The organism is Rickettsiales endosymbiont of Trichoplax sp. H2, from assembly GCF_009690945.1.
Classification (GTDB): Bacteria; Pseudomonadota; Alphaproteobacteria; order Rickettsiales; family Midichloriaceae; genus Aquirickettsia; species Aquirickettsia rohweri.
The window spans coordinates 244,669-302,339 of sequence record NZ_NPHZ01000002.1 but is presented as its reverse complement, the minus strand read 5'-3'; the positions used below and the strand labels follow the sequence as shown (position 1 = coordinate 302,339).

The window sequence follows — 57,671 nt, the reverse complement described above, 5'->3', positions numbered from 1 at the left end:
AGGTGAATAATGTGTATAAAAATGCAAGAACATTATGATAGCTCCTCCAATTATCCAATAAAAAATTAGCATTGAAATGAGTGGAAACACAGTTTTGCGCAAACCTCTTAATACAGACATAAACATTATTGCACATGAGTCTGTTAATAAAAAAACTAACATTGGATATATGTATAAAATGCTGATATTTATAAAACGTTGCTCTGTAAAGAAGAACTTCAGGTAATATTGTTTCAATATAAAAATTAGTACAATGCTTAAGGTAATTATAGAGATGCCGATAAGTAACATGTTTTTTATTATTTTAGATATATTGATTTTGATAGTCTTATTGGAATAATTTTGTCCAATAATAATGATAGCTCCTTGGCCTACAGCTAATGGCCATATAAGAAATAATAAGATTATTTGTATTACTATTTGATATGAAGTTATGTATTCAATAGCATATTTTTGAGTTACAAGGATTAATACTGTAAAAAATACCGATTCTACACTATAAACCAAACTCATAGGTACACCTTCTTTTAAGATTTCTATAATATAGTGAAATTTTAATCTCATATTTTTCAATGTTTTTGGAAGTAATTTATTTTTCCAAGTAAAATATAATAAGTGAAACAGTGTATACCAAAATGATAAGGCAGCAGCATAAGCGAATCCTGAAGCTCCCATATGAAATGGGTGCCATGAAAATATTATTGTAAATAAAGCACAGATTATAAAGCCATTTATATTAGTGATACTAATTATTTTAGTTTTTTTAAATGATAATAAGTGAAATCTTAATGTAGTAGAAAACACAAAAGCTGGGATACCAATTATATAAGCACACAAAAATAAATTAACATTATATTGTAGTTCAGGTGATATTTTGAAAAAATCTGAAAATTTAGGAAAGATAAAAAGAAGGAATGAAATAATACTTATTATAATAAAGCTAATTACAATATATGGGAGAAAGTAATTACTAAAAATAGTAGATATATTATTTTGATGAGTATTAATAATACTAATTGCTGAAAGAAGACCTATTATTACCATTGTAATGGTTTGGATAATGCCAATACCAACAGCAAAAGATGCTATGGCCTGCGCATTAACTTGATTCATTACATAAGTTGCTATAAATATTCTACCGAAAACTGCTAATTGTATAAATAAAACTGGAAAAGCAATGTGTAAAATATCTTTTCTGATAGAGAAATCAGTTGCTAAATTGTTCATTATTTTCTCTCATCAATAATATTGCGTATTTTTCCAGTTTTAGAATTCCTTGTAATTGAGCCATATGGTAAGATATTGATAAAAATGTCTCCAACAAGCTTTTTATTGATTAGATTTTTTATTATTGTGACAGAAGATATTTCATTATATAAAGCTTCTTTTAGTCCCTTAGAAACTTTTTCCTGATTTTTAATTTCTGAAATAATTGTTACATAATCAATGCCATTTGTATTATTAATTAGTACTTGGAAATGTGATGATAATTCTTCAAATTTAGCTATTGCATTTGCAAAAAATTCAATCGATATAGTATCGGTTCCTATATTTATATTATCATCACAACGTCCTAGTAGTTCGAATTTTGGATCAGTGGAATGACATTGGCAATTTTGATCTAACATTCTGCCTATATCTCCAATTTCATATCTAATTAATGGCATTAATGTTCTGTCTAGGTTAGTAACGACTATACGACCTTGTTCACCAAATGATACGGGATTATTATTATTAAAGTTTAAAATTTCAAGATATTGCATGTTAGAATGGAGATGATATTCATTATCACCACAAAAAATACATTGATAGCCTATTGCTCCTGTATCACTGCTAGTATAACCAGTTGATTGAAAATGTTTTACCTTAAGAATTTTTTTTATATATTTTTTAGCACCTTCATACAAATGTTCGCCACCAATAATAATTCTAGGTATACAAATATCTTTAATATTTTTTTCTTCTATATAATGTGCAAGAGAAGCTATTTGTGTAGGTATGCCAAGCAAAGCTGTGATTTTGAATCTGCGTATCATTTCGATTAAGAAATCTTGTTTATAACTTTCTCCAAGGCTTAATATACAGCATCCAACGTGTTTTAGCGCTATATTGAATATAGTCATCCCTGGCCATAAATCTTCACCTGTTAGTAAATTTGCTACCACATCATTCTTTTGTAAGCCACACACTTTCAAGCCTTTTGCTAGCATTTTTGCATTTGTGTTATTTTCTTCATATGAACGAAAAACAAATTTGGGGGCTCCTGTGGTGCCTCCGCTTGTAAAAATATAACAAAACTCTAATTTATCAGTAAGTAAGCTGCATTTTGCATTAGACGTATGTTGTTTTAGTGTACTTCCTTTTAATATTGGTAATTTATCAAGTTCGTCTAAAGTTTTTATTTTGTCTATGGGAAGTGTTTTAGAATAATATTTTGAGTATTTTTTTGCATATGAAATAACATAATTTAAATTACGTATTATATGATTTTTATGGCTGTAATTTTTTTTCACCACATTTATTATACAACCTCCTTGTTCAGATACATTTACTATATCACCTGAAGATACTCTAAGAAATCCGGCCCCAAGAAAGTTTTTATTATAATTAGCAAAAAATCCGACAATATGCATGTTTGCAAAATCTATATTATTGTTGTATTTTGTATATATGGGAACTTTTTTTTGAAATATATAAGGTTGTATTATATAATCTTGGCATTCATTTTTTAGGATATTTTTAATTAATTCAGCAGAGTGAGTTTTACCAACATACATTCCAACACCTTTACCCCCTCCATATTTTTTTAGCACCCAATTATTTTTATTAGATACTACTTCTTTGTTAATTTCATTATTAGGCAAATAAGTTTGTATAATATATTTATTGAGTATTTTAAATTCTTCCATTGAGATATATCGCAACATTATCTCTGGTTTTGAGAAAGCAGCTAAAAGACGTTTATCATGTCCAATTAATATTGTTCTTAAATCATTAATATAATTTGTTTTAACTAAAGCTTCTAAAAAATTATCACTCAAACTTAATAATTCATCTTGGTGTAGTTCAATAATAAATTGTTCACATATTTGTCCTTTAAATAATAATTTACCATCAAATACTGTTAACTCATTAGGAATTAGAGATATTTGTTTTTGTTTTATTTTTGAATTTTCTTTTAAAATATTTTCTAAAAAATTCATATCATAACCTTTTTCTCGATCACGCAGTATAATTATAGGTTTAGATAGATCAAAATTTTTTAATACCAAGTTTATAATGTTATGGTATTGGTTAATTGAGACTTAATCTGATATACCAGTTTTATTATAAATATCTCTTAAAAATTGAGCTACAAGTATACCATTAAATGGAAATCTTGCGTTAATTTCACATATTTTAATTCTATTGTCTGTTGTAATTAAAAAATCTGGACGTATGGAACCTAATTTATAAGTAATTTTTGAACATTTCTCTAATAATATCAATGCTTTGTTTGATAATTTTAAAATACTTTGCACATCTTTATCGTGAAAATAATTTTTAATTATAGCATCAAGTGCAATAATTATAATGTTATTAGCTTCTTCAATTTGTTCTATTACATCATAATCAAATATTATAGGGTAAGGGTTAAAATTTTTTCCATATCTGTCAAAAGACATTTTATAAGATAATGATTTTAATAATTTATCTTTGTCTTTAATTAAATTTTTTTTAAATGGAACTAAGTGTTGTAATTTTTCTTTTTGTTTCATGGCTTTTTTTGGTAAATTCTGTTTTTATAAATTTATCAAAATTTGTGAAAAATCTTGCGCGGATAAGATGTCTGTTTTTATCCTTTATTTCAGTTCTTGCATGTAAAAAACGCCTGTTATTTAGTAATATTAATTGCCCTGTTTTTAGTTCAAATCCTCTATTGATAATAGGGGAATGGCAAAGTTCATCAAATTCATCTAAAGCATTTTTTATCTCCTTTGATAAGCCTCTTTGATCTATGATAGATCTTCTATATCGTATATTAAAATTTTCATCTATTATCTTAGCGTGTATATATTTCACTCCTTTTTTAAATTCCTCTGGTATGATAAATTTTACAGATTCCTTTTGAAGAGTGGTTAATGATTTTTTAGATAAGTGTTGAATTAATGTTAGTCCGTCAATTAATAAATTTTTTCCACCACCAAATTTATCATGATTTACTACGTAAAGTGCTATAAAATCTGGTATTTTTTCTTCATAAGAACAATCTGTATGTAATACAAATTCATTTAACTGATGTGATCTTGCTAAATACTCTCCATTGTTATTTTGTACAGGTTTTACATCCCATAAAATAACACCTTCACCATTATGACTATGTAGTATTCCTCCTATAGAATTTACGACTTTTACTAAAGTATTGGCAGTTTTTTCCTCATAATTAAGATTAATAATCAATATGCCAGATCTATTAAGTATATATTGATATAGTGTTTTTGGTATTTTTTGGTTATTAGAGCTTAAATTTTGATAGCATATGGCAGGAATTTTTAATTGATAGCTATCTGCATAAATATTATTTACTGACATTTTTAACTCCTTATATCAGTTAGATATACATATTTTTTATTTTCTTTCCCATTATTTATTAATAAATTTTACTAATGTTTATAGCAATGCTTTTTTGTATGCTTTAAATGCTTTGAATTTTCTTTGCAATACTCAATAGCTTTTTCTAAGTCTTTTAATAACAAATCTGCCATTTCATAACTAAATCCTTCACGTATAACAATTCTCATAACAACTACATCTGTTAGATTATCTGGTAAAGTATATGCTGGTACTTGCCATCCAGTATAATTTAATCTTTCGGATAATAAGAATAAATTAAAATCAACTTTGTCTTTTACTTTCCAAGAAACAACAGCAATGTCATTTCCTTCGCTAATAATGTCAAATATCTCATATTTCTTTAGATTCTTTGCTATATTATTAGCTATTTCTCTAGATTCTTCATGAACCTTTTTATAACCTTCAAACCCTAGTCTAACAAAATTGTAATATTGGCCTATGACTTGGCTTGCAGATTTTGAAAAATTTAAAGTAAATGTTGGCATTTTGCCACCAAGATAATTTACATTAAATACTAAATCTTCTGGCAAATCTTTTTTATCTTTCCAAATTGCCCAACCTACTCCTGGGTATACTAGTCCAAATTTATGTCCTGAGACATTTATAGATTTTACCCATTTCAATCTAAAATCCCACTTTAATCTTTTTTGCAAAAATGGTGCAACAAAGCCACCACTTGCTGCATCAACATGAATTGGAATTTCAAGATTGTGTTTTTTATTAAATTTATCAATTTCTTTATTTAATTTTTCTATAGGTTCATATTCACCAGTAAATGTACTTCCTAGTATGCCTACTATACCAATAGTATTTTCATCACAAAGTTTTACAGCTTCTATGGGGTCAATAATATAACGTCCTTTTTCAAGTGGTACTTGCCTCATTTCAACATCCCAGTAATTACAGAATTTTTCCCAGCAAATCTGAGTATTAATTCCAGTGATTAGATTTGGTTTAAAATTTTTGTTTCCTTTCTTTAATTGCATTTTTCTTTTCATAGCAAGGCCTGCAAGCATACATGCTTCACTTGATCCAGTTGTAGAGCAACCAATCATATTATCAATATTAGGAACATTCCATAGTCTTGCAATAATCTCAACACAACGATTTTCAATTTCCGCAGTTTGAGGGTACTCATCTTTATCAATCATATTTTTATTTGCAACTTCACCCATTAATTTAGCAGCTTCAGGCTCCATATAGGTAGTTACAAAAGTTGCTAAATTTTGTTTAGCATTTCCATCTAATATTAGTTGATCTTTTATCATATTATAAGCTAATCTAGCATCTAAACCCTTATTCATAATTTTATGATTTTTTGCTATATCTCTATTTGTTTGATGATTTTCCATTTTAATTTATATTTAAGTATATATCCTTTAATCTAAACATAGATAATAATTGAATACAAAATATTTAGAGACTAAGTTTTAAAAACTTAGATATATTGAAATGTAAGATTCTTGTACCTATATTAATAGTAACAAAAATTTTTAATTTATAATTTTATGAATTTTGATAAATTTACTGATAATTCAAAATCTATAATTCAACAGGCGCAAGCTTTTGCTTTATCTAAAAATCATCAGCAATTTAAACCTGAACATATTGCGTATATTTTAATAGATAAAGAAGATGAAATTTGTAGAAGGTTAGTTAGTTTATGTGATGTTGATCCTAGTCAAATTGTAAAAAAGATTGTTGAATATTTAGATAAATTACCAACTATAACAGGTTCAAATCAGTTATATTTATCCAATGAAAATGCAAAAATATTAGTTTTAGCAGAGCAAATTGCAAAAAAGAGAGGAGATAGTTTTGTTAGCACGGAAAGTATATTGCAAGCTATGACTGAGATAAAGGATACTGAGATTTATAAAATTTTATCGAAAGAGGGAATAGATTCATTAAAAATTTCATCTGCAATTGACCAAATGAGGAAAGGTAGAGTAGCTGATACGGCAAATGCTGAAAATACCTTCGAATCTCTAAAAAAATATACAAAAGATATAACACAGTATGCTGCAGAAGGTAAGATAGATCCAGTAATAGGGAGAGATGAAGAAATTAGAAGAGCGATACAAGTATTATCAAGAAGAACCAAAAATAATCCTGTTTTAATAGGTGAGCCAGGAGTTGGTAAAACTGCTATAATAGAAGGATTAGCTCAAAGAATTTACACAAATGATATTCCAGAAAGTTTAAAAAATTTAAAATTATTATCGTTAGATTTGGGAGCGTTGATTGCTGGTGCTAAATATAGAGGTGAGTTTGAAGAAAGATTAAAGTCTGTATTAAATGAAATATCTAGGTCTTCTGGGCAAATAATATTATTTATTGATGAATTACATACTCTTGTTGGGGCAGGTGCTAGTGAAGGTGCCATGGATGCATCAAATTTATTAAAGCCAGCTCTTGCAAGAGGAGAGTTACATTGTATAGGAGCTACAACTCTTGCAGAATATAAAAAATATATTGAAAAAGATGCTGCCCTTGCTAGAAGGTTTCAACCAGTATTTATACCAGAGCCTACTATTGAAGACTGCATATCAATGTTAAGAGGTCTTAAAGAAAAATATGAGGTTCATCATGGAGTGAGGATAACTGATAATGCAATTATTGCTGCTGCTAATCTTTCTAGTAGATATATTACTGATAGATTTTTGCCTGATAAGGCTATAGATTTAATAGATGAAGCTGCAAGCAGGTTGAAGATGCAAGTTGATAGTAAGCCTGAAGAAATTGATGAACTTGACAGAAAAATAATGCAGTTAAAAATTGAAAAAGTTGCACTTGAAAAGGAAAATGACAAAGCGTCAAAAGAACAATTAAAAATTATACAAAATGAGTTAAAAAAATTAGAATCAACTCATATGGATTTAATGAGTAAATGGCAGTCAGAAAAATTAAAAATAAATGATATTCAGTCTCTTAAAGAAAAATTAGACACTGCAAAAATGGACTTAGATGTTGCTCAAAGACAAGGAGATTTTAATAAAGCAGGTGAACTAAGATATAGTGTTATACCAAAAATAGAAGAAGACTTGAAAAAATTTGAAAAAGAAAGGGAAAATACAATGTTAAAAGAATCTGTTTCAGAAAACGATATAGCTTCTATTGTATCTAAATGGACTGGTATTCCTGTTGATAACATGTTGACATCAGAAAAAGATAAATTACTTAAAATGGAAGATTATTTAAAAAAATTTGTCGTTGGTCAAGATCATGCGCTTGAAGTAGTATCTAAAGCTGTAAGAAGATCGAGAGCTGGAATTTCAGATAAAGAAAAGCCAATAGGATCTTTTTTATTTCTTGGACCTACAGGAGTTGGAAAAACAGAATTAACAAAAGCATTAGCAATTTTTTTGTTTAATGATAAAAAAGCAATACTTAGGATTGATATGTCTGAGTATATGGAGAAGCATTCAGTTGCAAGATTAATAGGCTCCCCTCCCGGTTATGTTGGCTATGAAGAAGGGGGTAAATTAACTGAAACTGTTAGAAGAAGGCCATATCAAGTGATATTATTTGATGAAATTGAAAAAGCTCATCCAGATGTATTTAATATACTTTTGCAAGTTCTTGATGAAGGTAGATTAACAGATGGTCAAGGAAGAACTGTCGATTTTAAAAATACTTTAATAATTTTGACATCAAATATAGGTTCAGATTTGATATCCTCGCTTCCAGGTGATAGGAACGTAAATGAAATTAGAGATGAAATAATGGTGAATGTCAGGAAATCTTTTAAACCTGAGTTTATTAATAGATTAGATGAAATATTGTTATTTAATAAGCTTAAAAAAGAGAATATGGTTGATATCATAGATATACAACTTAAGAAATTAAGTGAAATGCTTATTGATAAGAAAATTTCTATACAAATAACATCAAAGCTTAAGGAATGGTTAGTTAATCAAGGTTTTGATCCAATTTATGGAGCTAGGCCTTTAAAAAGAGTGATTCAAAATAATATTCAAAACCTAATTGCTGAAAAATTAATTTCAGGAGAAATTGTTCCTAAGGATAAATTGACGCTTGATTTACAAAGTAATAAAGTTGTTTATGTAAAAAATAGTAATTAACTTAATAACATTAATAAACTTTAAAAAATTAAATGCTTTGATATATATATATGATTGCTTATTTATAAATTAAACGATGAAAAAAATTAATAAAAATCTTTTTGGAGTTGTTAAAATTCTTTCTAATACAGAATTTATAACAGGTACAGAAATTGGGAAGAAGCTTAATATATCAAGAACTGCAGTTTGGAAAATTATTAAAATATTAAGTAATTATGGAGTAGATATAATAACTGACAATCAACTTGGGTATAAAATAAAGGATAAGATATCATTACTTGATCAAGATACAATTCTTAAAGGAATTAATTTTAACCCTATAATACTCAATATTTTTCAATCTGTAGTTTCAACAAATGAGTACTTGAAAAGTGTATATGATGGTGAATATCAAAATCATGTTTGTTTATCTGAATATCAATCAGGTGGGAATGCAAGGTTGGGTAGAAATTGGTATTCTCCTTTTGCTCAAAATATTTACTTATCTATTAGACATAAATTTAGAAAAGATATCTCAGCAATTTCTGGCTTAAGTTTAGTTTTAGGTATAAGTATTATAAAGTCTTTATTATCATTGAATTTACCAAATAAATTTTTAATTAAATGGCCTAATGACATATATTATGAAGATAAAAAGATTTTAGGAATTTTAACAGAAGTGATTGGAGAAAGTAATGGAGATTGTAATGTTATAATAGGAGTAGGGTTAAATGTTAATATGATGCATTTGCCAAATTCTAATAATATCAACTGGACATCATTAAAGAAAATAACTGGAGAAAATTTTGACAGGAATGAGATTTGTGTTTTATTAATCAATAATATAATTAGAGATTTAGAAAAATTTAATATACTGGGTTTTCAGTATTACTTAGATGAATGGAAAGATTATGATTACCTTGCTGGTAAACAAATAAGTGTAACAAATCACAATAATGTTATTGAAGGAGAATATATTGGGATAGATGAAGGTGGTAATTTGTTAATTAAAGACAATAATAATAAAGTTATAACACTGTATTCTGGTGATACATCAATAGTTGCTGCAAATTAATTATTTTTAATTTTTATTTGTTGACTATATGTTTTTTGCAGTATATAATTGCAACTCAATTTTATAATTTTAGTTAAAATGAAAAATAAATATACATCATTATATAGCTTGCAAAGCCATATGAGTATGTGGTTTATTTCTTGTTTTATTAGGCTAAGATTATTTTCTTATTTTAGGAATAATTTTAAACTTAGTTATTATATTATTTAACTAAGTTCTAAAGTTTTTTCCAAGACCCCCCTAAACAATTTTAACTTTAAAGGTAAATGAAATGATACCTATTATTATCCCCACTACTTCTACTATTTTATATGCTTGTGTAACTAGTATAGCTACCAGCACTGCAGTTAAATTATTAGGAACATATATTATATTTAGAGCTTTTAAAAGTAATACAACATTACAATATGCAGAAGAATGGGGAATATATGAGGCTAAAAAAATGCTTGCAAATAATACGTATGGTATAGTTGAAAGCAAATTTGGTAAAACTGCAGCTGATGTTAGTTCTAATTTAGTAAATAAATTTCCAGAAGCTTTAGAAGAAGCAATTGTGTTAGATGGTGTGGTATTTTATGCACTTGGAGCACCTGTAATATATCCAATTATAGGAGCAACTATAGCTTATGATATAAGAAAAGCTGCAAATGAATATCTTGAAAAAGATGCTGTGGTTAAAAATGTTGGTGTTGGAGCAGTTGCTGGTGCAATAAAATATGGAATCGCAGGCTTGACATTAGGTAAATCATTATTAATAGGAGCAGTAAATAATGGGTTATATGAATATTTTAAGCCTGAAGTTGGCGATACTGTAGGCAATTTAGATGTAATAGGGCTACAAGCTTCTCTTCTTCAAATAGAAGTAACGGATGTTATACTTAAAAAAGTGTTGACAGAAAGTGTAAATTTAAAAAGTGAGTTATTAACTACATTAAAAGTCACTGCTCTTTTAAGTGCATCATTATGGCTGTTTTTACAAGATAAAAAATTAAATGAGCTTCATTTTTTATTTTTTGAACGAGTGCCCAATCATTATAATAAAGTTTGTAATGATGTAATAGGGCAGAAATGCCATGACTATGTTTATGATTGTGCATCAAAAATGCTTTCTAAAGAAGCGACACAAAATGAATTGATAACATCTAGGGAGAATAACACTGATGTTGAGCAGATGTGTTATAGAAATCAAACAAATCTTAAAGATTTAGATGTTTGTTATATAAATGAACTGGTAATACCTAGCAATAAAAACTCAGAAATTGAGCACGATGAACTTTAATTCACTCTTTACTGCTCTAAGAAGGATAGGAGTTTAATCTTTTCATTCTTAATTGGATAATCTAGTGCTGATACCTTATTAAAGGGCAATATTAAATTCTACTGCCCCGTTTTTAATAGGTAATTTTTTGCCTATAGATTTTATTTTTTTGACTGAATTCCAAGAAAGATTTTTATAAGCTTTTTCCTTATTATCCCAGACTAAATAAGTAATTAATTTTTCGCCTGGGTAATATGCAATTTCCCAACTACCAATAAGCTTTTTATCAAATCTATACCATGTGACTAATATTGTATCATTTATTTGTGCTTTGCCCTTTATTGTTTTTATAATTTGAAGCCATGCTTGAAATTTAATTGCTTTATGTGTGTAACCAACTCTAGTGACGCCTAAAACATTTACTTTTGCAATTAAATCACTTTGTTGATTTAATTGCTCATTGGAAAGAGGTGCTGGGAGGGCATTAGATTCGATTGTGTAAAGCGAGCTGCTTATGAAAATAAAAAACAATAGAAATTTTATATATAACTTTGGATAATTATTATGCATTTTTATACTTTCACTAATTAAGTTAATATTTTATTAAAAATACTAGAAAAAATAACTTTAATATCTGATGAGTAATCTAATAATTTTTCTAATTTAGAAGTAGCTTTGACTAAGTTAACTTTCTTCACCTCTAAATTTTTTAAATCATCTTTTCGTTTTAGCCAATCGATTGCATCATTCATATCGCCAACCTGATCAATCAGCTTTAATTTCATAGCTTTGGTACCAATAAATATTTTTCCATTAGATACTGCCTTTAGATCTTCTTCAGATAGATTTCTTCTATTTTTAACAAGTTTAATAAAATATTGATTTGATTCATTAGCTAAATTTTGAACATATTCTTTTTGTTGGTTATCTAATTTTTCAAAATAATTTGGTATTCCTTTAAGAGGAGAAGACTTAATAAGTTCGAGATTAATTCCATGCTTTTTTGCTAACTCATTTATTTCAAAATTCATTATCATTACACCAATTGATCCAACAAGGCTTATGTCATAAGCAAAGATTCTATCGGTTCCAAGGGCAATCATATATCCAGCTGATGCTCCAATTTCACCAATAGAAGCAACAACTGGCTTATTTTTAGCAATTCTTCTTAATTCTCTGTATAAAGATTCTCCTCCAACACCAGTGCCTCCAGTACTATTTATATTTACTAGTACAGCTTTAACATTACTATCATTTGCTAATTTATTTAGGGATTTTATCATTTCCTGATTTTGCAAAATCATTCCACTAATTTCTATATTTGCAATATAGTTGGGCTTTATTTTTGATACACTATCACTTTTATGATAAAAAATAGTGAAAATAGAAATAAATAAAAATACTAATGCTAGAAATTTCCACTTATTCAAACTATTTTTTAATTTATATCTATCAATTATATAATCATCTCCAATCATTTATTTGCATCCTTTTTCTTTTTATTAAATAGACTATTTTCATTTAGAACTTTAGGTAAATTGCCTATTAAATCATAAATTTTAAATGAAGATAACTTATAATCTTTTTCTTTTTGTAATCTATTAATTATAGCAGTATTATAGTCTTTTTGTCTGTTAATAACATCCATTAATGTTTTTGCACCAACATCAAATTCGGATTGTGTACTTAAGTATGTTTTATAGTAATTATCTTCAGAAGAAAGATATGATTTGTAAATATTTTCACTAGATATGTAAGTTTTCCAGGCATCACTTGTCTTAGAGTCAACTTGTTTAATTATATCCTTAAGCGAATATTCAGTTTGTTTGTTTCTCTTTTTAGCTTCTGAGATATTAAGATATTGAATGCCACCTTTGTATAGTAAAGGAATTGACATTTGAATACCATAGTTGTTGCCGTTACCTACCTTATTTCCAGGAAAGTTATTTGAGTATTTATTTATTGACCTATTTGCAAATAAACTAACTTTTGGTAAAAGTGTAGAAGCTTGGATGTTAATACCTTGTTTAGAAGCCTTTAATTTGTTTTTTAAGGTAAGTAAATCAGGATTTTGAGCATTTACCATTATTTTTAACTTATCTACGCTATCGATTTTAGGATATCTTTTAACATCAATTATATCTATATTCTTAGGAGCTTCTTCACCAATTAAATATAGATAAGATGATTCTGCTTGATTTTGTTGAACTAAATAGTCTTCGAGACTACTTTTCATAGCTGCTAAACTTGCTTTTGCCATGAAAAGTGAAGTTTTAGTTTCAGCACCAGTTTTTACTGTTATTGTAGCTTTTTCTACATGTTTTTGTGCCATATCTACATTTTCTCTTTGCACTTTTACCAATTCTCTAAAAGTTAATACATTTTGATAAGAAGTAATCGCATTTAGAATGATTTCATTCAGAGATTTATTATATTCTTGATAAGCAGCATTGATCTCTGCATCAGCTGCAGCAAGCTTTGCAACGGTTGAGCCACCAGTAAAAATATCTTGCTCAATAGCAAAGGTAAAATTGCTGCTATTAGAGGATGAAGATAATCCATCTGGATTTAAGAAAGTTTTGTTGAGTTTTGCATTAACATCTGGCAAAAATTCTGTCATTGCTTTAGGTTTTGCCAAAATTGCTATTTCTAATTTTTTCTTTGCAGCTTGTATTTGATCGTTGTTGATTAGAGTAGAATTTATAGCATCATTTAGATTATAAGCTTTTGCAAAATTTATATTTACAGAAAAAATTATTATTAAGATAATAATTTTTAATAAATTACCGAAATTCATATTTTGTGATATTATAATATTAATGTATTTAAATATATACAAACAATTTAAAATTTCAATTTCTTTCTTCTATAGCCAAATAGTTAGGCACGAGATATCTTCCCAACGTTATGTCTGCCATGAATTTCAGAAACCCAACATTTTTGTTTTATTTTAACATGATCTTTTATAGGGTGATGAATTGCTTTAAGTGGATGATGATTAATTGTTTTTCTTAAATTAAAGGATAAATCATGATCTTTTGCCCTAGGAACATCCATGGTTTTTGCTCTAGGTCTAACTCTTTCTTCAGATTTATGTTTTTCAATATTAACTTGTGTAGCAATATCTTTTTCTTTAAAGGTTTTTACTATTTGTTTTGCCAAATCTTTTCTTCCTAATTTTTGTGCTTGATTTTCTATATATTTGTTTAAGTTCATTTGCAAAGGTTTAGAGGATTCATCATGATTTACCCATTCAATTGTATCTTTAAAAGATTTATTTTTTAAATAATGTTGATCGGCCTGATAAATATCTTTAATTTTATCTTTAGCTTCTTTAATATCTTTTTCTGTAGGGTTTTCTTTTTCAAGTAAATTTTTTACAATAATTTGGACATCAATTAAATTTGCAACAGATTGGGATTCTTGCTGGTTTTTAGTAATATACTTTTCACAATTATCAAAAAGACTGTTTATCAATTTTTCGTCTGATTTAATTTGTTGTTGCTCATAATAATTTCTAACTGGGGGAATAAGCATCGCAAGTTTTTTTGGGATACTTAATATTTTTTTTGGTATGTAAAGAAGTACTTGAAATAACTTCCTAGTAAATAACGCAGTTACTCCAATAATATTTCTTAGTGTTTTATTAGGAATATTACCTATTTGATGAGTGATTTTATCAAAAAAGCCAGTTACTCCCATTCTTTTCTGCATCGTCTCTGCTGAATTTTGTTACCCCCCCATTTTCTTTTTGTCGATTAAGAAAATCTAAAACTGTCTCTCGATTACCATTAATATTAGGTGTATGAGAACCAACCATCCAATTTTTTATTAGGTCATTAAATGCATGGCCTAAATCTATCCTTCCAATTCGTACTTCTTCTGTTTCTTTATCATAAATAGCATAGAAATTATTAGGATTGATATCATGATCACCAAGAATAATAGAACTTGCTAAAGCATTATAAAGTTCAACTTTATTTATAGAAACAGTTTCTACCTTACCTCCGATTTCAACTTTACAAGGTTTGTCCATTGATAATTGGTTGTCTGAAGCCTTTCCAAATACTAATTTTGTTTTCTTTCTTCTTTTTTCATAAGGTTCTTCCATTTCTTTAGTTTGTTCAATTTCATCAAAAATTGAATCTAATTTTGCTATTGAATCTTCAAAAAGTTTATACAAAACTTGTTGTCTAGGATTAGGAGAATTAATTTTAAACATTGAGTCCATTTGACTTAACGTGATCTGAAGAGATTCTCTGAATTGACTAAGGTATTTTGCTTTTTCTTGGGCTTTTAGGTTATCCTTATCTTCAATCAATTCACCAAGAGTCATACCGACAAATCTTTGATCTCTATCATTTAAATATTTTGAAGCTAAACTGAAATCATGTTGATCCTCATTGTAAATTAAATCAACTTCAGGTGCTAAATCTGGTGGTGAATTTTTATTAAGCAAACTTGCTGTCACTCGAGATGCAATATATTCACCGAGTATATCAGATTGATCAGGGTCTAATCCAATCCATCTTCTAAATCTATTTATATAATTTGAGCGCTTGATTTGATATCTTACTTTTTGACTATCGCCTTTTAGTGTAGCTTGAAAACTTGGAGTTTTACCAGCTGTATCTTCTCCAGTTGAAACAAAATCTGATACTTTTTTTACCATCCCCACAGTGACCTAAAGTGTTACTTATACTATAATAAATTTGAGTAATTATATTGTAAAGATTTTTGACAAAAATTTATAACTTATTAATAAGGTATTTTCCAGTAATGCTTTTTTGGTTTTTTGATACTATTTCTGGAGTGCCAGTAGCTATAATTTCACCCCCTTTTATACCTCCTTTAGGGCCAATATCAATGATGTGATCTGCTGTCTTAATAACATCAAGGTTATGCTCTATTACAATAACAGTATTGCCCATATCAACTAACTCATGTAAAACTTGAAGTAGATTTTGTATATCATGTGAATGTAGTCCAGTTGTTGGCTCATCTAAAATATATAGGGTTCTGCCAGTAGATTTTTTTGACAATTCTTTTGCCAACTTTACTCTTTGAGCTTCACCACCTGAAAGAGTTGTAGCAGATTGTCCAATACTTATATACCCAAGTCCTACTGAATTTAAAGCTTTTAATTTATCATTAATTAATGGTAATTTATCAAAGAAAATTATGCCTTCATCTACTGTCATTTCTAAAATATCTGCTATGTTCTTTCCATTATATTTGATCTGAAATGTGTCTTTATTATATCTTTTTCCATTACATTCGTCGCACTTCACATATACATCAGGTAAAAAATGCATCTCTATTTTTAATAATCCATCACCTTCACATACTTCACATCTTCCACCTTTTACATTAAATGAAAATCTTCCTGGTAAATATCCTCTTAATTTAGATTCTTTTAAACTTGCAAACCAGTCTCTTATAGGTGTAAAGACACCAGTGTAGGTAGCTGGATTAGATCTTGGAGTTCGGCCTATTGGTTGCTGATCAATTTCTATAATTTTATCAATATTTTCTAATCCTGAAATTGATTTATATTGGCCACAATTTTTATTAGAGTGGTGCAGTTTATTCATTACAGCTCCATAAAGAGTTTGCAAAATTAAACTAGATTTTCCACTTCCAGAAACTCCAGTTATGGCAATAAAATTACCAATGGGGAGTTTTACACTTATGTTTTTTAAATTATTAGTTGTGACATTATTTATAGATATTATTCTTTTTGGATTAAGCTTCCTTCTTTGCTTTGGTACAGGTATAAATAACTTTCCTGAAATATATTGCCCTGTTAAACTATCCTTATTTTTTGATACTTCTTCAGGAGTTCCATGAGCAATTACTTTGCCTCCGTGAATGCCTGCATATTTACCAATGTCTATAAGATAATCTGATTGAAGCATAGTATCTTCATCATGTTCAACAACAATAATAGAATTACCTAAGTCTCTTAATTCTTTTAAACTATTAATTAATTTATCATTATCACTTTGGTGTAATCCTATTGAGGGTTCATCTAAGACATATAATACTCCTGTTAAACTAGAGCCAATTTGCGATGCAAGTCTAATTCTTTGACTTTCACCACCAGATAATGTTGATGATATACGATTTAGTGTCAAATAATTTAATCCTACATTAATTAAAAATTGTAATCTCCTTTCAATTTCTTTTAAAATTAATTTTGATATATTAATTTGTGTTTGATCTAAATTATCTTTCAGATTTTTAATCCAAGAATATGCATCATTTATTGAAAATTTAGTGACATTTCCAATATGTAAATTATTAATTTTGACGCATAAAGATTCTTTTTTAACTCGAAATCCTTGGCAATCACTACAATTGATTTGAATTTGATATTTTGAAAGCTCTTCAATGATGTAATTGCTTTCTGTTTTATGTAGTTTTTCTTCTAAAATTGGTATTATGCCTTTGAATGGTTGATTGACAGTTAATTGTCTATATCCATCTTGATATGAAAATTTAATATCTTCACCATTATTACCATTCATAATAATGTTTTTAATATCGTTTGGTAATTCTTCATATGGTGTATTTAAATCAAAATTATAATGAATAGCTAGTGCATTTAAGAGGCTTTCATAAAATTTGTACTGAGTATTAGAATATTTAGAATGCTTTTTTTTCCATGGAGCAATTACTCCTTCTAGTAGTGTTAAAGTTTTATCAGGTATAATTAACTGGGGATCAAAGCTCATTTCTTTGCCAAGACCATTACATTTAGGGCATGCTCCATAAGGGCTGTTAAATGAAAAAATTCTTGGTTCAATTTCTGTGAGAGAAAATCCAGATATTGGGCATGAAAATTTTTCTGAAAAAATAAGAATTTTACCCTCTTTAACATCAGATGATTTGCAACCCTTAGGTATAGATTTAATTTCTACATATAGTAACCCTTTACTAATCTTTAAAATATTTTCTACACTATCTACGATTCTATCTCTTGAATTATAATCTATTTTTACTCTATCTACAATTAATTCAATATCATGTTTTTTATTTTTATCTATATGGGGGAGATCGTCAAAATCATAATAGATACCATTAACTTTTAACTTCTCATATCCTAGCCTTCGATAGTGTAGTAGGTCTTTTTTATGTTCTCCTTTTTGTCCTCGCACTATTGGAGCCAGCAATATAATACTTGTTTCTACTGGTAGATTCATTAATAAATCTACCATTTGTGTTGCACTTTGTTTTTTTATCGGCAAGCCAGTTTCAGGGGAATAAGGAACTCCTATTCTTGCAAATAATACTCTAAGATAATCATAAATTTCTGTTGCAGTTGCAACAGTGGATCTTGGATTGCGCGAAGTAGTTTTTTGATCTATTGCTATTGCAGGTGATAATCCTTCAATTGATTCAACATCAGGTTTATTATGCATTTCTAAAAATTGTCGTGCATAAGTAGAAAGGCTTTCGACATACCTTCTTTGGCCCTCTGCATAAACTGTGTCAAAAGCAAGTGATGATTTCCCTGATCCACTTACACCAGTTATTACTACCAGTTTATTTTTTGGGATATTAACATCAATATTTTTAAGGTTATGTTCCTTTGCTCCTTTAACTAAAATATAATCATTCATTAAAGTGAGTTAGTTTAATACCTTTTGCATTGCTGTAATAAGATCACCTACAGCTTTTGCTGATTTATCAAAAATAGCTTGTTCTTCTTGATTGAAGGTGATTTGAACTATATCTTCAACTCCGTTGGCACCTATAAAAGTTGGAACCCCCATGCATATATCATTTAAGCCATACTCTCCTTCTAGATAAACAGAACATGGAAAGAGTTGTCTACTATTATTTAAGTAAGATATAGCCATCCTAATTGCTGAGGTAGCTGGAGCATAGAAAGCAGACCCATTTTTTAATAATTTCACTATTTCAGCTCCTCCACTTTTAGTTCTTTCAACAATTTCTTGAACTTTATTAGATGTTATACGTCCTTGTTTTATTAAATCTAATAATGGTACTCCACCAATATTTGTATATCTTATTAATGGAACCATTGTATCTCCATGACCTCCTAATACAAATGATTTAATATCTTTTACAGATGCATTTAATTCTCTAGCTAAAAATAAGTTAAATCTTGCAGAATCTAAAACTCCAGCCATACCAATAACTTTTTTTCTTGAAAAACCAGAATATTTTAAAAATGCATATACTATGGCATCTAGAGGGTTAGTAATTACTATTACAAAGGCACTTGGGGCATATTTTTTTACTCCTTCTGCAACAACTTTAATCACGCCCGCATTAACGCTTAATAAGTCATCTCTTGACATTCCAGGTTTTCTAGCAACACCTGCTGTTATAATTACTAAATCTGAGTCTTTTATATCCGAATAATCATCTGTTCCAACTAAAGTGACATCTTTTTTCATTACAGGTAAACTTTCTTCGATATCTAATGCTTTTCCAGCAGCGTATTCTTTGCTTCTATCTAAAATTACAATATCACCTATCTCTTTTGAGGCAGCTATATATGCTAAAGTTCCCCCTATATTGCCACCACCTATTAATGCAATTTTTTTTCTCATGAGTATTTAAAATTATTTACTTTATCTAATCCTAGATAAATAGCATTTTTTTGTCCATAAAAATATTTCAAATACTTGAAAAATTAATATTTTTAACTTAAATAAAGTATTAGATTTCAATATAATTATATGTTCTATGGACAATGAAAAAGATTTAAACGAGAAAGAACAAGATGTAAAGGTAGATGATCAGATAACAGAAGAGAATAACGAGAAAATTAATGTTGTAGATGATTTGAAAGTTGAGGTAGATCAGTTAAAGGATTTACTTATAAGAGAGAAGGCTGAAAATGATAATTTGCGAAAAAGATTTAAAAAGGAATTAGAGGACACTCATAAATTTGCAATTAGCAAATTTGTAAAAAATTTAACTGAGCAGGTTGAAAATTTATTTAGGGCATCAGATAATATTGATTTAAAATCTTGTGAAGAAAATAGTGAATTGAAAACTTTATTTGAAGGTGTGGAGATTACTAAAAAGAATTTACTGAAAGTCTTTCATGATTTTGATGTAGAAAGGATATATCCAATTAACCAAATTTTTAATCATGAATTGCATGAAGCAATATCTCAAGTTGAAGATGAAGAAAAAGAACCAAATACAATAATAAATGTTGTGCAGGCAGGATATACTATTAATGGTAGGCTAATTAAACCTGCTGTTGTGATTGTAACTAAAAAGTGAATCAAGATATAGTGCAGGGTAATTTTTATAATATTTTCCTAAGTACGTAAGCTATATACATAAATAAGGCTGAGTTATTTATAGTTTACAAAGGCTACCCCAGACATTATCAATGAAGAATTTTGTGGTAAATACCTAGTGCATATTATTTTATATTAACCAGAACTGCAGATAAGACTTGCTTATAAAAGGCGAAAGAACTGTTATATACAAATATTTGAATACAATTTTAGTTAGCAATATAGTCATTGCGAGAGCATTTTAATGCTCGCGGCAATCCAGGAAAATTATCAATAAATGTAAATGCGACAACAATTATGGATCACCACAGTCTAGACTTCGTCTCTCCCTCGTGATGACGAAAACAAAAACGTCATTGCGAGGATGATGATAGGCATCCGTGGCAATCCATATATATTTCAAAAATGTAAGTTAGGCAATAATTCTGGATCACTACAGTCGAGACTTTGTCTCTCCCTCGTGATGACTGCTCAGAGATACTCCTCTTCATGATGATAAGATTTGCTATAAATTTCTAACTTATTATCTGCAGCTCGGGTTATATTATGCTGTTAATGCCAGTATATCTGATCTTTATGAAATTGAATTTGCTAAAATACCAGGTTAATTACCTTCAAGAGTATCATATGTATCAGTAGTATTAGTATTCTCTATTTCCTCAGCTGTATCATAATATATATTTTCTTTTTGTATCAAACTAGTCTCTTTTTGACTTTCTATAAGAATCTCATCAGCTATTATTTCATCTTTGATGCTTTCAGGATGCAATAATTTATCTTTAATTTCAATGCCATATTTTTCTACCAATTCTGTAATTTGAAGAGCATGTAGGTCAGAGAATTTTGCTCCTGCATCATGTAGAGGTTTAATGGATTCAAGCCCATATTTTTCTACTATAATATTCAGATAATTTAAAGATGAAATTCTCTGTATATCAAACATAGACATTATGAAAATTTCATATGCATATCCTACTGCTCCTACTTCTAGTCCTTCTCTTAGTCCTAGTACTGCTAATACACCTTGTAATGAAAGTGATTCAGAGCTTTGTTTTACATTTTGCCAAATAATATTTGGAAGGCCAATAGGACTACTCCATGATAACAAACTGTAATTTGTATAATAACCAATAGTGTCTAATATTCCTGCACCAATTGTTGTTACTGTGCTCCAATCCATAATTACTTGTGGTAGGCTTAGTGGTATTGTATGAAACAACTCACCATTCCAACCAGTAGAATATTCCGCATTACAAATATAATAATTAAATTCTTCTCCAATTTTATTCATAGTATACGCATCCCAGTTATATGAAAACTTGTATGGCTTTATACCATTAATAAAATTAGTTAAATTATTTTCGTTATAACCTTTCCAAGCAGCTGTAAATTGACCAAATAATTGCTGATAAGTCTGGTTGGTTTCTGTATAAAAAAATTTATTAAATATATTTGTAAAAGTGCCAACTGCAAAGTTAGCAATGCTATAATAATTTCATTGATCACCTTAATTTAGTTAATAAATATTATCTGTAGTATATTGATGAAACGTTAAAATTACGTTAAGGTTTTTGAACGAAAAGTTAAGTTTACGTTAAGATTTTATTTTTTGCATAAAATTTAGTGATATTATACTTAGGTTCTTAAACTTTCTTAAAAACTAAGCAAGAATTTGTGCCGCCGAATCCGAAAGAGTTGGACATAATACAATTTATTTTTTTGGATTGAGGGGTATTTGCTACCAAATTAATTCCTTCACAACTTTCATCAGGGTTATTTAAGTTAAGTGTTGGTGGAAGTATTGAATCTTGGATTGCTAGCAAAGAAATTATTGCTTCAACACTGCCTGCAGCTCCTAATAGATGGCCAATGGATGATTTAGTTGAAGAAATAGCAATGTCTTTAATATTGTTTTTAAAAACTTTTTTGATTGAATTTAGCTCTATAACATCACCCAGTGGTGTAGATGTTCCATGAGCATTTATATAGTCAACTTCTTCTGGGGCAATTTTTGCTTTTGCTAAAGCCATTTTCATAGCTTTTATTGCTCCCTTACCTTCTGATTCTGGTGCAGTAATATGATGTGCATCACCGGATAGTCCATATCCAACAACCTCGCCGTAGATTTTAGCTCTTCTCTTTTTAGCGTGCTCATATTCTTCTAAAATTAATATACCGGCTCCTTCACCCATTACAAACCCATCTCTATCTTTATCCCATGGTCTAGATGCTTGTTCTGGTGAATCATTAAAATTGGTTGATAGCGCTCTTGCTGCAGCAAATCCTGCAACTCCAAGTTTGCAAACTGCTCCCTCAGCTCCTCCACAAACCATTATCTTTGCATCACCATCTTTTATTATTCTTGCTGCATCTCCAATAGCATGTGTTCCAGTTGAGCAAGCAGTAACTACAGAATGGTTAGGGCCTTTGAATCCATGCTTTATAGAAACATGACCTGAAGCAAGATTTATCAAGCTTGCTGGAATGAAAAATGGACTAATTCTTCTTGGGCCTTTTAACTCTAATATGTTAGCGTTTTTTTCAATTGTTGATAAGCCTCCAATACCAGATCCAATTAAAACACCAATCTCCTCTTTAATTCCGTCTGGCAAATTCTTTAGATTAGCATCTGAAATTGCTTCTTCTGCTGCAGCTATAGCATAATGAATAAATTTATCCATTTTTTTTGATTCTTTTGAATCAACAAATTCTTCAATATTAAATTCAGATGGAATTATGCCTGCTATTTTACAGTTTAAATCATCACTTGAAAATAAACTATCAGGTATTTTTTTTATACCAGATTTTGAATTTATTATATTATTCCAGCTATCATTTGCTGTTATACCTAGGGGAGTTATTAACCCTATGCCTGTTACTACAACCCTAATCATATTATGATTATTGATTAAACCTTATTGAGCTTGATTATAGTGCTTTTCAGCATAATCTATTGCATCTTGAACAGTTTTGATATTTTCTGCTTCTTTATCAGGAATTTCTAAATTTTCAAATTCATCTTCAAGGGCCATAACTAACTCTACTCTATCTAAGCTGTCAGCTCCAAGATCTTCAATAAATCTATCTGTTAATTTGATTTGAGAAGTGTCTTTATTGAGTTGTTTGTCAATTACTTTTAGTACTCTTTCTTTAATACTATCACTCATATAGATACCTTTGTTATTATTAAAAGTTAAAGATTGATGTTTAATATCATAAACAAATTTCTTTTTCAAAGAATAATTTATGATTTTTATATTTTATTTAAAATAATAGATATAAATTTCTTCTAAAAAGCTAGATTTTCTTGCAATCTTGCAATTTTATAGAAATTTTACTTATTATTTAAATAATAAGTGATTTAGTTATTTTTATATTTATTAACTATTTTACTTAGTATTATAAAAAATCCTCCATTACCAATAACGTTTAAAAGGGCTAAAATGGATCTAGCAATAAATACAAAGTCATAACAATAGATAGTATTTCATAATTAAAATTAAGTTCACTTGATAGTAATGGAAGGATTGTTATAATTCCACCTCCAGGGATTGTTAAGACAGTAAATTTCATGAATACAAAGTATGTTAAAAAATAAATAAATTCTGTATATGGGATTTGATAATTAAATAATTTTAATACTAACATTATGCAAGAGGGAATTAAGAAGCAATCTCCTAATAAATGCATATTTGAAATTGGAGGAATAAGTGAAATAATAATATTTGATTTTTTAGATATGTTTTTATTCACACCTTCTATAGTATATGGCAATGCAGCAGTGCTTGACATAGAGATAAATGCTGTGAAAGATGCAGGCAACATGGTAATTATGTTTTTTAAAGTTTTGTTAAATTTAAAATTACTGGCAATAAAATAAATTAATACAATATATATTAATGAAATAGTAAAAATAATTTTTAAAGTATGAAAATGATTTACAAGTGCAAATTCAAAAATTTTATCATGCTGTAGTTTGATTAAAAATCCAAGTACAAATAATGGTAATATAGGCATAAAAACTAAATTTATTGATTTCATTGCATAGTGAAATAAATAATCTGCAATCTTGTTTGCTTGATTTTTTTTAAGTATTGGCACTAAAATTCCCAAAATAACTCCTATTAATAGTGCAATTTTATTTGATAAAATTTTAAATAAATTGAACTTCCATAATGGGTTCAAGTTATCTATTAATAATTCTTTATTACTGTTGAAATTAGTAAGATTCAAATTATTATTTAACATATAAAAGCTAACATTAAACGATGTAAATGAAGCGATAAAATTTGAAATATATATTAGCAATAGCTAGTTTTATTGCTTGATTTTTTAAAAGTATAATGCTTCTAGAAATAAAAATAACTATGATAAAAGGTATAAAAAAAATTAATAATTCTTGGATAGTTAAACTTATTGCATATAAAGTTGACTTTATAGTTAGAGGTATATACTGGCCAACAGATAACACAGAGATTAATAATATTATTAAAATTAATGAAGTTTTTTTCATTTAGTTAGTTCTTATTATTCATAATCCTTTTTTATATCATTTTCTAATTTTAGAAATCTATATTAGTTGAACTTGATTATATTTGCGCATATTTTCTATTCCTCTCATTTGTTCAATATATCTTAAAATAAGGAGTTATAGTATGATAAAATGCATATTCCTTTAAAGGTACAGTTAAAATTCTGTATTTACATTAATGAGTTTATCTAATCTTAATAAAGTACTAAATTATCTTGGTTAAAATTAAAATAGCTATTGAAAAAGTAGGATAGCCAGTATACCATTTATTTACTTTTTACCAATCACTTCTTAAAATGAATGAGCATAAAAAAGCCTTACTAAAATTACCGAATCAAAAAAATGAACTTGAATTGCCAATAATTGAAGGTACAAAAGGACCTTCAGCTATAGATGTTAGAAGTTTATATAAACATACTGGTTATTTTACCTATGATCCTGGTTTTATGTCTACGGCATCTTGTGATTCATCAATTACATATATTGATGGAGAAAAAGGAATTTTGCAGCATAGAGGATATAACATTGTTGACCTTGCTAAAAAGCAAGATTTTATGGAGGTTTGTCATCTTCTTTTATATGGATCATTGCCTAATCCATCAGAGAAAAATAGCTTTATAAATTCCATAAAACACCATACAATGGTGCATGAGCAGTTGCAGTTTTTTTTTAGAGGATTTCCTAGGCATTCTCATCCTATGGCAATAATGGTAGGTACAGTAAGCTCTTTATCAGCTTTTTATCATGAGAGTTTAGATATTAAAAATGAGAAACAAAGAGAAGCAACAATTCATAAAATTATTGCTAAAATACCTACACTTGCAGCAATGGCATATAAGTATTCTGTAGGATTACCATTTATATATCCTGACAATAATTTAGATTTTAGCTCAAATTTACTGAAAATGATGTTTAGTGTTCCAACTGAAGAATATAAGGTGAATCCTGTGATAGCAAGGGCATTAGATAAACTATTAATTCTACATGCTGATCATGAACAAAATGCATCTACTTCAACAGTAAGATTAGCTGGTTCTTCAGGAGCCAATCCATTTGCTGTAGTAAGTGCTGGCATTGCTTCACTTTGGGGGCCTGCACATGGAGGAGCGAATGAAGCTGTAATCAAAATGCTCAAAGAAATTGGCGAGCCAGAAAATATTCCTAAATATATTAATAAAGCAAAAGACAAAAATGATCCTTTTAGGTTGATGGGCTTTGGTCATAGAGTTTATAAAAATTATGACCCTAGAGCTAATGTATTAAAAAAATACTGCCATGAAGTATTAGCTGATTTAAAAATAAAAGAAGATAAGTTATTAATTATTGCTACTGAGCTGGAGAAAATTGCTCTAAAGGATGAATATTTTATAGAGAAAAAATTATTTCCAAATGTTGATTTTTATTCAGGTATCATTTATAGAGCTCTTGGAATTCCTACTCAAATGTTTACAGTATTTTTTGCTTTAGCAAGAACAGCTGGATGGGTCTCTCAATGGAAAGAAATGATTGAAGATCCAAAAATGAGAATAGGAAGACCAAGACAGGTTTATAAAGGAATAATAGAAAGATAAACTTTTAATTATATTACTATTCTTATGTTAGATAAGCATCTTGTTAAATTTAAAAATTTTTCCACAAGTCTTAAAGTAGTTATCATATTTTGTATACTTATAGTTTTATGGATGTTAAGCGGTTTAATTTCTCATAATCAAAACTCTTATGAAATTCATAAAGATAATACAGCCTTAAATTATGAAATTGTAAATTCAAAATCAATAGAGAAAGCTAAGATATTAAATTTTACTGGCATTATGGAATCAAAAAATCAAATAGACTTAACAAATGAAGTAAGTGGTAAAGTTATATCAATATTAGTGAATGATGGAACAAAGCTTGACAAAGATCAGCCTATTATAGCTTTAGAAAAAAAAGATTACATAGATAAATTAAATTCAGTTAAAGAAAACCTTGCAAGCAAAAAAGTTCTATATGAATCCGCTTTAAAATTATCTAAAAGAGGATTAGGATCAGAGTCTAATATTGCTGAGGCAAAATCTCAACTTTTTCAAGCTCAAGCCCAACTAAAACTTGCCACATTAGATCTAGACAACACAATAATAAAAGCGCCTTATGATGGTGTTATTAATCAAATTAATATAAAAAAAGGTAGCTACCTACCTGCATACTCAAAAATTGGAGAATTTATATCAGATAAAGTTATAAAAATAAAATTTGATGTTCCGTATAATCAATATAATCAAATAAAAAATAGCATTGAATCTTTTATTATCTTAAATGGTAAAAAGGTTGAGGTGCCTCAAATAGCTTCATTAAGTGAAATTGCGGATGATAGTACAAAAACATATTCAGCAGAGATTATTACTAAAAATATTGATGATGCCTTTAAAAGCGGCCAATTAATAAAGGTTTTTATAAATGTTGGATATTTTAATGCTCATAAAATTTCTCAATCTACTCTTAGTATAGATAGTGATGGCATTACAGGAGTTAAAGTAATAAATAACCAAAATATTGTAAAATTTCTTCCTGTTGAAATTATAGGTGAAGATAGTGATGGTTTTTGGGTAATCAATTTACCAGAACAGGTTAAAATAATTACATTAGGTCATTCATACTTAAAATCTGGAGAAAAATTATAAATTAAAATGGGGAAAATTTTCAATATTCCTTTTAGTACAAATTTTTTAGAGCAATTAATAAAAAAAATTTTAAGGCTTTCAAATAATTTAGAGAATCCTGATAGTAATTTAATTATATTACCTCATAAAAGAATTCAAACTGCTTTTATACAAAAATTATCTACAATAAATAACAAACTATTATTTCCTAAAATTACTACTTTTTCATCTATAGATGAAAATTTATTAGATTTTGATAATTATTGTAACAATATATATGCAGCTAAAATTAGTTTAATTAAAAAACATTTACTCAAACAAGATCAATTATATATATTAATTTTATCCGTTATAAACTCTATTAAGCAAAATAATATTCATAAATTTGATACAAAATTTTTAGACACTGTTAACTATTCTAAAATCCTGAAAACATTAGATGAATATTATTACTATCAATATGATCGACAAAAAATGACTAACTCAACAAAAATTGAAAAGTTGATTTTTGTAATAATCGAATCTCTTGAAAAATTTCTAACCCAAAATAATTTAATTTTAAAATCTCAGACTTTGAATTTTGCCATCAATGAAATAATAAGAAAATGGGATTATCAAAATAATGCAAATATATTCATTATTTTGCCACAAACAGAAGTTAGTTACATAAAGTATTTCATAGATAATTTAGCGAAATATCAAAATTCATATATTTTTATTAGAGGTTATAATAAAACAAATAATAAAAGATATTTATATCAAAACCATATTTTAGATTTTTTAAAAAGAACCAAGATAACTACTGAATCTATAGAAAATTTAACAACTTCAAAACATACTGATTACTTAATACCCTCTATTTTACTAAAAAATAATAATGAGGAATTAAATTTAGATAATTTAAATGTAATAAGAGGAAAAAATCAAAATGAAGAAGCTAAATTAATTGCTTTAATAATTAGAGAAAAATTAGAATTACACCCTGAGACTATTGTCGTACAAACTAAATCTGAAAAACTTGCAGGCTTAATTGAAGGATTTTTAAACTTATGGAATATAAATGTAGAAAATTTGATAAATAAACATTCCAAGTCTTCTATTTCAAATTTCTTTTTACTTATTGCTTTATATATAAATACAGAAAAAAATAATTACCCATTACTTTTAGATATTCTTAAATCTACGCATTGCAAAGTTATAGAAACTAACTTAGTAAGAAATTTTGAATTAAATTTCTTAAGAAAATATCTTTATAGAGAAAAAGTACAGGATTATTTTATTAACGCAAGTGATTCAGAAAAAGCATCTTATAATATTTTATTAAAAATAGAAAAGAAATTTCTTGAAACAAAGAAGTTAATTAAAAATACAACATTAACAATTTGTGAATATTTGCAAATCCATTTAGATTTGTTCTATTTTCTAAATAATCAGTCCTATAATTATGATTTTGCTAATTTAATAAGTAATATTAAAAAAAAATTAACAATTTTTAAAAATAAAATAAATATAAATTTTGATGAATACTTAACTATAATAAAAAAGCTTATCAATTCAAATTCAACTAATAATAATTATAAAATAGCCAAATCAGTCACCATACTTCAAACTTTTGAAAATAGAAATATTCAATATAGCACCTTAATTTTTGCTGGATTAAATGAAAAAACATTTATTGATTTATCTTTTGATAATAATTTTTTCAATAAAAATTTTAGAATATTAAATAATTTAAAACCTACAGACTCAGAATTACAATTTTTACAATATGATTTTATAAGCTCTTTATACAATAAAGATGTTATTTTTAGTTATTCCGAAATAACTTCTCATTCAAATGACCAAATATGCAGGTGGTTAGAAAAATTATTATCAATTAAAAATATAGAAGAAAAATCAATACTCTATACCAATAAATATTTAAACATTTTTAGAAATATAAATACTCCAATCAATAAAAATCACTCAGATTTATATTATTATTGTCCAAACATTGAGCAAAGGCCATCAAAAATCTCAGTAACAGGTATCGAAAAATTAATTTCAAACCCATATGTTTATTATATAAAATATATTTTAAACTTAAATTACTTAGAAAAAATTGCTAAACATGCAGAAAAAAAAGAATTTGGAATTATTATTCATAAAATAATTCATGATGTTTTATTAATGAAAGTTCAAAATGAGAAAGAGTTTATGGATATTTTTACTAAAAATTTTATAAACCAAATTAAGCATCAAGGTATTCCTTATAAAATAAATAAATTTTGGAATATACGTTTGCAAAATATAGCAAAATCTATTTATAAGAGTTTTATAATTAATAATGATGATTCTATTTCTTTTAGTGAGATATTTGGGCAAATTAATATAAGATTTAAATCCAAGCACATTAAATTAATATGTATTGCTGATAAAATTGATATTTTAAAAAAACAACATAAAGCAAAAATAATAGATTTTAAATCTGGATTAATTCCTAGTTCCAATGACGTTTTAAAAGGTATATCACCTCAATTAGCAATAGAAGAATATATTTTAATAAATAATGGATTTAAAGATATAAATGACAACATATCAAAAATTAATTTAGAATATTTTGATATAAGTGGAAAGTATACTAATACAATTATTTATAATATAAAAAGCAATTTAAATGAAACTGAAAATGGCATAAAAAAATTATTGGAAGACTTTTTATGTAATAAAACAGATTTTTTTATAACAAAAAATATTTCTCAAAATAATAAAAACAAACAATTCTTTCATATAATGAGACATATTAATAATTAAAGTATGGGGGTAACATAAATATATTATTTGTATATACTTACCATTTACACAATTTGATATTACGTTAAAAATCAAGAAAAAGATCATTACACTAAGTTAAACTTGACAATGAATATAATTTACTTAACATAGCTGTGGTATAAATAATATATATTACTCGAAAGCGATGTTTAAAGTTCAGAGTAAATCTATCTACTCCAAATTATAATTATATATAGATAATCAACTATGTGTTATTAGCAATAATTACTAAAGTATAGGGGTGTAAAATTTTATCAATGTGTAGAATAACTATTCCATTCAAAAATAACAAATAAGTCTATTTAGAGTTATTTTACTAAGATTTATTACTATCTATTTTTTCAATTTTGATTTTCATTAACTTGGAGTAATTAAATTTAATAAAGGGGGGGTATATAATGCCAAATAGTTTTATTGATTATGTGTATGAAACAGGTGCTTCATTAACTAATGATTTATATGAAGGAGTTAACTATGTTTTGGGATCTGAGCATATTATTAATATATATAACAGTGCAAAAATAGCGTCATCTAGCGATGTGGCAGCTAATTTTATTTTGTGGAGCTTTGGTTTTGGTCCAACATATTATGGATGGAAATGTATAGCCTTTACCTTTATAAGTGGAACTTTAAAATATTGGGGAAGAAAAGAGATAAATGATTACCTTGGAGAAGATTATTATCATTTTAAGCATATTATAGCAGGTGCATTTGGTGGAGGCTTTTATTATGCAAGTAATTATTTATTTAAAACAATATTAGATAATAATATATTATTTAATAAATTTGATCTGTTATACAAACTTATTAATGGAGCTATTAATAATATTGCATGGGAATATTTTTCAGAAACATTACAAGATTTAAAAAATAAGAATGAATGGCTGGAGTATTCCAAGTATGTATATAGCATTGAAACTTTTGATTGTTTTTTCAGTGATAATATTATGAGTTGTATTATATTAAAACAACCTATAGGTACTATTAGTAGAACTTATGGAGCTTATATACGTGAAAAAATAAAAAATAAATATAGTGAAAGTAATAGTGATAAAATTACTGAATTTATATATTATTATAACGTTATACATATAACAACTGGAGTTGGTAAATGTGTGGAAGAGCATGATATTGCAAATTATTCAGATGCTATTGAATTTTATGATATAGAATATGATTGTGTAACTATTTGATAATTTTCAGTTTATTATATTATTATAGTATATTTGCTAATAATAACGAGAGTGCAAGATAATCAAATTCCAGCTTGATGCTATAGATGTTTTTATAGGACATGTCTTAAGGTATCTGTGCTGGGCTCTTATACTGTTTTAGAATTAAAATATTACAGATAGAGAAGAGTAAATTTTGTTAAATATTACTATAGAAATTATAATATAGAATCACTTGTAAGTTTTTATTACTGTCTTTATAGATAATATAAAAGCTTGTTAGGAGGTTTTTATTATGTTATTTAATTATTCAATTAAAACTAGGGGTGCACATATAAATTACAATATGTGCTGAGAAATACCCTTTGAACCTGAAAAGGATAATACCTTCGGAGGAAAGTTTGCTATGATAAAAGATAATATTTGGAATATATTCCAAAAAGTTCGTAAAAAAAATCCATTAATTCAAAACATTACAAATTTTGTTGTAATGCCTTATACAGCTAATATACTTCTTGCAGCTGGTGCATCACCTATAATGTCAAATATTACTGATGAATTTAAGGAGCTATATAAAGCTACAAAAGCTATATCTATTAACATTGGAATGCTTGACCCGTTATGGGAAAAAAATATTATTGAATCATTAAAAATAGCCAAAGAATATGGATTGCAATTAGTTTTTGATCCAGTTGGCTCTGGTGCTACGAATTATAGAACTAACTTTTCTAAAAAGATTATTAAAGAATTTAATATTAAGGTTGTTAGAGGCAATCCATCTGAAATTTTATCTTTATCATCATCTTTAAACGCAAATAGCAGCAATGCATCTAAAGGTGTAGATAGTTGTATTGATTCAGAGCAAGTTTTAGAGCATGCAAAGATAATCGCTAAAACTTACAATACAATTATAGCTTTAACAGGCAAAGATGATTACGTTACTGACGGAGAGCAGATATATAAGCTATCTAATGGTAGTGTATTAATGCAAAAGGTAATCGGGATGGGGTGTACCTTAAGTTCATTTATTGCAAGTTTTATTGCAGTAGAAAAAAATTATTTGAATTCAGCTGTTGCAGCAGTGGCAATATATGGAGTTGCAGGGCAATTAGCTGAAAGAATATCCTCAGGACCTGGCTCTTTTCAGCAGAATTTTATTGATACTTTATATCATTTAAAGAAAGAAGATTTTATAAACAATTCAATAATTTTAAAATGCTAAAAGATGCTCTAAAATTATATTTAGTTACAAATCGAAATAAACAAATCTCTGATATAAAATTTTTAGATATAATTGAAAAATCAATTATAGGTGGTGTTACTTCAGTGCAATTGAGAGAGAAGAATTTAGAAGATGATGAATTTTTGAAATTAGCATATCAATGCAAAGAAATTACATCAACTTATAGTATACCACTATTTATAAATGGTAATTTAGCTATTGCTAAGAAAGCTTTAGCAGATGGTATGCACGTTGGTCAGGGTGATAGCTCATTAAAAAATGCCAGAGAGTTTTTAGGCAATGATTTCATTATTGGTATTTCAGTCAATAATTTATCACAGTTAAATAATAATCAAAATATCTTTGCAGATTACATTTCCTTAGGGCCTATTTTTTATACTAATACAAAGCTTGATATAGAAAAGCATATAGGTGTAAAAGAGATTTCTTTACTTATAAAAAATAAAATCAAACCAACAATATTAATTGGTGGCATAACACTTGATAATATTCATCAACTAATGAATTCAAATGTTGATGGATTTGCTATTAGTTCCGCTATTTTTAATGATCAAAATCCAAAAATTCAAGCTTCTAAGTTTAAACTTAAAATAAATGAACTTCTAAAAGGATAATAATTATGAAAAAATATATAAGAGCATTGAGTATTGCCGGATTTGATGGAAGTGGTGGTGCAGGAATACAAGCAGACTTAAAGACTTTTTCTGCTTTGAATTGTTATGGAATGACAGTTCTAACTTCATTACCAATTCAAAATACAACAGGTGTACTCAAAATTTATGATTTGCCAATAGAGTCAATTGATAAGCAGATTGAATCTATAAAAGAAGATATTGGTTTTGATGTTATAAAAATAGGTATGCTGCATAAACCGGATATAATTGAAGTCTTATGTAAAAAGTTATCAGAGTGCTCAGAAGTGCCGATAATAACTGATCCCGTTATGTTTGCAAAAAGTGGAGACTTACTATTAGAAAAAAGAGCTTTAGATTCTTTAAAGGATAAAATATTACCTATTTCTACAATTATAACACCTAATATTCATGAGGCAGAATATTTATCAGATGGAAAGATTGCATCTAAAGGAGATATGATTATTGCTGCTGATAAAATTGCTAAATATGGATCACAGTTTATAGTAATAAAGGGTGGACATCTAGAACAAGAAGAAGATTGCTGGGATTTACTTTATAATTGCAAGACTAAAGAAAGTAATTGGTTTTCAAATAAAAGGATAGAAACGAAAAATTTGCACGGTACAGGATGCACATTTTCTGCTGCAATTGCAGCTTATATAGCAAATAAATATTCCATATACGATTCTGTTAAGAATGCCAATTATTATATAAATAAAGCAATTGAAAGTGGCGCTAAATATAAATTAGGCAAAGGATTCGGTCCTGTTGATCATTTTTATTTTATGGAGGAGACTCAATGCAAATAACAGACTTTTTTCACTATGCTGAAGATATTTATTTAAAAATAATTAATTGTGATTTTAATAGAGAATTAGCCAAAGGTACTTTAAAGAAAAAATCTTTTGAAGTTTATATGCAGCAGGATTCCTTATACTTAATTGATTTTGCAAAGTCTTTAGCTATTACTGCAACAAAGAGCCAAAATATTAAACATTTTTCACAATTACTACATCTTGCAGATGGTGCTTTAATAGCAGAACGAGAGTTGCATAATCATTATTTCAAAGAATTTAAGATAAAACCTATAAGTATAAAAAATAAAGCATGTTTAGCTTATACAAATTTTCTTTTAGCATCAGCTTATGCAGATAGTTATGAAGAGTCATTAGCAGCGTTGCTACCATGTTTTTACATATATAGAGAAGTAGGTAATAGCATTAAAAAGCAAGCATCTTCTAAAAACCCATATTCAATGTGGATTGATACATATTCTAGTAAAGAATTTTCAGACACAGTTGATACTATGTTAGATATAACACAACATGCAGTGCTAGATATTGTGGCTGATTCTAAAAAGGGTGTAAGATTATTAAATTTATTTAAAATATCTACAGAATTGGAATTATATTTCTGGAATGATTCTTATATAACCCGAACTGCAAATAAGAATTGCTCTATAAAGAGCTAGAATGAGAATATACAGCAATATTTAGCACAGTTAGGAACAACGATATAGTCATTGCGAGTGCACAAAGTGCTCGTGGCAATCCAGTAAAGCATTAACAAATATAAATGCGATAATAGTTATGGATCACCACAGTCGAGCTAAAGCTCTCCTTCGTGATGACTGTTGAGAGACATTACTCTTCATGATTACAAGATTTGCTATAAATTTCTTATCTCCAGCTCGGGTTATTTACAATAGAGCCTGTAGTACTACAGTAAGTTAGAGTTCATCATGATCGTGGTTTTCAGTTATATTAGCCGTATTGCTTATATTATGATTTTCTTCATAATTAGAAACATCAGAATGGAATTGAAAATTATCTTTTTGTATAAAATATTTATAATCATCACTTATTAATCCTTTTCTTTCTGCTAATTTATATGCATAGCCTATATGCTCTGTGCATTCAAAATGTCCTGGCTGATCATCAAGTTCTCCACATTCAATTTTATGTTTTACAAATCCATCATCTTTTACAAAACACTTATTAAGAATTTCCTTGTCAACAAATGATGGATATTTATAAGTATCTGAAATTGTCTTTTTATGACTTCCTATTGATGATGAAAGCAAGTAATCTATTACTATGCCCATTATAGGACCACCAATTGCAAATGCAACATAGTTTCTTATGCCATGTTGTAGACCAAAAGTAATCGCTTCAACTATTAAGGAGTCAGCATCTTGCAACTTTTCTAGGGCAGTGTAATTATCGACCATATAATTATCTAAAAACTTATCTAAGTGTTTATCAACTATACCCTTACCAGAATATAAAAAGCCATCTAATTTACCATAAAACACTGTATCGCCTAATGGGCCTGGGTTTGTGAATTGATGTATTTTAAAATCCCTGTATCCATGTGCAACAGTTGCGAAGGCGATATCAAGAAAATCAGCTATTTGATCTCCATAGCCACCTGAATAATAATCTGTATATTCAAGCACATGTTTTGAGTGAGTTACGTCGCTTAATATTTGTCTTGCAGTGACAGCTATCGTCGTTCCTGCAAAAAATGAAACACACCACCAACCATTAAAAGCTAGTGTTGCAGGAGCAGCCATTCCAACCAAAGGAGCACCAAAAGTGGCACCAGCTGTGACTGTCCCTATGACAGCTGTTACTTTGGATACAGCTACAGCCGCATTCCATCCAGTATTGAAAAGGTAATGTGGTATATTATTTATATTGGTATTAGACATAAATATCTCCTTATTAATTTTTGTAAAATTTTATTTATATTAATTTAAGGAAATGTAGTAGAATTATGATGGTAGTATTTTCTACTAATTTCCAAACGGCTAATAGGTGGCGTCCTTTAGCCGTTTTTTAGTATGTTATGTTAGTTTTTCCATGATAATTTCCATATAAATATTTTTTATTATTGATGAATAAGTTTATTATTAGTTAACAAAAAGTTAATCAATGACTAAACTTGATTATAATAAGTAAGCTCTATGTAGTGCTGAACTTAGATATTGTAAAGTGTAAAAACCTTCAAGTTAACTACAATAAGTGTGATGTAATGATAGATACATTGGCCTGAGGCCAATATTACTGAACCACATTAAAAATGCACTTAGGTCGTTGTTTATAATAACTTTCTTTTCAACTATATATTGTAAATTTTTAATTACTTCCATGACTGTCCCCAGTTGCAAAATTTAATACAGTCCATTATGCTTAAATTTTTTTTATTGTCAATAATAATGGATAGATTATTTAGTATTGGAAATGTAAGAGCTCCTTATAAAGTTTAATCTTGAATAAAATAACAGAATTATATTAATTTAATTGGGTTTAAGTGGAGTGTATAAGTAAGAAAAATATTATAGCATGAAAAGCATGTAAAGCATAAAATTTTGCTCTATCTTAACAGATTTATCCATGTGATTTTTAAAAGTCTCATAAATTTAACCTTACCTTCAATTTGTTTGATATTTATTATTATAATTTTAGATAATAATTGACAAATCTATAGGGGTGTAATAGTAATGAGACTTATTCGCATTATTAATTAGAGGTGTAAAATGAGTATTATTTGTGAATCAGGTGTTGGACATGCTGTTGGTGAATTTGTTCAAAGTATTATAACCGTATCTATGTATGAAAAAATGCCTAAGTATTTTAAAGGAGTTGCAAGCATTATAGGTTGGATATCTCATGAAATGATTGTTGAGCCAATGATTGATGCAAGTATTTGCTATCCTGATAAAGTATATTATGCAGTGAATAATTTTATATATAATCCAATTTCAATAATCGATGATTTAACAGAAAATGTATGTAGTATGATTTCAATAAATAATGCAGCATCATTTTTAACGACAAGTTTGTTTACAAATTATAATCACCAACTGTTATATAATAATGAACATATAATAGCCAGTTTTGCTAAATTGATTCCAATAAATATGTTTGGATCTTATGGAATTAAGCAGTTTTATGATTATTTGTTGCTTAAATCAAATATAGAAAATAACAATTCAGAAAATTCAAATTTATATCCATATATATGTGTAAATAATACTACTGAATTATCTGTATATTCAATGCTTGTAATAGAAAAATGTTATTCTGAACTAGATTAATTTATAATCCTTTCTAATTTTATATTTGTATTCTTTAACTTGTCTATTAGATTGCCATATCCACGTTCAATTTGCTCAGCAGCATCAAGTTGAGTTTTCCCATCTGCTAAGACAGCTGCAATTAAATATGCAAGCCCTGCTCTTAAATCAGGAATTTTTAAAGGTGTTGAAATAGCTTTTAGTTTTGATGGCCCATGAATTAATGCGCTATGCATATGATCTTGCCCTCTATATCTGCATTCTACAGAGCCTAGACATGAACTTACAGTTTCTGTTTTTGCTCCAAGTTTATTTAGTATATCTAAATAACCAAATCTCTTTTCATGTACAGTTTCATGAATAACAGATATGCCATTTGCTTGTGTTAAAATTGTTGCAAATGGCTGTTGCCAATCGGTTGAAAATCCAGGATAAACATCAGTTTCAACTTCTGTAGATTTTAATTCTCTTTTACGAAAAAATAATATGCTATCATCTTTTAAAAATTTAAAGCCACCTCCAATTTTATTAAAATGAGGTAAAAAATTTCCTAATAAATCTGGTCTTATTCCTGAAACTTCAATTCCACCATTTGATGCGCATGCAAGTGATGCCCATGAAGCTGCTTCAATTCTATCTCCTGCAATAAAGAAATTAGTGCCATTTAATTTTTTTACACCATGAATTATTAACTCTCTATTTCCGTTGAGAAATATAATAGCACCCATAGAGCGAAGCATTGTTATTAATTCTATAATCTCAGGTTCAATAGCAATATTTTTTATTATACTTGTGCCTTCTGCGAGAACTCCTAAAAATAAACAAGTTTCTGTTGCCCCTACTGAAGGATAGGGTAAATTAATATGAGAAGCTTTTAGCCTTGCTTTAGATTCAGCAATATACTTATTGCCTTTTTGGTAAACTTCAGCACCAAATTTTTTTATAGATTCGATATGATAATCAACATTTCTTTTTCCAATATGATCTCCACCTACAGTTGGTACACTTGCCTTACCAAATCTATGAAGCAATATACTTAAAAGTAAAATAGGCACTCTATTTGTTTTTGTATCGGGTAATGATGCCTCATACTCAGTTATTTTAGATGAATCTATATACATGGTGTTAATATCTTGTTTCCAATCAACCTGTACTCCAGCAGATATTAATAGTTCTTTTGTAATTTCTACATCACCAATATTTGGCATTCCTCTAAGTACTGTTATTTCAGAACTTAATAAAGCTGCAACCATTGCTTTAGTTGCAAGATTTTTTGCACCCATGCAACAAATTTTACCATGTATAGGGGATCCACCTTGTATAATATATGAAATATTTTGCATCTTAAATTTAATTAAATTAAAACATTGTCTAAGCCAACTGACCGCAGTATATTTGATAAAGTTATTAATATAAAGTTAAAATTTTTTTGAGAATAGCCTTCAAATCTTATAGTTAATTTTTCTTCAGTATTTGAACATCTTACTAACCACCAACCTTTCTGATTTTCGACTCTTATTCCATCTATATTGATATATTTAATATTTTGAGCAGTTAGTAATTTTTTTATTCTATTTAAAATAAGTTTGTGTTCTTTATTTAATATAATTCTAATTTCAGGAGATATATATATTTTAGGTATATTGCGTAAATTGCATACACTATTTTTATTTGAAAATAAATATATGAATTTTGCAGCTGCAAATAATCCATCATCAAATCCGAAATAATTTTCTTTAAAAAATAAATGACCACTTACTTCGCCTGCAAGTAGTGCTTTTGTTTTTTTCATTTTATTTTTTATGTTGCTATGACCAGTTTTCCATAAAATAACTTGAGATCCAAATTTTTTGAGCTCATCTATTATAGTTTTACTTGCCTTAATATCGACAATAATTTTTGGCACTGAATGTCTTTGTAATAGGTCACGGGTATAAATTAATAATAATTCATCTCCATAATATATTTTTAAATTATTATCTATAATAACAATTCTATCTGCATCACCATCAAAGGCAATACCTAAATCACAATTATATTTTTTAATTGTATATTTTAACTTAGTTAAATTATGTTCATTTGTTGGATCTATATAACGATATTTTATGTTGTCGTGAACTAATATGTATTCTCCAGGTAATTTTTTTATAAGATTTTTTACAATTTTAGCTACTGATGCATTGCAAGAGTCCCAGGCTATTTTCCCATTTTTAGCTATGTCATATATTTTTTTTAAATTTTGTCCAGATAATGGCTGCTTATTGATAATAATTTTAAATCCATTGTAATCTGTAGGATTGTGCGAGGCTGTAATCATGATTCCACAAGAAGCATTGTGCATAGTATTACAGGCATAATATAAGATTGGGGTTATGATTAAGCCTAGATTAACTACATGGCATTCTACATCTAGAAGCCCTTCAATTAAATGCAATTTCAGTAAAGGTGAACTTTTTCTTCCATCATAACCTACACATATTTTAGATGTAATGCCTATATTTTTTAAATACGTCCCTAAGCTACAACCTATGAAATATGAATCAATTTCAGTTAAATTTCTTTGAAATTCTCCTCTAATATCGTATTCGTTAAATATCTTCGTTTTGAAGACATGCTTTTTGCATATCATATTTGTTTAAATATTCCTTCCCAGTATAAGCCTTAATTCTTAAGGCATGAATTATCTTTAACTCTTGTTTTAATATAGCATTAATCATTTTGTGTCTAGATAATAAATTGATATTTTCAAATTCTTTTGCAGCAACTGTTAATGAAAAATGTGTATTACCTTGTTTAGCTTGATCATTATGTCCTATATGCAAATGTGAATCATCTTTTAAGTCTAGAAAAATAACTTTAAGATTTTTTTGAAGTTTGTCTTTAATTATGGAACTTATATTAGATTTTATAACCTGATGCATAGCTCATTATATAGTTTTTCAGTGGAGTAAATTTATTAATGAATTTTAGGCCAATTTTACAAGATAATTTTGCAAGAATTAAATTTGAAGCAAAAATGTTATTTATGTTATGAGTAGAGTTAATCATTAGATTAATATCAAACTCTCTTTGCTGGTTATACTTATTAAGCATATTATTTGAGCATATGTCTAGTCCAAGTTCTATATTGTTGTTTATTAAGTTATGTAAATGTTGTATATCTCTTAGTCCTAAATTCAATCCTTGTCCTGCTATAGGGTGGATGCCGTGTATTGCATCACCACAAAATACAGTTTTATCTTTAAAATATGATTTTGCATATATTAAGTTAAGTGGAAAAAATGCAATATCAGATACTAATTTAATATCACCTAAATAATTTTTTAGCTTTTTTTTAATAAGATAAATGACATCTTTTTTTTGCATAGATTTAAGAATTTTACCAATGCCAGTTTTATCTGTCCATACAATACAAGACTCATGTCCACCTTTTTTTGGTAGTATTGCAAAAGGTCCAGAGCTTAAAAATTTTTCAACTGCAATGCCATTGTGATTATATTCATGCTTTAAATCAAAAACAATGGCATCTTGTTGGTAACTTATTTTTCTTATTTTAATTTCTAATAACTCTCTTGTCTTGGAATTCTTTCCTTCAGCAACAACTAATAGTTTAGAATTTAATATTTCACTATTAGAGAATGTAATTTGTGAATAATATGGTGAATTTTGTATTTTTTTTATTTCCTGCCCTTGATAGAGACTAATATTTTTATGAGTAGATATTTGAGATTTTAAAGCATTAATAATATGCTGCTCATCAACCATATATCCAAAATTTTGCAAATCTAAATCTTTTGGATGAAAATTAAGATCTTCATGAGTTTTATGATCTTCAATTAATATTTGATTTATAGGTTGTGCAAATTTTTTAATCTTGTTTTCTATATTAATTTTGCTAAAAATTTCCATTGAGGCCGAAGCAATAGCAAATGTTCTGCTAGGCATATTTGATTCATTTTTTGGAATATAATTTAAAGCAACATTGTCTATAATGGCTATTTTTAAATTTTGTTTTGCAAGTAAACATGCAAGTGACATTCCTATATATCCTGCTCCGCTAATTATGATGTCATAATTCTCTTTTTTCATTTTTTATTAATAAAAGGATCAAATTTTTTGCCAATTAGAAGTAAACATGGTGTAAAAAATAATGTTAAAATTGTTGCAAATGCAAGGCCACCTGCTATTGAAGTTGAAAGTTGTCTCCACCATTGACTTGAAGGAGCATCATAGCTAATTTCACGAGTGAAAAAGTTTATAGTAAGGCCAAAAATCATTGGAAGTAGTCCGAGTATTGCTGTTGATGCTGTAAGTAATATTGGTCTAACTCTTTGTATACCTGCTCTAATTATTGAATCTTTGACATCATGCCCGTTTTTTCTGAGATGTTGATAAGTATCAATATATAGAATATTGTTATTTAAAACGATTCCAGATAGAGCTATAATGCCAATTCCACACATTACAACGCCAAAAGGTTGCCAAGTTACTATAAGTCCTAATAAAACTCCTACAGTGGATAAAAATACTGCACTCATAACAACTATGGTATGATAAAATGAATTAAATTGTATTAACATTATCATAAACATCATAATTAGGGCTAAAGAAAAAGCCTTACCTAAAAAGCTTGAAGCTTCTTTTTGATCTTCGGTCTCACCTTTAAATTGATAATCTATTCCTTCTTCAGAATTTTTACTTAACCATTCTTGTAATTCTTTTATTTTATCATCTACTAAAACTCCTTTTTCAACATCAGATTTTATTGTAATTACGTTTTCCCTATCTACTCTAGTAATTTTGTTAATTCTATCAGTTGCCTTGATGTTTGCAAAATTTGTAATTGGAATTTTTTGATTATCTTTGTTAATTATATTTAATTGATTCATTTCGTTAATATTTCTATTTTTTGGATCTAATCTCAACACTATATCAACTTCATCATCAGCATAATCTGGTCTAAAGCTTGATAATTTAAGGCCATCAGTAAATAAAAGTAAATTATTTCCTATATCTATAGCATTTAATTTAAAAATAGCTGCCAATTCTCTATTTATATCAATTTTCCAATCAATTCCTGGAGTAGAATTAGTATCCTCTACCTCTTTAAATCCTCCCATTTTTTCCATGGCTAATCTAACTTTATTAACAAATTTAGGTACTTTATCAAAATCTCGAGAAGTAAAATTAATTGTAATTGGTTTTACTTGAGATGGTCCATTTTGTTGAGCCAAAATTTCAATATCTATTCCTTTAATATCTGATACTCTAGCTTTAATATCTTTAAAAATAATATCTGCTTTTCTTCTGTTTTTCCAATCAGCTAGTTCCAATTGTATTGTTCCAATTGTATTTTTAGGAAGTGAATCATCTCTATCAAAATTACCACTTTTAGAATAAAATACTTTAATATCAGAAGTCATATTAAGTATTTTTTGTTCTACAGATTTTGTTATTTTATCTCTTTCTTCAAGAGATAGATCGCTACCAGTTTTGATAGCAATTACAGCATTTTCAGGCTCAATTTTAGGAAAAAATTCTACCCCAGTGCCTGATATACCAAAAAATACATATACAGAAATTAATAAGAGAAAGCTAGAAGCGATAAACGTTTTTGGTCTATTTAATACTGATTTTAGTAAATTATGATACCTTTTTGATAATCCTTCTAGATTATGTATATCTCCTTCTTCAGCAGCTTTCATTGAATTAATGATTTTTAAGTCAAATTTTTTAGGCTTACCAAATAATGGTCCCATTGAAGGCTGAAAAAACAAAGCAAATAAAATAGAATTAGTAAGAATTATTATTACTGTTATAGGCATGTATTTCATAAATTGACCTATAACACCAGGCCAAAATAATAGGGGCATAAATACAACAACTTTAACTAGCGTAGAAGTTAGAATAGGCCAAAACATTCTGACAGCTGAATGTACAAATGCTTTATTAATACACATTCCTTCAATGATTTTTCTGTCAGCATATTCGCTAACAACTATTGCATCATCAACTATCATTCCAACTGTTAATATTAAACTGAATAAAACAACAATATTAAGGGTAAGACCAGATATTTCCAATACTAATATACCAATTAAAAAAGATGATGGAATTGAGAGTGCTATTAATAATGCTGATCTTCCACCAACTGAAAATATAACCACAATAGTTACTAAAATAACAGCTAATAGAATTCCATTTTCTAAGTCGTCAACCATACTTTTGATGTTTTTAGACTGATCTTGAGAATAAATTATTTTTAGATTATTTGGTAGGTACTTTTGTTGATTTTTAACTACGTCTTTTACTTGTGATATTGTTGAAATTATATTTGCACCTGTTCTTTTAGTTACTTCTAAGACAATTGCTGATGTTCCATTAACTCTTGCTATATATTCTGGATCTTTATAAGTTTTTTTGATTACAGCGATATCTTTTAGCTTAATTACTTTATTTTTATAACTAAAAATTGGAAAATCATTAAGTTCGTTTACAGATTCAACAGTACTTGGTATTTTAACAGAAAAACTTCCACCTTCATTTTTAACTTTACCAACAGCTATTAAAGAGTTGTTTTCTGCAATCATTTGTTTAATTTGAGATAAGTTGAATCCATAATAATTAAGTGTCTCAGGATTTATTATTACTTCAACAATATCCTCTCTATCTCCACTAATATCTACGCTAAGTACATCTTGTACATTCTCAACTTTATCTCTTAAATCTCTTGCAATACTAATTAGGCTATCTTGAGGTATATTTCCAGTCAAAATTATATTTAAAACAGGAAATAAACTTAAGTTAATTTCCTTTATTACTGGTTTATCAGTATCTTTAGGTAATTCATGTTCAGTATCATTTATTTTTGCTCTTACATCTCGTAAAGCTTTATCACTATCAAATCCTGCATGGAATTCAATTAATATTACTCCACTTCCTTCAAAGGCATATGATTTTAATTGTTTTATGCCTGATATTGATCTCAAAGCCATTTCCATAGGTCTTAAGATCAATTTTTTAGAATCAGTTGGAGAAATCCCTTGATGAGTTATAACTGTATATATCATGGGTATTTTAACGTTTGGATTATCTTCTTTTGGTATTGAAGTATATGAAAAATAACCACAGATAGTTAGTACTATTAGAAAAAGTATGGTTGCTCTTTTCCTTAAGGTAAATGCTTCAATTATATTTTCCATAAGCTTAAATTGCGATATCAATTATTTTTTTTTGATGATTCAATCTTTTTTCTTAGAGGTTCTGGTATATCATTTTTTATAAGTTTATATGCAAACTTTTCCATTAAAGTAAATTGTTCATAATTTTTATGTTCATCAATTTTAATAGTATACATAGTTTTGCTATTATCAGATTTAAGTTGAGACATTTCATTATTCACAGGTATTTTAGGCTTGTTTTTATATTCTGTATATTTTTGAAAAATTAAATACCCGATTAATAACCAAGCTAAATATGTAATAATCTTACTTTTATATGTTATCATTTTTAAGTGTTATAGTACTATATAAGCTATACTAATATCTTTAAGTGAAAAAAACAATAGTAACTAAAGTATATGCTAATATCCAAAAATAGTCATTATAGCGCTAACTGAAATAGGAATTGTCATATTATCATTAAGTTTTGCATTATTTGAATATAGTTCTACAATTGCTGAGAGAAGTGATGCGAGAAGTGAAGTTAATAAAAATTTATAATCAAGTTCGTAAATAAAGGTAATAAATAGGCTTATAGCACATGAAGTTAAGAAAAATGCAATACTACCTTCAATACTCTTTCCGTTTATTTTTGTTTTTCCAAATAATTTTCCGATAATTGATGCGTTTATATCGGATAGTATTAATATTGATATAGCAAGATTGAAAACAGGTTTAGAAGATATTAATAAGCAAATCAACATTCCTATAAAAGCAAAAGTTAATGCAGAATAACTTTTTTGTTCATGTTTTCTGTATATTTGGGAAAGACCAATTTTTTTAAAAAAATTATATTCTAATAAATTAAATTTTACTCTAATCTTATCCACAATAAAAGAGAGAACTAAGAGTGCTGTAATAAGAACTATCATTGTACTCTTTTTAGAAAAGTGATAAAGTACAGGAAAAATAAGGCCTAAAAGATGTATACTTTTTCTATAAAATTCAATGTAAATATCGGCCTGATGTTTTTTATTCATTATGCAGAGTTATTATGATTGCTCTTGTTACAGCATTATTTATTTTAAGCTTTATACCATTTTTATTATTGATGGTATTTATTTTTATTAAAAAAATAAATAAAGAAAAATTTAATAATCGTATAAAAGATATAAAAGAAAATTCTCCATATAGAAAAACCCAAAATAATATTAAGCCAAAAAATGATTTTTTATTTTTAGAAAAAGAAGAAAATGAATTAAATTTAGATCAAGAACTAGACAAGGTTGAAAAAATTTCTCCAAGGAAAATTGATAAAGATGAGGGTAAAGTAGTTGGGGTTGTTAAGCCAAAAGGATTTTGGTCTAAATTTATTATGTCACAAAAGATGGGTTTTATTTTTGCTAGGTTGGCTGCAAGTGAAAATAAAGGAGAGGGATTTTGGACAAATTTAATCAAGGCTCAAGATGTTTCTCAAGGTAAGGATAAAGGAAGGGGCAGGTAAAAATTAAATAATTTTAATATTATGTAACAAAAAAGAGAGGAGATTTTGATTTTCAAAGATTTAAAAAGTCTTTAATTTTTTCTATTGCAATATAATTCATGCTAAAATTAACCCAAACTGCAGATAAGAAATTTATAGCAAATCTTATAATCATGAAACGGAGCATCTCTGAGCAGTCATCACGAAGGAGGAATACATACCACCCTACATTCATCACGAGGGAGAGACTTTAGTCTCGACTGTGGTGATCATAATTGTTGTCGCATTTACATTTATTGATAATTTTCCTGGATTGCCGAGAGCATTAAAATGCTCTCGCAATGACTATATTGCTAACTAAAATTGTATTTAAATATTTGTATATAGCAGTTTTTTCACCTTTTACTAAGTATTTCTTATATGCAGCTCGGGTTACTTACATTGAAAAATAACGTCACGGTAGTTATGAGTTATTACCTATTATTGATTTATAGCTAGTTTATTATACCTTACTTAATTTTGTGTTATAATGGCTTTGCGCAATATTTAATTTAGTGTATGGCTGAAATTTATGAAGATAAAGACTTTATATCTGCAATGAACAACCTTTTATATAAAGAACAAAAAGATTCTATATCTACTATAATAAAAAACTACTATTCATCTGGTCTTAAACTTAAAAATATAGACCAATCTCAGCAAAAAGGAGTATATTCAAGTATGAAAAAGTTGTATGATTAATATATCTCTTCTGGAGTAACAACAATTTTAGAATGGAATCAAGCTATTTCTCAAGTTTTATTTCCTGTAGCTCTAGTTGCTGCAGATGCTCTCATCAAGTACCATAAGTGGTCAAAAGCTGCACAGGTGCAAATTAAACCCAATAGCAAGCTCGATAAATTTCTTAGCAAGCATGGAGAAGCATCAACTTCAGAAGTATTCGACTATGGTCTGAATTTTATGGTAGGTAAGTATACTTATATAGCTAGAGGATCTAATGCAGATGCAGAACTACCACCAAAACTTGTAGAAAATTTTGGAGAATTAGCAGCAAAAGCTGTAGCAAATCATGTATTAAATGGAGATTATTTAGATTGATCAAATATAAGTCAGTGTTCTATAGCTGATACAAAAATACCACACAATAATTGTATATTTATATTACTTTTTTATTATCTCAATAATATTATATATATCTTCTTTCAGATATAAAACTTTATATACATAATGACATAAAGGCATTTGAATTTTCAAAGATTGAGATATTTTATAAATTGATTTTGCTGTATAATAACCTTCAACAACAATATTATCTAAATCCAACATTTGTTGATTTTTTGCAAGTTCAAATCCAAATTTGGTATTTCTTGATGTTAAGCTATATGATGTTAAAATTAAATCTCCGATCCCAGCTAAAGAATAGGTAGTATCAATATTTCCTCCAAGTGACTTTATTAAATTATTAATTTCATTTAAAGAAAACACAAATAGCGTCGCCATAAAATTTTCACCTAATTCAAGTCCTTTAGCAATGCCAAGTGCTATGGCTATTAAATTTTTTACAGCACCACAAACCTCAACCCCAACTACATCATTAGATATTTCTGTTTTAAAAAATTTTGTATCAAATATTTTTTTAGCACTAGATAAAAATTCATTGTTTTTTGAAGCAATGAGGGTTTTTGCAAATTTCTCATATATTATCTCTTTTGCAAAATTTGGACCAGATAAAATGGCAATATTAGCATTAGGAAAATATTGTTTACAAATATCTGACGGAAATTTTAATTTCTCATTTTCAATACCTTTTGAACAAATAATAAAATTTTGTAAAAAAGTTTGATTTTTAATCATTTTAACAAAAGAATCAAGAAATCTCACTGGAATTGCTATAACACAAGTATTGATGTTCTTTACATCTTCAAAATTATCTATAGCTTTAATATTTGTAGGCAAACTTATGTCACCTAATTTAGCAAAATTTTTATGTTCATGATTAATTTCTCTAACCGTTTCAGGATTTTTTGAATATATAAATACTTCTTCTATATTTTGTGAAATAATTTTTGCTAATGCTGAACCCCAAGCACCTGCACCAAAAACGACAATTTTCTTTAGCATTTTATTCACCAATAGAAAGATCTTCGATTATAAAATCAATCATATTTTCATTGAAATAATTTACCTGTAAATAACCTATCAAATTAATCTTTTTACCAATACTCTTGAATATACTACTACATTTGTCATTATTTATAGCATTAAATAATATACATTTTAAGTTTTTAGATGATTTATTATAAATATTATCTTTAATAATAATGATCAAATGATTCACTGACATTTTGCATACTTTACAAATTATTGCATTAGAAATCATAAATCTAGGCCTTTCATTGCCTTGTCCAAATGGTTCTGCAATTTTTAAGTCATCAAATAAATTATTATTTACACTATCTACAGAAATCAAAGCATCTACTTTAAGCTCTTTTGCTTGTTTAAAGATGGTTTTATGATTATCTTTTCCTAAAACTCTTGACAATAAAAAGCTATAAAACATTTCAATTTTGTCTTCTTCAATGCTAAAACCACCAGCCATCTCATGACCTCCTCCTTCAATTAAAAGCCCTTCTTCTTTTGCTATCGATATATTCATTCCTATATCAATACCTTTGATTGATCTAGCGGAACCTTTGCCAATTCCATCATTTAAAGATATAACCAATGTTGGTTTTTGGTATTTTTCTTTTATTTTACTAGCTAATATCCCCAAAATACCTAAATGCCAATTTTTTCCATATGCCAATAAAATGCTATTATTTTCAATATTTTTAAGTTTTATACATTCTATAGCTTCTTCTAAAGTAGTGCTTTCAATAGCTTTTCTTTGCTTGTTATATTTTTCTAGACTTAATGCAATTTTATGTGCCTCTTCATGTGATTCAGTTGATAATAAAATAGAACCTAGATACCCTTTTCCTACTCTACCACCTGCATTTATTCTAGGTCCAAATATATATCCCAAATGATATGATTCAGATCTCTTATTAATATTTGCTAGGTTAGCTAAAATTTTTAACCCTAAATTTTTCTTCTTATTTATTAGTTTTAATCCATGTTGTACAAATGCTCTATTTATATCTATCAAGGGCATTACATCACAAACTGTACCTAGAGCAACAAGATCTAGGTAATCTATTAAATTAGGTTCAGGATTTTCTACTTTATGAAAGAAGTCTTGCTCTCTTAAAACACTTCTGACAGCAGTTACTACGAAAAATACAACTCCAACTGCTGCAATATTTTTGAACTTAAATTCATCATCTAACCTATTAGGATTTATTACTGCATAACACTCAGGTAATTTTTCTAGTGCTAGATGATGGTCTATTACAATAACATCTACTCCCATATCTTGGGCATATTTTATTGGTTCAAATGCTACAGTTCCACAATCAGTGGTTATTATTAAATCATTTCCTTGTTTAATTAATTTTTCAAATGCATTAATATTAGGACCATAACCTTCATTAAATCTACATGGTATATAAACGCTTGCTTCTACACCAAGATCTTTAAAAAACCTTTTTAACAAAGCAGATGAAGTAGCTCCATCAACATCATAATCTGCATAAATGACAATTTTTTCTTTATTTATTATAGATTCAACAATTCTTTTTGCCGCTCTATCCATATCCTTAAGTAAAAAAGGATCTGGCATTAAATTTTTTATTTTAGGATATAAAAAATTTTGCATAGATTCTGCATCATTTATTCCTCTATTAATTAATATTTTAGCTAAAATATCACTTATGTTAAATTTCTGGGTAAAAAATGATATATCTTTTTCATTTTGCTCTTGTAATGTCCATTGCAATTTTTTATATGAATTTTTAACATTAAGTTCTATTTTATTACTATTCATATATAAATGCATTTACAAAAAATTAATTTTCAATAAAAATAGCACATAAAATAATTAAACCAATAAAAAGAAAAAAATATTGTTAAAATATAAGATAACAATTGAATATGAAGGTACAAAATACCATGGTTGGCAGCGCCAAAAAAACTTAGATACAATTCAAGGTGAAATTGAATCAGCTTTATTTAAATTAACTAAAAAACATATTCTTGTTTACGGAGCTAGCAGAACTGATGCAGGTGTTCATTCATATGGCCAGGTAGCACATTTTGAAATATGCAATCACTATAATATTTATGAAATTCAAAATGCAATAAATTATTATTTAAAACCTCAAAAAATTTCTATTGTTAATATTGAATTAGTAAAGAACATATTTCATGCAAGATTTTCTAAAAAAAAGAAACGTTATATTTACAAAATAATAAATAGAAAATCCCCACTGACTATACAAAAAAATCTTGCATGGCATGTTATATTACCACTTGATATTAATAATATGATAGAAGCATCTAATTATATGCTAGGAACTTTTGATTTTACTAGTTTTAGAGCATCAGGATGCCAATCTAATTCTCCTATTAAAACTATAGATTCAATAAAAATTATTAAAAATAATAATGAAATTAATTTAATTTTTACTGCAGAATCATTTTTATATAACCAAATTAGAATAATGGTTGGAACACTAAAAGATTTTGGAACAAAACAATTAAATCCATCATATATGAAAGAAATTATAAGCGCTAAAAATAGAAAATTTGCTGGTGAAACAGCCCCTAGTTTTGGTTTATATTTAGATGAAATTCATTATTATTAAATCCCATAACCTAAATACTGCTAATTTTATTTAGTTTATTATAAAACTATTATTAAATACTCATTATATCTTTTGATTTCTTACTTAAAATCCCATCAATCTTTGCAATGAATTCATCAGTTATTTTTTGAATTTCTTGGGAATAATTCTTCAGTTCATCCTCAGAAATCAGTTTATCCTTTTCTTGTTTTTTAAAAGCATCAATTCCACCTCTCCTAATATTTCTAACAGAAATTTTGGCTTGTTCAGTATATTCATTAGCCTTTTTTACTAATTCTTTCCTTCTCTCTTCACTGAGATTAGGTATATGTAACCTTATAACTTGTCCTTCAGAATTAGGAGTAAGACCTAAACCAGAGTTTAAAATTGCCTTCTCAGCACTTTGAACTAACTCTTTATCCCAAACTTGAACTAACAATGTTTTTGCATCTGGAGCACTTACGCTTCCAACTTGATTCATTGGCATTTCACTTCCATAAGCTTCAACCTTGATTGGATCAAGCAGAGCAGTTGAAGCCCTACCAGTTCTTAATCCACTTAAAGAATTACTTAAGGAAGATATTGCTCCTTCCATTTTCTCTTTTAAATTATCTAATATTTCTTTTTCCATTCAAATAGAGTTTATTTTATAGTTGTGTAATTACCCTTATTTTGCAAAACCTTGGCAAATTCTCCGCTTTTTCCAATGTTAAAGATTCTTATTGGCATTTTGTTGTCATGCGCCAACGTTATTGCAGTAGTATCCATAACTGATATATTTTGCTTAATAACATCCTCATGACTTAGCTCTTTATATCTTATAGCTTTGTTATTTTTCTTTGGATCTTCAGAATAAACACCATCTACTTGCGTTCCTTTAAGTATAATTGAACAGTTCATTTCTATAGCTCTTAAAACTGCCCCTGTATCTGTAGTAAAAAATGGATTACCCGTACCTGAAGCAAAAATTACTATTCTACCTTTTTCTAAATGCCTTATTGCTTTTCTTCTTATATATTGTTCAACAATAGTAATAATAGGAATTGCTGATACTACCCTAGTATATAATCCTTTGCTTTCAAGCTTACTCTGTACGGCTATTGCATTTATAACTGTAGCTAACATTCCCATATAATCAGCAGTAGCCCTTTCTATTCCTACTTCTGCAACTGTGACTCCTCTACAAATATTACCTCCACCAACTACCAGGCAAACCTCATAACCTAAGTCATATACTTCTTTTATGTCTTCACAAATTTGATCTATTATAGTATTGTCATGCCCAAATTTTTCTTTGCCCATTAGGGCTTCACCTGAAATTTTTAATAGTACTCTATTTTGTTTTTTCATATTATAAATAAAGGATTATTCACCAATTTCATATCTTAAATATCCTGAAATATTAAAATCACAATTGTTTTTAGATTTTAAATCTTCAATTACTTTATTAATTTTTGTCTTACCATCTATAACAAATGCTTGTTCAAGCAATACAATTTCTTCCAAAAATTTTCTAATCCTACCTTCTATCATTTTCTCTACAACATTAGCTGGTTTACCACTTTGTAAAGCTTGGTCTCTTAAAATATCTTTCTCTTTTTCAACTACATCCTTATCAAGACTTTCAACATTTAAGGCCATTGGTTTTGAAGCAGCTATGTGCATTGCAAGTTGTCTACCAAATTCTTCAATCTCATCATTAACATCACCTTCAAGCGCAACAACTACACCTATTTTCCCAATATTATCTGCCAACTTATTATGCATATAAGGTATTATTTTGCCTTTACTTACACCTATCTTATTAATTTTTTTAAGGCTTATATTTTCTCCTATAATAGAAATATGTTCAGCTATCAATTCATTAATAGGAGTTGAATCATGATTTCCTGATTCTAAAAATTTTTCAACTTCAACTCCTTCATAATCATGCGCACTTTTAACAACTTTTTTTGCTAGATTTAAAAATTTTTCATTCTTTCCAACAAAGTCAGTTTCTGAATTTAATTCTATTATTGTTGCATTATTTCCATCAATATTAATTGCTATTACTCCTTCACTAGTCTCTCTACCAGCTTTTTTACCAGCTGAAGCAAGACCTTTTTTTCTAAGCCACGCAACTGCATCATCAATATTTGAATTAGTTTCTAAAAGAGCCTTTTTGCAATCAAGCATACCAGCTCCAGTTTTATTGCGTAACTCTTTAATTAAACTTGCACTTATAGACATATTTGATTCACCTAATTTTTATTAATAGTTTCAGTTTTTTCTTTGTTTTTATCAGATATATTTTTTACATTTACTCCTTCAGAAGTTAAATTGATTTCCATTCCCGCTAATATAGCTTCTGACATTAAATTACAATATAGCTTAATTGATTTTCTAGAATCATCATTACCAGGAATCACAAAATCAACCCCTTTTGGACTAGAGTTAGTATCTACAATAGCAATAACAGGTATATTCAATTTATTAGCTTCTTGAATAGCTATTGCATGAGTTTTAACATCTATAACAAACAAAATATCTGGCAATCGCACTAAATTTCTAATTCCTCCAATTGCTTTTTCTAATTTCTCTTTCTTTCTTGTGAAATCTAGTAATTCCTTTTTAGTGTATAATCCTTCTTCAGAATCAAGTATTTCTTCGTATTTTTTTAAAGTTTTAATAGACGATGAAACTGTTGTCCAATTTGTTAACATCCCACCTAACCAACGATGATTAACATAGTATTGGCTACATTTATCTGCAGCATTCTTTACTACATCTGTAGACTGCTTTTTAGTATTTACAAAAAGCACTTTCCCCTTATTAGACGCAACCGTAAACATTACTCTAAGTGCATTATATAAATGATGTGCAGATTGTTTTAAATCTATTATATGGGCTTTATTTTTTACTCCATAAATATATTTTGCCATTTCAGGATTCCAATGATTTTTTCTGTGCCCGAAATGAACGCCAGCTTCTAACAAAGCTTTTATATCAAAATTTGGTTTATAAGACATATATACTCCTTTTGGTTAAACTAATGCAGATTGAATTAACAATAAACGAAATGTTAACACCAAAAAATTTCTGCATGATTTTTTAACGAATATATATATATATAATTCAAATTACAACATAAATATTGAGATTATGGTTGTTAATTTAAAAATTTTTTATTTGTTTCTAAGTTAAAAATTTCATAGTATTAAATAATAACTAAATAATTTGGAATAAAAAAGTGACATATAAGCTTGTATTGGTAATAGATTCAAAATTTGCAAAAATTTATGAAGCGGAAGGCTTAAGGTTAAAAAATTTAATTTCAGAATATAAAGCTGATGAATTAGGAATAAGCCATAAAAAGCAATCTTTAAGAACTGGATTTAAAAAATTAGCTGGTGGTTCTTCTCATTTCTTTGATCCTCATACAGAGACAAAAGACATTGAAAGAGATGATTTTAGTAAAAAAATATCAGATATAATTAAATCTATGTTAAAAGAAAAATCCTTTTCTGAAATTATCCTCATAGCTTCTCCAAAAGTTTTAAACTTAATGAGAAAATATATAAGCAAAATATCTAATATAGATGTAAAAGAAATAGCTAAAGACCTAATTAATTCTAATGATGAACAAATAGAGAAAGTTGCTTTTTCTTAACTAATTATGGATTGCCGCACTCACTACGTTCGTTCGCAATGACAATATAGGAAAAATGATCATTCGCAATGACTACTTTGACTAAGTCATCAAGAATCAGGAAATGCAACAGACACAGTCATCACGAAGGAGAGGCATAGCCTCGACTGTGGTGATCCAGGATTATTGCAACATTTACGTTTTGTTGATACTTCCATGGATTGCCGCGAGCATTGACATGCTCTCGCAATGACGTTTTGATTTTTGTCACCACGAATTTACTTAGCAATCGTGGTGACCCAGAATTATCACCGAATTTACATTTGTTTATGCTTTCCATGGATTGACACAAACACTATATGCTCTTGCAGTGATGAGGCATATATATTAGATTACTGCATTCGACTCTGCCCTTCTAATAATGATTACCTTACAGAGAAAGAAAAATATACACGCCTTTATAAGGCGCGTAGCCAAAAATAATATATTAAATTCTTCCCCCTCTACTTTGATTGGCACTCGTCCTAGCTTCTCTTACCTTATCTGCATAAGATGATTTACTTTTATCTGCTAATTTAGATCTCTTATCTAGAGCTTTATTTTTATCTCCACGATTTTGAGCAGACTCATACCTTAGTCCAGACATTTTATTAGCATTTCTAAGAATATCCTTATCAGCTTTATCCTTCATGCCTTTAAAAGTATCTCTCCAACTCTCTCTTGATTGAATTTTTTCTGTCAATTTTGCTTGCTCTTGCTTTAATTTTGCTACCATTTCATCCTTATATGCTTGAGCCTCACGCATAGATTTATCGTCTCCACCAAATTGATCGCTTAAATCCATTGAACCTATACGCTCCATTTTTTCTGTTAACTCATGAGCTTCTACAATTAATTTTCCTGCATTCGCTTGAAATTTATCAGAAATTGCTTGAGAAACAGTTCCTTTTGCTGATTGAAAAGCATCATCCATTGCAAGCACACCTTTTTGTACTTCAACACCTAGATTCGCTGCTCCATAATATATTTTTGTACCTATATTTTGGATCATAGTCTTCGCATCGACAGCAATGTCATGCAATTTTATTTGAGCTTTATCACAAAAACTATTAAATTTATCAACTATCTGACTACCTAACTCGCTCATCTTTTGTCCAGCCCACTCCATAGCCTCCTTAAATTTATCGACTCCTTTATCTAATAATGCTTGAAAATCTGCTGCCAATTGTTTTATTGGCTCTATTATATTTTCATCAAACCAAGCGCCAAATTTTTTTGCTTTATCAACTGTCCAATCTTTAGATGCTTCAAGTTTATTAGTGATTCCTTGCTTTACATTATCTAAATCTTCACCTAGCTCTGCCCACCACAACTCATTTGTTAGCTTAGTATATTGAGACATAGCATCTATAAATTCTATATCGCCAGATTGTACTGCTCCTCCTAATGCACTCCTTTGACTATTAATTTTTTCAGTTTTTGCATTCATGTCAAACACCCCCGTTTATTAATTATTATTACTCAATTGCTTAATTGTATTCAGAAAATTTAGTTCAATTCAAGTAATAATTTTTGATTTAGTAAAATAATTTTAGATTTACCAAGCTTCAAAATTCACTTATAATAATAAGGTAAAAAATTGAATTGCCGTATTTTCCTTTATCTTCTTCACAATATCTACCCCTATTTCGTTTTCACAAGATTTTATATATCACACCAATTACCATCACAAATTTATGCGATAACCGTGGTGATCCAGAGATATTGCAACAATTACATTTATTTATTCTTTCCATGAATTGCCGCGAGCATTAACATGCTCTCGCAATGACAAAGTGCGACAGTGAATTACCATAATCTCCGCTGCCCCTCTCCACAATAACGAAGCTTATTATTTCACCTTAACAATAAACCTCCATAAATTTTCTTTGCCTTTTGTAATGCCAATCCTTGGTGTAGCTTCAAATGGAAATTTAACATTATTATTAAGGATTGAAAATTGTTGATTATTTATCATATCAAGCTGATTATGCTCTTTATTAATCCCCAGTTCTTTGCATAACTTTCCAGGACCATTTAAAATCTTATTTACATTTATAAGCTTTATGCCTCTTATTAAAACAGCAGCTGGAAAATCCTTTTTTTCAGTAACAATATTTAAACAAAAATACATACCATAAATCATATAAACATAACTAAATCCTGCTCTTTCAAACATCGCTTGATTACGTTTAGTTTTTCCCTTAGCTGCATGACATGCTGGGTCATCATAACCTATATATGCTTCTGTCTCTGTTATAATTCCTTGCAATTGGTTAAATAATAATATTTTACCAAGCAAATTTTTAGATACTTCTAAAGTTGGTTGCTCAAAAAACTCTCTTTTTAGAAAATCATACATACCAATTGAAAAAAGTGGTGGGACTTGTAGGACTTGAACCTACGACCGCACCGTTATGAGCGGCGTGCTCTAACCAACTGAGCTAAAGTCCCTAGCTGAGATAATAATATATATCAACAAGTTAAATTTATGTCCAGAATAAAGTTACTGTTAAATTTTGCAAAAATTAAAAGCTAAAGCTAAAACACTCTAATTATTAATACTGGTTATTGAAAAAAACTTTGTTTTATGATACATAGGAACCTTAAATTTTTATAAATCTTTACATGGGGCCACTATTTGACATTATAGAGGGTTTGCCAAAGTTTATTAAGCACTCTATTGATGATTTTGTTGAAGACAGCATTAAGATAGCAATGTTATATACTACTAGTAAATTTCATAGCAACTTAATGCCCCGTAGCTCAAATACTTTAGTTGATTTTACAGTAAATACGTTATCTATGTTATTTTATTATTGGTTTGCCAATGAAGTTTCTGATAATACTGCAGATAAAATTGATGAGTGGAAAAATAGTTATTTTGAGTTAAAAGACATTAGTATTGGCAACAAAACAAATAGTCAGAATTTTGTAATTGATTTTACCGAAGATCTGGTAGAGGATAGTGTCAAATTTTCTATGCTATATAGTAGCTATAAAGTAGGAACTTTAATTGCAAATAGCCATATATTTGAAACTTTTTTATCATCAACTCATTTACCTTATGGGCGTAATGCTGGTAAAATTCTAGATTTCACAGTAAAATGGGTTACTCCTATAACAGAATATACAAGATGTAATGAATACTCTGATAAAGCCGGTGACTTTTTTCAATATTATGCTGAGGAATTTTTAAATTATATCTTCAGCAACCCTAC

At 27.9% G+C, this 57,671-nt stretch carries 53 protein-coding genes, 1 tRNA gene and 1 riboswitch (2 of these 55 only partly in view); of the genes, 20 read left to right on the top strand and 34 right to left on the bottom strand.

Annotated elements, in window-relative coordinates; genetic code table 11:
- The 5 genes from h2es_RS03555 to h2es_RS03535 form a co-directional block, all read right to left on the bottom strand.
- Nucleotides 1-1,227, bottom strand: partial view of an MATE family efflux transporter gene (locus tag h2es_RS03555; RefSeq protein ID WP_154511474.1) — the 5' portion only. 90 nt of this gene lie to the left of the window's left edge; 1,227 of the gene's 1,317 nt are visible here — the first part of the coding sequence; the start codon lies at nt 1,225-1,227; its stop codon lies off the left edge, out of view.
- Complete coding sequence (locus tag h2es_RS03550) at nt 1,227-3,272, bottom strand: phenylacetate--CoA ligase family protein (RefSeq protein WP_230204248.1); 2,046 nt, start codon at nt 3,270-3,272, stop codon at nt 1,227-1,229. Before h2es_RS03550 ends, h2es_RS03555 begins: the two co-directional genes overlap by 1 nt.
- A gap of 33 nt (nt 3,273-3,305) precedes the next feature.
- Nucleotides 3,306-3,758 (bottom strand): hypothetical protein, encoded by a 453-nt coding sequence (locus tag h2es_RS03545; protein WP_154511470.1) that lies wholly within the window; start codon nt 3,756-3,758, stop codon nt 3,306-3,308.
- Nucleotides 3,718-4,572, bottom strand: a complete 855-nt coding sequence (locus h2es_RS03540) for a TauD/TfdA family dioxygenase (RefSeq protein WP_154511468.1) — start codon at nt 4,570-4,572, stop codon at nt 3,718-3,720. Before h2es_RS03540 ends, h2es_RS03545 begins: the two co-directional genes overlap by 41 nt.
- A 71-nt stretch (nt 4,573-4,643) precedes the next feature.
- Complete coding sequence (locus tag h2es_RS03535; RefSeq protein ID WP_154511466.1) at nt 4,644-5,966, bottom strand: glutamate decarboxylase; 1,323 nt, start codon at nt 5,964-5,966, stop codon at nt 4,644-4,646.
- Between the two features lie 156 nt (nt 5,967-6,122).
- Between h2es_RS03535 and clpB the strand changes: the two genes are divergently transcribed.
- The 3 genes from clpB to h2es_RS03520 all read left to right on the top strand — a co-directional run bounded on the left by clpB (nt 6,123) and on the right by h2es_RS03520 (nt 11,032).
- Nucleotides 6,123-8,699 carry an ATP-dependent chaperone ClpB gene (gene clpB, locus h2es_RS03530; RefSeq protein ID WP_154511464.1) on the top strand — a complete coding sequence of 859 codons (2,577 nt, stop codon included), beginning with the start codon at nt 6,123-6,125 and terminating at the stop codon, nt 8,697-8,699.
- 76 nt (nt 8,700-8,775) lie between these two features.
- A complete protein-coding gene (locus tag h2es_RS03525; protein ID WP_154511462.1) occupies nt 8,776-9,753 on the top strand; it encodes a biotin--[acetyl-CoA-carboxylase] ligase in 978 nt (325 codons plus the stop codon).
- A gap of 271 nt (nt 9,754-10,024) precedes the next feature.
- Nucleotides 10,025-11,032, top strand: coding sequence for a hypothetical protein (locus tag h2es_RS03520; RefSeq protein ID WP_154511460.1), 1,008 nt, complete (start codon nt 10,025-10,027; stop codon nt 11,030-11,032).
- Nucleotides 11,033-11,110: 78 nt separating this feature from the next.
- Here h2es_RS03520 and h2es_RS03515 read toward each other — a convergent pair whose 3' ends face one another.
- The 7 genes from h2es_RS03515 to mdh form a co-directional block, all read right to left on the bottom strand.
- Nucleotides 11,111-11,581, bottom strand: a complete 471-nt coding sequence (locus tag h2es_RS03515; protein ID WP_154511458.1) for a hypothetical protein — start codon at nt 11,579-11,581, stop codon at nt 11,111-11,113.
- A gap of 17 nt (nt 11,582-11,598) precedes the next feature.
- Nucleotides 11,599-12,489: a signal peptide peptidase SppA gene (gene sppA / locus h2es_RS03510; RefSeq protein ID WP_126044696.1), complete on the bottom strand. Its 891-nt coding sequence runs from the start codon at nt 12,487-12,489 to the stop codon at nt 11,599-11,601.
- Nucleotides 12,486-13,808, bottom strand: a complete 1,323-nt coding sequence (locus tag h2es_RS03505; protein ID WP_154511456.1) for a TolC family protein — start codon at nt 13,806-13,808, stop codon at nt 12,486-12,488. The genes sppA and h2es_RS03505 overlap by 4 nt, the downstream gene beginning before the upstream one ends.
- Nucleotides 13,809-13,891: 83 nt before the next feature.
- Nucleotides 13,892-14,725, bottom strand: coding sequence for a hypothetical protein (locus h2es_RS03500; RefSeq protein WP_154511454.1), 834 nt, complete (start codon nt 14,723-14,725; stop codon nt 13,892-13,894).
- On the bottom strand, nt 14,691-15,683 hold the full coding sequence (locus tag h2es_RS03495) for a hypothetical protein (RefSeq protein ID WP_154511452.1): 993 nt from the start codon (nt 15,681-15,683) through the stop codon (nt 14,691-14,693). Before h2es_RS03495 ends, h2es_RS03500 begins: the two co-directional genes overlap by 35 nt.
- A 76-nt stretch (nt 15,684-15,759) precedes the next feature.
- Nucleotides 15,760-18,636, bottom strand: a complete 2,877-nt coding sequence (uvrA, locus tag h2es_RS03490; RefSeq protein ID WP_154511450.1) for an excinuclease ABC subunit UvrA — start codon at nt 18,634-18,636, stop codon at nt 15,760-15,762.
- A 9-nt stretch (nt 18,637-18,645) separates the two neighbouring features.
- Complete coding sequence (gene mdh / locus h2es_RS03485) at nt 18,646-19,596, bottom strand: malate dehydrogenase (RefSeq protein ID WP_154511448.1); 951 nt, start codon at nt 19,594-19,596, stop codon at nt 18,646-18,648.
- 136 nt (nt 19,597-19,732) lie between these two features.
- Between mdh and h2es_RS03480 the strand changes: the two genes are divergently transcribed.
- On the top strand, nt 19,733-20,281 hold the full coding sequence (locus h2es_RS03480; RefSeq protein ID WP_154511446.1) for a nucleotide exchange factor GrpE: 549 nt from the start codon (nt 19,733-19,735) through the stop codon (nt 20,279-20,281).
- 624 nt (nt 20,282-20,905) lie between these two features.
- Here the strand turns inward: h2es_RS03480 and h2es_RS03475 are convergent.
- The 4 genes from h2es_RS03475 to h2es_RS03460 form a co-directional block, all read right to left on the bottom strand.
- A complete protein-coding gene (locus h2es_RS03475; RefSeq protein ID WP_154511445.1) occupies nt 20,906-21,592 on the bottom strand; it encodes a hypothetical protein in 687 nt (228 codons plus the stop codon).
- Nucleotides 21,593-21,944: 352 nt separating this feature from the next.
- Nucleotides 21,945-23,195 (bottom strand): beta-ketoacyl-ACP synthase II, encoded by a 1,251-nt coding sequence (gene fabF / locus h2es_RS03470; protein ID WP_154511443.1) that lies wholly within the window; start codon nt 23,193-23,195, stop codon nt 21,945-21,947.
- A 21-nt stretch (nt 23,196-23,216) separates the two neighbouring features.
- On the bottom strand, nt 23,217-23,468 hold the full coding sequence (gene acpP, locus h2es_RS03465) for an acyl carrier protein (RefSeq protein ID WP_126044907.1): 252 nt from the start codon (nt 23,466-23,468) through the stop codon (nt 23,217-23,219).
- 271 nt (nt 23,469-23,739) lie between these two features.
- Nucleotides 23,740-24,549, bottom strand: a complete 810-nt coding sequence (locus tag h2es_RS03460) for a cation:dicarboxylate symporter family transporter (protein WP_154511441.1) — start codon at nt 24,547-24,549, stop codon at nt 23,740-23,742.
- 119 nt (nt 24,550-24,668) lie between these two features.
- Between h2es_RS03460 and h2es_RS03455 the strand changes: the two genes are divergently transcribed.
- The 9 genes from h2es_RS03455 (at nt 24,669) to h2es_RS03415 (ending at nt 34,806) form a co-directional block, all read left to right on the top strand.
- The gene (locus h2es_RS03455; protein WP_230204247.1) at nt 24,669-24,818 is read left to right on the top strand and encodes a hypothetical protein; all 150 of its coding nucleotides are present in this window, start codon (nt 24,669-24,671) and stop codon (nt 24,816-24,818) included.
- Nucleotides 24,819-25,128: 310 nt separating this feature from the next.
- Entirely contained in the window at nt 25,129-26,403 is a 1,275-nt protein-coding gene (locus tag h2es_RS03450) for a citrate synthase (protein WP_154511438.1), read from the top strand.
- Between the two features lie 24 nt (nt 26,404-26,427).
- The gene (locus h2es_RS03445; RefSeq protein ID WP_154511437.1) at nt 26,428-27,492 is read left to right on the top strand and encodes an efflux RND transporter periplasmic adaptor subunit; all 1,065 of its coding nucleotides are present in this window, start codon (nt 26,428-26,430) and stop codon (nt 27,490-27,492) included.
- Nucleotides 27,493-27,498: 6 nt separating this feature from the next.
- On the top strand, nt 27,499-30,264 hold the full coding sequence (locus tag h2es_RS03440) for a PD-(D/E)XK nuclease family protein (protein ID WP_154511435.1): 2,766 nt from the start codon (nt 27,499-27,501) through the stop codon (nt 30,262-30,264).
- Nucleotides 30,265-30,683: 419 nt separating this feature from the next.
- On the top strand, nt 30,684-31,478 hold the full coding sequence (locus h2es_RS03435; RefSeq protein WP_154511433.1) for a hypothetical protein: 795 nt from the start codon (nt 30,684-30,686) through the stop codon (nt 31,476-31,478).
- Nucleotides 31,479-31,769: 291 nt separating this feature from the next.
- Nucleotides 31,770-31,872: riboswitch (TPP riboswitch) on the top strand.
- Nucleotides 31,864-32,679, top strand: coding sequence for a hydroxyethylthiazole kinase (gene thiM / locus h2es_RS03430; protein ID WP_154511431.1), 816 nt, complete (start codon nt 31,864-31,866; stop codon nt 32,677-32,679). It overlaps the preceding riboswitch by 9 nt.
- Nucleotides 32,673-33,314, top strand: coding sequence for a thiamine phosphate synthase (gene thiE / locus h2es_RS03425; protein WP_154511429.1), 642 nt, complete (start codon nt 32,673-32,675; stop codon nt 33,312-33,314). Before thiM ends, thiE begins: the two co-directional genes overlap by 7 nt.
- A 5-nt stretch (nt 33,315-33,319) precedes the next feature.
- Nucleotides 33,320-34,144 (top strand): bifunctional hydroxymethylpyrimidine kinase/phosphomethylpyrimidine kinase, encoded by an 825-nt coding sequence (thiD, locus tag h2es_RS03420; RefSeq protein WP_154511427.1) that lies wholly within the window; start codon nt 33,320-33,322, stop codon nt 34,142-34,144.
- The gene (locus h2es_RS03415) at nt 34,135-34,806 is read left to right on the top strand and encodes a TenA family protein (protein WP_154511425.1); all 672 of its coding nucleotides are present in this window, start codon (nt 34,135-34,137) and stop codon (nt 34,804-34,806) included. Before thiD ends, h2es_RS03415 begins: the two co-directional genes overlap by 10 nt.
- Before the next feature lie 258 nt (nt 34,807-35,064).
- On the opposite strand, the gene h2es_RS03410 is transcribed toward h2es_RS03415, so the two are convergent.
- Both h2es_RS03410 and h2es_RS03405 read right to left on the bottom strand, forming a co-directional pair.
- Nucleotides 35,065-36,048: a hypothetical protein gene (locus h2es_RS03410; RefSeq protein WP_154511423.1), complete on the bottom strand. Its 984-nt coding sequence runs from the start codon at nt 36,046-36,048 to the stop codon at nt 35,065-35,067.
- A 300-nt stretch (nt 36,049-36,348) separates the two neighbouring features.
- Complete coding sequence (locus h2es_RS03405; RefSeq protein WP_154511421.1) at nt 36,349-36,489, bottom strand: hypothetical protein; 141 nt, start codon at nt 36,487-36,489, stop codon at nt 36,349-36,351.
- A 387-nt stretch (nt 36,490-36,876) separates the two neighbouring features.
- On the opposite strand from h2es_RS03405, the gene h2es_RS03400 reads away from it, so the two are divergent.
- A complete protein-coding gene (locus h2es_RS03400) occupies nt 36,877-37,437 on the top strand; it encodes a hypothetical protein (protein ID WP_154511419.1) in 561 nt (186 codons plus the stop codon).
- Here h2es_RS03400 and murA read toward each other — a convergent pair.
- From murA to h2es_RS03365, 7 genes are all read right to left on the bottom strand, one after another.
- Nucleotides 37,434-38,759 carry a UDP-N-acetylglucosamine 1-carboxyvinyltransferase gene (gene murA, locus h2es_RS03395; protein ID WP_154511417.1) on the bottom strand — a complete coding sequence of 442 codons (1,326 nt, stop codon included), beginning with the start codon at nt 38,757-38,759 and terminating at the stop codon, nt 37,434-37,436. The genes h2es_RS03400 and murA overlap by 4 nt on opposite strands.
- Nucleotides 38,760-38,770: 11 nt before the next feature.
- Nucleotides 38,771-40,045: a phosphomannomutase/phosphoglucomutase gene (locus tag h2es_RS03390; protein WP_154511415.1), complete on the bottom strand. Its 1,275-nt coding sequence runs from the start codon at nt 40,043-40,045 to the stop codon at nt 38,771-38,773.
- The gene (locus h2es_RS03385) at nt 40,005-40,337 is read right to left on the bottom strand and encodes a BolA family protein (protein WP_154511413.1); all 333 of its coding nucleotides are present in this window, start codon (nt 40,335-40,337) and stop codon (nt 40,005-40,007) included. Before h2es_RS03385 ends, h2es_RS03390 begins: the two co-directional genes overlap by 41 nt.
- Entirely contained in the window at nt 40,315-41,505 is a 1,191-nt protein-coding gene (locus h2es_RS03380) for an FAD-dependent monooxygenase (RefSeq protein ID WP_126044774.1), read from the bottom strand. Before h2es_RS03380 ends, h2es_RS03385 begins: the two co-directional genes overlap by 23 nt.
- Nucleotides 41,502-44,618 (bottom strand): efflux RND transporter permease subunit, encoded by a 3,117-nt coding sequence (locus h2es_RS03375; protein ID WP_154511411.1) that lies wholly within the window; start codon nt 44,616-44,618, stop codon nt 41,502-41,504. The genes h2es_RS03380 and h2es_RS03375 overlap by 4 nt, the downstream gene beginning before the upstream one ends.
- Nucleotides 44,619-44,635: 17 nt before the next feature.
- Nucleotides 44,636-44,923, bottom strand: a complete 288-nt coding sequence (locus h2es_RS03370) for a hypothetical protein (RefSeq protein WP_126044772.1) — start codon at nt 44,921-44,923, stop codon at nt 44,636-44,638.
- A 75-nt stretch (nt 44,924-44,998) separates the two neighbouring features.
- Complete coding sequence (locus h2es_RS03365; protein WP_154511409.1) at nt 44,999-45,616, bottom strand: diacylglycerol/polyprenol kinase family protein; 618 nt, start codon at nt 45,614-45,616, stop codon at nt 44,999-45,001.
- Nucleotides 45,617-45,630: 14 nt separating this feature from the next.
- On the opposite strand from h2es_RS03365, the gene h2es_RS03360 reads away from it, so the two are divergent.
- The 3 genes from h2es_RS03360 to h2es_RS03350 all read left to right on the top strand — a co-directional run bounded on the left by h2es_RS03360 (nt 45,631) and on the right by h2es_RS03350 (nt 47,157).
- The gene (locus h2es_RS03360; RefSeq protein WP_126044770.1) at nt 45,631-46,080 is read left to right on the top strand and encodes a hypothetical protein; all 450 of its coding nucleotides are present in this window, start codon (nt 45,631-45,633) and stop codon (nt 46,078-46,080) included.
- A gap of 537 nt (nt 46,081-46,617) precedes the next feature.
- The gene (locus h2es_RS03355) at nt 46,618-46,800 is read left to right on the top strand and encodes a hypothetical protein (protein ID WP_154511407.1); all 183 of its coding nucleotides are present in this window, start codon (nt 46,618-46,620) and stop codon (nt 46,798-46,800) included.
- Nucleotides 46,801-46,926: 126 nt separating this feature from the next.
- On the top strand, nt 46,927-47,157 hold the full coding sequence (locus tag h2es_RS03350) for a hypothetical protein (RefSeq protein WP_154511405.1): 231 nt from the start codon (nt 46,927-46,929) through the stop codon (nt 47,155-47,157).
- A 63-nt stretch (nt 47,158-47,220) separates the two neighbouring features.
- On the opposite strand, the gene h2es_RS03345 is transcribed toward h2es_RS03350, so the two are convergent.
- Together h2es_RS03345 and recJ are read right to left on the bottom strand one after the other, a co-directional pair.
- Nucleotides 47,221-48,180 (bottom strand): NAD(P)H-dependent glycerol-3-phosphate dehydrogenase, encoded by a 960-nt coding sequence (locus h2es_RS03345; RefSeq protein ID WP_154511403.1) that lies wholly within the window; start codon nt 48,178-48,180, stop codon nt 47,221-47,223.
- Nucleotide 48,181: 1 nt separating this feature from the next.
- On the bottom strand, nt 48,182-49,984 hold the full coding sequence (gene recJ, locus h2es_RS03340) for a single-stranded-DNA-specific exonuclease RecJ (RefSeq protein ID WP_195909967.1): 1,803 nt from the start codon (nt 49,982-49,984) through the stop codon (nt 48,182-48,184).
- 79 nt (nt 49,985-50,063) lie between these two features.
- Between recJ and truA the strand changes: the two genes are divergently transcribed.
- Nucleotides 50,064-50,804 carry a tRNA pseudouridine(38-40) synthase TruA gene (gene truA, locus h2es_RS03335; protein WP_154511399.1) on the top strand — a complete coding sequence of 247 codons (741 nt, stop codon included), beginning with the start codon at nt 50,064-50,066 and terminating at the stop codon, nt 50,802-50,804.
- A 52-nt stretch (nt 50,805-50,856) separates the two neighbouring features.
- Here the strand turns inward: truA and frr are convergent, their stop codons facing one another.
- Genes frr through rpsB form a run of 4 tightly spaced genes read right to left on the bottom strand, consistent with a single transcriptional unit; the run spans nt 50,857 to nt 53,791 of the window.
- The gene (frr, locus tag h2es_RS03330; protein ID WP_154511397.1) at nt 50,857-51,414 is read right to left on the bottom strand and encodes a ribosome recycling factor; all 558 of its coding nucleotides are present in this window, start codon (nt 51,412-51,414) and stop codon (nt 50,857-50,859) included.
- Between the two features lie 11 nt (nt 51,415-51,425).
- On the bottom strand, nt 51,426-52,133 hold the full coding sequence (gene pyrH, locus h2es_RS03325) for a UMP kinase (protein WP_126044514.1): 708 nt from the start codon (nt 52,131-52,133) through the stop codon (nt 51,426-51,428).
- Nucleotides 52,134-52,148: 15 nt separating this feature from the next.
- A complete protein-coding gene (tsf, locus tag h2es_RS03320) occupies nt 52,149-53,012 on the bottom strand; it encodes a translation elongation factor Ts (RefSeq protein WP_154511395.1) in 864 nt (287 codons plus the stop codon).
- An 11-nt stretch (nt 53,013-53,023) separates the two neighbouring features.
- Nucleotides 53,024-53,791: a 30S ribosomal protein S2 gene (rpsB, locus tag h2es_RS03315; protein WP_154511393.1), complete on the bottom strand. Its 768-nt coding sequence runs from the start codon at nt 53,789-53,791 to the stop codon at nt 53,024-53,026.
- Nucleotides 53,792-54,012: 221 nt separating this feature from the next.
- Between rpsB and h2es_RS03310 the strand changes: the two genes are divergently transcribed.
- A complete protein-coding gene (locus h2es_RS03310) occupies nt 54,013-54,432 on the top strand; it encodes a host attachment protein (RefSeq protein ID WP_154511391.1) in 420 nt (139 codons plus the stop codon).
- A 466-nt stretch (nt 54,433-54,898) separates the two neighbouring features.
- Here the strand turns inward: h2es_RS03310 and h2es_RS03305 are convergent, their stop codons facing one another.
- The 3 genes from h2es_RS03305 to h2es_RS03295 form a co-directional block, all read right to left on the bottom strand.
- Nucleotides 54,899-55,900, bottom strand: a complete 1,002-nt coding sequence (locus h2es_RS03305; protein WP_154511389.1) for a hypothetical protein — start codon at nt 55,898-55,900, stop codon at nt 54,899-54,901.
- A gap of 402 nt (nt 55,901-56,302) precedes the next feature.
- Nucleotides 56,303-56,812 (bottom strand): DNA-3-methyladenine glycosylase, encoded by a 510-nt coding sequence (locus h2es_RS03300; RefSeq protein WP_154511387.1) that lies wholly within the window; start codon nt 56,810-56,812, stop codon nt 56,303-56,305.
- Nucleotides 56,813-56,827: 15 nt separating this feature from the next.
- Nucleotides 56,828-56,904 (bottom strand) — tRNA-Ile (locus tag h2es_RS03295).
- Between the two features lie 204 nt (nt 56,905-57,108).
- Here h2es_RS03295 and h2es_RS03290 point away from each other — a divergent pair.
- On the top strand, nt 57,109-57,671 hold the 5' portion of the coding sequence (locus h2es_RS03290) for a hypothetical protein (protein WP_154511385.1). Its footprint extends 28 nt past the window's final position; 563 of the gene's 591 nt are visible here — the first part of the coding sequence; it begins with the start codon at nt 57,109-57,111; its stop codon lies off the right edge, out of view.

Coding starts and splice junctions, on each gene's coding strand:
- h2es_RS03545 (WP_154511470.1), bottom strand. CDS start 3,758: ATGAAACAAAAAGAAAAATTACAACACTTAGTTCCATTTAAAAAAAAT.
- h2es_RS03540 (WP_154511468.1), bottom strand. CDS start 4,572: ATGTCAGTAAATAATATTTATGCAGATAGCTATCAATTAAAAATTCCT.
- h2es_RS03535 (WP_154511466.1), bottom strand. CDS start 5,966: ATGGAAAATCATCAAACAAATAGAGATATAGCAAAAAATCATAAAATT.
- clpB (WP_154511464.1), top strand. CDS start 6,123: ATGAATTTTGATAAATTTACTGATAATTCAAAATCTATAATTCAACAG.
- h2es_RS03525 (WP_154511462.1), top strand. CDS start 8,776: ATGAAAAAAATTAATAAAAATCTTTTTGGAGTTGTTAAAATTCTTTCT.
- h2es_RS03520 (WP_154511460.1), top strand. CDS start 10,025: ATGATACCTATTATTATCCCCACTACTTCTACTATTTTATATGCTTGT.
- h2es_RS03515 (WP_154511458.1), bottom strand. CDS start 11,581: ATGCATAATAATTATCCAAAGTTATATATAAAATTTCTATTGTTTTTT.
- sppA (WP_126044696.1), bottom strand. CDS start 12,489: ATGATTGGAGATGATTATATAATTGATAGATATAAATTAAAAAATAGT.
- h2es_RS03505 (WP_154511456.1), bottom strand. CDS start 13,808: ATGAATTTCGGTAATTTATTAAAAATTATTATCTTAATAATAATTTTT.
- h2es_RS03500 (WP_154511454.1), bottom strand. CDS start 14,725: ATGCAGAAAAGAATGGGAGTAACTGGCTTTTTTGATAAAATCACTCAT.
- h2es_RS03495 (WP_154511452.1), bottom strand. CDS start 15,683: ATGGTAAAAAAAGTATCAGATTTTGTTTCAACTGGAGAAGATACAGCT.
- uvrA (WP_154511450.1), bottom strand. CDS start 18,636: ATGAATGATTATATTTTAGTTAAAGGAGCAAAGGAACATAACCTTAAA.
- mdh (WP_154511448.1), bottom strand. CDS start 19,596: ATGAGAAAAAAAATTGCATTAATAGGTGGTGGCAATATAGGGGGAACT.
- h2es_RS03480 (WP_154511446.1), top strand. CDS start 19,733: ATGGACAATGAAAAAGATTTAAACGAGAAAGAACAAGATGTAAAGGTA.
- h2es_RS03475 (WP_154511445.1), bottom strand. CDS start 21,592: ATGAATAAAATTGGAGAAGAATTTAATTATTATATTTGTAATGCGGAA.
- fabF (WP_154511443.1), bottom strand. CDS start 23,195: ATGATTAGGGTTGTAGTAACAGGCATAGGGTTAATAACTCCCCTAGGT.
- acpP (WP_126044907.1), bottom strand. CDS start 23,468: ATGAGTGATAGTATTAAAGAAAGAGTACTAAAAGTAATTGACAAACAA.
- h2es_RS03460 (WP_154511441.1), bottom strand. CDS start 24,549: ATGTTAAATAATAATTTGAATCTTACTAATTTCAACAGTAATAAAGAA.
- h2es_RS03455 (WP_230204247.1), top strand. CDS start 24,669: ATGATAAAAGGTATAAAAAAAATTAATAATTCTTGGATAGTTAAACTT.
- h2es_RS03450 (WP_154511438.1), top strand. CDS start 25,129: ATGAATGAGCATAAAAAAGCCTTACTAAAATTACCGAATCAAAAAAAT.
- h2es_RS03445 (WP_154511437.1), top strand. CDS start 26,428: ATGTTAGATAAGCATCTTGTTAAATTTAAAAATTTTTCCACAAGTCTT.
- h2es_RS03440 (WP_154511435.1), top strand. CDS start 27,499: ATGGGGAAAATTTTCAATATTCCTTTTAGTACAAATTTTTTAGAGCAA.
- h2es_RS03435 (WP_154511433.1), top strand. CDS start 30,684: ATGCCAAATAGTTTTATTGATTATGTGTATGAAACAGGTGCTTCATTA.
- thiM (WP_154511431.1), top strand. CDS start 31,864: ATGATAAAAGATAATATTTGGAATATATTCCAAAAAGTTCGTAAAAAA.
- thiE (WP_154511429.1), top strand. CDS start 32,673: ATGCTAAAAGATGCTCTAAAATTATATTTAGTTACAAATCGAAATAAA.
- thiD (WP_154511427.1), top strand. CDS start 33,320: ATGAAAAAATATATAAGAGCATTGAGTATTGCCGGATTTGATGGAAGT.
- h2es_RS03415 (WP_154511425.1), top strand. CDS start 34,135: ATGCAAATAACAGACTTTTTTCACTATGCTGAAGATATTTATTTAAAA.
- h2es_RS03410 (WP_154511423.1), bottom strand. CDS start 36,048: ATGTCTAATACCAATATAAATAATATACCACATTACCTTTTCAATACT.
- h2es_RS03405 (WP_154511421.1), bottom strand. CDS start 36,489: ATGGAAGTAATTAAAAATTTACAATATATAGTTGAAAAGAAAGTTATT.
- h2es_RS03400 (WP_154511419.1), top strand. CDS start 36,877: ATGAGTATTATTTGTGAATCAGGTGTTGGACATGCTGTTGGTGAATTT.
- murA (WP_154511417.1), bottom strand. CDS start 38,759: ATGCAAAATATTTCATATATTATACAAGGTGGATCCCCTATACATGGT.
- h2es_RS03390 (WP_154511415.1), bottom strand. CDS start 40,045: ATGATATGCAAAAAGCATGTCTTCAAAACGAAGATATTTAACGAATAC.
- h2es_RS03385 (WP_154511413.1), bottom strand. CDS start 40,337: ATGCATCAGGTTATAAAATCTAATATAAGTTCCATAATTAAAGACAAA.
- h2es_RS03380 (WP_126044774.1), bottom strand. CDS start 41,505: ATGAAAAAAGAGAATTATGACATCATAATTAGCGGAGCAGGATATATA.
- h2es_RS03375 (WP_154511411.1), bottom strand. CDS start 44,618: ATGGAAAATATAATTGAAGCATTTACCTTAAGGAAAAGAGCAACCATA.
- h2es_RS03370 (WP_126044772.1), bottom strand. CDS start 44,923: ATGATAACATATAAAAGTAAGATTATTACATATTTAGCTTGGTTATTA.
- h2es_RS03365 (WP_154511409.1), bottom strand. CDS start 45,616: ATGAATAAAAAACATCAGGCCGATATTTACATTGAATTTTATAGAAAA.
- h2es_RS03360 (WP_126044770.1), top strand. CDS start 45,631: ATGATTGCTCTTGTTACAGCATTATTTATTTTAAGCTTTATACCATTT.
- h2es_RS03355 (WP_154511407.1), top strand. CDS start 46,618: ATGGCTGAAATTTATGAAGATAAAGACTTTATATCTGCAATGAACAAC.
- h2es_RS03345 (WP_154511403.1), bottom strand. CDS start 48,180: ATGCTAAAGAAAATTGTCGTTTTTGGTGCAGGTGCTTGGGGTTCAGCA.
- recJ (WP_195909967.1), bottom strand. CDS start 49,984: ATGAATAGTAATAAAATAGAACTTAATGTTAAAAATTCATATAAAAAA.
- frr (WP_154511397.1), bottom strand. CDS start 51,414: ATGGAAAAAGAAATATTAGATAATTTAAAAGAGAAAATGGAAGGAGCA.
- pyrH (WP_126044514.1), bottom strand. CDS start 52,133: ATGAAAAAACAAAATAGAGTACTATTAAAAATTTCAGGTGAAGCCCTA.
- tsf (WP_154511395.1), bottom strand. CDS start 53,012: ATGTCTATAAGTGCAAGTTTAATTAAAGAGTTACGCAATAAAACTGGA.
- rpsB (WP_154511393.1), bottom strand. CDS start 53,791: ATGTCTTATAAACCAAATTTTGATATAAAAGCTTTGTTAGAAGCTGGC.
- h2es_RS03305 (WP_154511389.1), bottom strand. CDS start 55,900: ATGAATGCAAAAACTGAAAAAATTAATAGTCAAAGGAGTGCATTAGGA.
- h2es_RS03300 (WP_154511387.1), bottom strand. CDS start 56,812: ATGTATGATTTTCTAAAAAGAGAGTTTTTTGAGCAACCAACTTTAGAA.